Here is a 55707-nt window from a genome sequence, read left to right on the forward strand (position 1 = left end):
ATCGGTCGAGCGGCGAAGTGCCGCCCACAAGCTTGGTGCCTAGAAAAGCCTCCGCCAAGCTCAACTGGCCCGTCTGCTTCACTGCCATCGCGATTCCCTCAGAGCGTCCACCTCAGAGAATCACAATCAGCGAATTACGCAACAGGCCCACAAGGGGAGAAGGAAAGAGGTGTCGCTACAGCAGCCCCGCCTGCTCGGCCTCGCGGCGCAGATTCTGGCGTGGCCTTGGGCCGATCTGCTGGATGACCAGCCCGGCGGCCAGCGAGCCGAGATCACCGCACTGCTTCAGGCCGCGGCCTTGCGTGTAGCCGTAGAGGAAGCCGGCGGCGTAGAGGTCGCCGGCGCCTGTCGTGTCGACCAGCTCGCGGATCCTGGTCGCCTCGATGGTGACGGTCTCGTCGCGGCGCACGATGACCGAGCCCTTTTCCGAACGGGTGACAATGGCGATCTTGCAGTCCCTGCGGATCTGCGCCAGCGCCTCGTCGAAGGACGCGGTCTGGTAGAGCGACTTGATCTCGTGGCTGTTGGCAAAGACGATATCGACGGTGCCGGAGCGCATCAGGTCGAGGAATTCGTCGCGGTAGCGGTCGACGCAGAACGAGTCCGACAATGTCATCGACACTTCGCGCCCGGCGGCATGGGCGAACTTCGCCGTCTGCCGGAACGCTTCCTTGGCGCGCGGCGGGTCCCACAGATAGCCCTCGAAATAGGTGACGGCGGCGCCCGACGCCTTGTCGGCCTCAACATCCTCCGGGCCGAGCTCGACGCAGGCGCCGAGATAGGTGTTCATCGAGCGCTCGCCGTCCGGCGTGACGAAGATCATCGAGCGCGCCGTCGGCGGTTCGCCATCGAGCGGTTTTGTGTCGAAGGCGACGCCCTGGGCATGCATGTCATGCGCGTAGATTTTGCCGAGCGCGTCGTTGGAGACCTTGCCGAAGAAAGCGGCGCGACCGCCGAAGGAGGCGACGCCCGCCGCCGTGTTGCCGGCGCTGCCGCCCGAGGCTTCAATGGCCGGGCCCATGCGGGTGTAGAGCAGTTCGGCGCGCCTCGTGTCGATCAAATTCATCGCGCCCTTGATGATGCCGTTGGTCTCCAGGAACGCCTCATCGCACTGGGCGATGATGTCGACGATGGCATTTCCGATACAAAGCACGTCATAGTCCGGCATCAATTCATGTCTCCGCCAAAAACCCACCGGCTTTCTGCCATGCCGGGCGCGGGCGGGTCTAGCGGTTTGATGCGGCTTTGCCTAGTCGACAATGCGACGATCCGACGAATGTCAGCATAGCCACCATCGTTGGATGGCGGCCGAAGCATTTCTCGCGTGCCTGGCTTACAAGCATGGCTGAGATGAGCGATGCCCAGAGGTCCCCGCCGGCCATGTCTATGAAAACCGACACGAGGATCGAGCTGGTGCTGCTCGTCGTGTTGGCAGTGCTCTGGGGTGCATCCTACAGCTTCATCAAGATCGGCGTTGCGACGATCCCGCCGGTGACGCTGATCGCCGCGCGAACCCTGATCGCGGGTGGCATCCTGCTTGCCCTGATCCGCTGGCGCGGGCTGACCTTGCCGGGTGATGCCACAAGCTGGCGCCGGTTGCATTCCAGGCATGCCTCAACAGCGTCGTGCCGTTCACGCTGATCGCTTGGGCCGAGCGCTCGCTGGATGCCGGGCTGGCCACGATCCTGAATGCGACCTCGCCGATCTTTACCTTCTTGCTGACCGCCCTCATCACCCGCCACGAACCGTCGACCATGCGCAAGCTGTTTGGCGTCGCGGCGGGAATAGCCGGAATATGCCTCGTTGTCGGCGCCCCGGCGCTTGGCGGCCTCGGACAGCAATTGTTACCGCAACTTGCCGTGATCGCGGCGACGATCTGCTATGCCGGCGCGGCCGTTTTCGGCCGCGGCTTCAGGGGGCTCGACCCGATGGTGCCGGCCGCCGGTTCGATGCTCTGCGGCGCCGCGATGCTGATCCCCTTGAGCCTTGCGTTCGACCAGCCATGGACCTTGGCGCCGTCGACAGCTTCGATCCTTGCGCTGCTCGGGCTTTCGGTGTTTTCAACCGCGCTGGCCTTTTGCATCTATTTCCGTCTCCTCCACACGCTGGGCTCCGTCGGCACCACCTCGCAAGCCTATCTGCGGGTGCCGATCGGCGTTGCTATCGGAGCCGTGTTCCTTGGCGAAAGCCTTGGTCCGAGCGCGTGGTGGGGAATGGCCCTGGTCGTCGTCGGCGTGGCGGCGATGACCATTCCCCAGGCGAAGGTCGCGCGCTAGGGCGCTTGCAGCCTACGCTGTCTCCGCCTATTCGGAGATATCAGCCACGGGCATGTTTGACATGGAATTGGAAACGCCGTGATCCTCGACGCCGCCCGCGCCGCCTTGAGCCGGCTGTTCTCGCCCGAATTCCGTTCCGTGTTCGTGAAGACGCTGGGGCTGACCTTGCTGACGCTGGCGGCACTTTGGTTCGGGATCAAGGGCCTGTTCGACTGGCTGGCCTGGCCATGGATCGATGCATGGCTGCCCAGCCTGCCCTCCTGGGCCGGATGGCTGGGCGCCGTCGTCGCCGGCATCGGCCTTGCGCTGGGCTTGGCGCTGCTCATCGCGCCGGTGACGGCGATCATCGCTGGCCTGTTCCTCGACGACGTCGCCGAAGTCGTCGAGCGCACCGACTATCCCAACGATCCGCCCGGCCGCGCAGTGCCGGCGCTGCGCTCGCTGGTGCTGGCGATCAGGTTCTTCGGCGTCGTCATCCTCGGCAACATCGTCGCCCTGCTGCTTCTGCTGGTGCCAGGCATCAATATCGCCGCCTTCTTCGTCGTCAACGGTTATCTGCTCGGGCGCGAGTTCTTCGAGTTCGCCGCCATGCGTTTTCGCCCGGAGGCCGAGGCCAAGGCGCTGCGCAGGAAGCACGCGGTCACCGTGTTCCTGGCCGGGCTGGTTGTCGCCGCCTTCCTCGCCGTGCCGCTGCTCAACCTTCTGACGCCGCTGTTCGCCGCCGCCATGATGGTGCACCTGCACAAGGCGATCTCGGCGCGGGATGATGCTTAGCGCAGCAGAAAGCCGCGCCCCAGTTCGTCGTCGTCCTCGACAATGAATTCGGCCCGCCCTGAGTAGTAAGCGCGGCCGCCGACGCGGGCGATGATGGCGTCATGCGGCCCGGCTTTGGCCGTGCGCACGACCGCGCCGGAAAAGCGCGAGCCGGCGATGCTCTCGAACAGCCGTGTCCGGCCAATCTCGATCTGGCCCTTGGCGTGCATGGCCGCCAGCCGCGCGGTGACGCCCGAGCCGGTCGGCGAACGGTCGACCTCGGCTTCGGCGAAAACGCAGATGTTTTTGGTCGGCGTATCGGAGATCGCATCCTGTCCGTCGGTCAGGATGGTGCCGTAGAGAAAGGCGAGATCGGCATGGTCGGGATGCGACAGCGGCAATTCGGCCTTGAGCTTATTGGTCAGCGCCGTCGCTGCATCGACGAAATCGCGCACCCGGTTCCTGCCGAATTCCAGCCCGAACTGGCGGCAGTCGGCCAGCGCATAGAAGGCGCCGCCATAGGCGATGTCGAAGCCGACTGCGCCGTAGCCCGGCAGCTCGATCCGCTGGTCGCGGGCAAACAGAAACGCCGGCACGCTTTCGAATGACACCGCACCGGCCTTGCCATCCCTTACCTCGACCGCAGCCGAAATCAGCCCGCATGGCGCCTCGATATTGACCGTCGTCATCGGCTCGCGTGGCGCCACCAGCCGCTCGTCGACGGCATAGCGGCCGAGCGCGACGATGGCGTGGCCGCACATCGTCGAATAGCCTTCATTGTGCATGAACAGCACCGCGAGGTCGGCGCCCGGCAGGTCAGGCTCCACCAGCAGCGCGCCATACATGTCGTAATGGCCGCGCGGCTCGAACATCAGGATCTTTCTGAGATGATCGAGATGGTCGCGCACATAGGCACGCCTTTCGAGAATCGTGCCCTTGGGAATGTCGGGGTAGCCGCCGGTGACGATCCGCAGTGGCTCGCCGCCGGTGTGCATGTCGACGACGGTGAGCGTCATTCGCCGGGGCCTACCTAGGCTGAAGATTTGGCAAACAGCGCCTGCAGCTTGCCGAATGGCATGGCGGCGCGGGTGAAGCCGAACGTGCCGTCCTGCTGGATCTCGCGCGCCGCGGTCTCCAGCATGCCGAAGGCGAAATTGGTGAGCCATGGGCCGAGCGAGACGCGCTTTACCCCCGCCATGGCCAGGTCGGCGATGGTGAAGCCAGGCCGGGCCATGACGTTGACCGGCCTGGTCAGCGCCGAGCAGACGGTCCGCACCGTCTCGATGTCGCTCAGCCCTGGTGCATAGAGCACGTCGGCGCCGGCTTTCTCGAACGCCTGCAGCCTCTTGATCGTATCGTCGAGGTCGGGCTTGCCCCACAGGAAATTCTCGGCCCGCGCGGTGAAGACGAAATCGCGTTTCAGCGCCCGTGCCGCTTCCGCCGCCGCCGCGACGCGCTCGACCGCATGCGAAAAATCATAGATCGGCTTGTCGGGCTCGCCGGTATGGTCCTCGATCGAGCAGCCGGCGAGGCCAGCCGCCTCGGCGGCGAAGATCGTCTCGCCGGCACTTGTCGCGCTGTCGCCCTTGCCCTTTTCGAGATCCGCCGAAACCGGCAGCCCGGTCGCCGCCGACACTTCACGGCAATGGTGGATCATCGCCTCGAACGTCACCGCGCCATCGGGCAGGCCGCGCGAAAAGGCAAAACCGGCGCTGGTCGTCGCCAGCGCCTTGAAGCCGAACGAGGCCAAAAGCTTGGTCGTGCCGACGTCCCAGGAATTGGCCATCACGAAGATCGAGGCATGCAGGTCGCGAAAAATCTTGCCCTTATCCATGGATGCTCCCCTCCAGTGCAGAATGTGAGGCAAATTCTAGCCCGGCGGAACGCGCCGGGCAAACAAATGCGGTTGGCTCAGAAGCGTTTGGCGTTCTCTTCTGCCAATCGGTCCAGCGCGTCGGAATCCTTGACGTAGTGCGAAGCGTTTTTGTCCCAATGATAGGTGACGGAAATGTTGCGCGAAGACGCCGCTGGCGGCTGCTGGCCGTCGCAGCTTTCTTCGCCCGGTACCGTCGCGTCGGTCACCGTAACCTTGATGGCTGCATAGGGCTGGCCGTCGGCAATCGCCTGGAACGCCGCATTCTGGGTCCTTCGGTTGGTGCAGAGGTTTTCGTCGAACGTATAGATCATGTCGATCAGCTCGAACCTGTCGCTGCGGACCATGATCAGCGGCGTGATCCCATAGCCCTGACTCGAATTGAAATGCATGCTCATGCTGATGATGGCGTCGTCACCAGGCCCGATCGGCAGCTTGCCCGGATCGCGAAGATAGGTGATGCGGTCGACAGCGACATTGACCGCGTCGAGCAGGGCCGGCTTGCCGGTGATGTCGTAGAGTGCCAGCACGGCATAGCCCTCGGCACTGTCAGGCGAGTCGCCGAGGTCGAACAGCATGGTCAGCCGCTCCTTGCCGCCGGCCTTGATGCCGAGCACGCCGGCGTTGGAAAGACCCGACGTCGCCGGCGGCGAGCCGTCGTAGTCCGGACCAGCGATGTGGCGCATCTCGATCGGCATCGAACCCCGGAAAAAGCCGTCCTTGTCCGCGGCCAGATCGGGAATGACCATCCTGGCGAGATCGAGATAGGTGACATCGCCGTGGCCAGGGACGGCGCTGCCGAGCTCCGGCAAGCTGACGGCCTCCGCTCTGCCCGTCCAAAGACAAGGCAGCAGCAGGCAGGCAAAGATGAAACGAAGCAGGGAGAAGGTCATGCGCGCGCTCGTTATGTCGGGCGCGCGCAAGCTAGAGCATTTTGCGGCCAAGGGGAAACACCTGGCGTTGCCTCACTATGTTGGCTTGGCTTCGGTCGCCAGGGTCTGCTGGAAAACCGGCACCAGGTGATCCATGGCGGCTGCGAGCCACGCGCCGAGTTCGTCGGGCAGAGTGTCGTGGATCCAGACCAGGCGGCTCCGGCCCTCGCCCTCGGCAAAGACCTGCATGGAAGTGTTATCGTGGGTGACCTCGTCGCCGAGCCATCCCCACACGATCCGCCGGCTCTGCTCGTCGCGAGCGATGAGCCGCTCTCGCACAATCTTGCCGTCGGCGAACATAAGGGCCCGCACCTCGCCCTCCTCCACCCGGCAGTCGACGAAAACGCCTGGGGCTATCCGTTGGGCGCCGCCGGCGAAGTCGCCGACTGTCGCCCATACGCTTTCCGGTGGAGCATCTACGATGATTTCCCTGACTATCGAAGCCATGTTTCGCCTTCCTTCGTTAACAGGTAGACCTGTCTGTCTACATGTGTAGATATACAGACCTGTCTGCTATACAGTCAAGGCATGTCCACAGCCCGAATCAACGATCGCCCCGAAAGCCTTGCGCGCCGCCGCATCCTCGATACGGCGACCGCGCTGTTTTGTCTGGAGGGGGTCCGTGCAGTCGGCATCGACCGCATTATCGCCGAAGCCGGCGTTGCCAAGGCGACGTTCTATCATCACTTCGCGGCCAAGGACGACCTCGTCCGCGCCTACATCGAGGAGGTCAGCAAGGGAGGACGGGCGGCCATCGCGAGACTTGGCCGGCGGCCACCTCGCCAGATGATCCTTGCCATATTCGATCTCATCGCCGATGCGGCGGATCAGCCGGGCTACCGCGGCTGCCCGTTCCAGAATGCCGCTGCCGAATACCCCGATCCCAGCAGCCCGGTTCGCCAGGCGATCGATAAGCATCGTCACTGGAAGTGGGGCATCCTAAGGGATCTGCTGATCGCGGACGCAAATTCCCATCCGGACCGCACCGCGGACGCGCTAACGGTGGCGGCGGACGGACTCCTTGTCGTCAGTCATCTCGACAGGCCGGCCAATCTGCGCAGTCTTATACGCGACACGGTCGACCGAGTACTTGGAGCGTCACGCCCGGTCTGAGATCGAGCGCGTACAGCCTGCGCAAAGGCGATTAGTGGATCGGCACCAGCCCGGCCAGTTCACGCATGTCGTCGAACAGGATGCCGCCGGCTTCGCTCAGTCCGTCGCGGTCGGAAAGCGGGTCGCCGTGGTAGGAATAGACGCGCATGCCGGCGGCGATGCCGGCTGCCGTCCCGGCGACGCTGTCCTCGATGACGATGCAATCGGCGGGCGCGAAGCCCATCGTCGCTGCCGCATGCAGGAAGAGGTCGGGGAACGGCTTGCCACGCGAGACCATGGTCGAGCTGAACAGCGCATGCTCGAACAGCGGCAGCAGCCCGGTCAGACCGAGTGTGATGTGCATTTTCGATACCCGTGCCGACGAGGCGACGCAGGTGGCGATGCCGGCGGCGTGCACGGTTTCGATGAACTCGCGAACGTAGGGGATGGCCTCGACGCCATGCGCGAACAGGTCCGGCAGGCCGGCGTTCCAGCGCTCGACAAAATCGGCGCCGAGGCTGACGCCGGTCGCCTCGACTTCCTTCTGCACCGAGACCATGCTGCGGCCGGAGAAATTCTTGCGGCAATATTCGAAGCTGGCCGGAAAGCCTGCCGCGCTCAACCATTCGGCGAGGCGCCGGTTGGCCAGGTTCTCGGTGTCGACCAGAACCCCGTCGCAATCGAAGATGACGAGCTTGGGGATCTTCATTTCGCCGCGCTCATCAGGCCGTGCCGGTCGATCCGAAGCCACCGGAGCCGCGCGTTGTGCCGCCGGCCAATGTGCGCTCCTCGACGGTCGCCTGCGTCACCGGGGCGAAGACGATCTGGGCAATCCGCATGCCGCGCGTTACCGCGAAATCCTCGTCGCCGAGATTGATCAGCAGCACCTTGACCTCGCCGCGATAGTCGCTGTCGATGGTGCCGGGCGTGTTGAGGCAGGTGAGCCCGTGCTTGAAGGCGAGGCCCGAACGCGGCCGGACCTGGCCTTCGACGCCCTCGGGAATTTCCAGGACCAGGCCGGTCGGCACCAGTGCGCGCTTTCCCGGCAGGATCAAGAGCGGCCTGTCGTCCGGGACGGCGGCGCGCAGGTCCATGCCGGCGGCGCCCGAGCTCTCATAGGCGGGAAGCGGCAATCCCTCGCCATGCGGCAGCCTGACGAAGCCGACAGCCGGACCGATGACGGAGGTGGGATAAAGTGCTGCGCGCATAAGGCTGATCCTATCGTCGCGAACGCCGGTCCAGTCAACTCGGCGACAATGCTATCAACGGCTTTCTTTCAGCGCAGTTCCGCCTCAGCGCAGTTCCATCGGAACGATCGTGGTCTCCTTGATCTCTTCCATGACGAACGAGGCCGAAACGTCCGACAACGCCACCTTGGCGATCAACCGCTGATAGAGCCGGTCATAGGCTTTGACGTCGGCGACACGGGCGCGCAAGACATAGTCGAGATCGCCGGACATGCGGTAGGCGCCGGTGATCTCGGCAAAGCCGGTCACCGCCGCCCGGAATTTTTGCAGCCAGTCGGGATCGTGATTCGAGGTGCGGATCAGGATGAACACGGAAAGGCCGAGCCCGAGCTTGTCGGCGTCGACCAGCGCCACGCGGCCGGTGATGACGCCGTCTTCCTCCAGCCGCTTGACCCGGCGCCAGCAGGCATTGCGCGACAGCGATATTCTTGCCGAGAGCTGGTCGACGGACAGCGTGCCGTCGCGCTGCAGCTCGGCCAGCAATCTCCGGTCTATTTCGTCGATTTCCGGCGTCATGTGGGATGTTTGTCCCAAAATTCAGCCTTTCACAAGGACAATTTGGGACCGATGAACCGAACACCCATGCCAGGATATTCATCGTCGGCTCTTCATGCTGGCAGGAGGGACCGACATGACCGCACGGCTCGCAAGACTTTTCACCTCTCACCCGGCTGCGGTCGGCGAGAGTTATTTCGGCCATATGGCTTTCGCCGCATGGTTCTCGTCGCGATTGTTCATGGCGGCTTTTGCCGCGCTCATTCATGCTTTCTTGCCGTTTCTGTTCGAGACCACGGCAAGCGGCATCATCCGTGAGCTCTACGAGCGGACGCATAACAGGGGACGTTAGGCGCTATGTGCCGGTGGGCCGCCTATCTCGGCGAAGCCGTCTTTCTCGAAGACATCGTCACGGCGCCCTGCCACTCGCTGATCGCCCAGAGCCACTGCGCCCAGGAAGCCAAATCGCCGACCAATGGCGATGGTTTTGGCTTGGCCTGGTATGGCGACCGACCGGAGCCCGGCCTCTATCGCGACATCCTGCCGGCCTGGTCGGACCCCAATCTGAAAAGCCTGTGCCGGCAGATCAAGTCAGGCCTGTTCCTCGCCCATGTCCGTGCTTCGACCGGTGGCGCCACCAGCCGCATGAACTGTCATCCGTTCATTTCGGGCCGCTGGTCGTTCATGCACAATGGCCAGATCGGCGGCTTCGAAAAGATCCGTCGCGCGCTGGAGAATTCGCTCTCCGACGCCGCCTTCGACCAGCGTGAGGGCGCCACGGATTCGGAACTGTTCTTTCTGATGATGACCGAAGAGGACCTGGCAGGTGATCCGCAGGGCGCCGTATCGCGCGCCATCAGCCGCGTCATCGACGCCTCGCGCCGCGGCGGCTTCGAGCCGGCGCTGAAATTGACGGCGGCTTTTTCCGACGGACAATCGCTTTACGCGGTGCGCTATACGAGCGACGGCCACGCGCCGACGCTCTACACGTCCGCCTTCCCCAATGGCGGAGGCCGTTGCGTCGTGTCGGAACCCTTCGACCGCGACGGCAGCGACTGGCAGGCGATTCCGCCCTCGAGCTTCGTCACCATCGGCAGAGACGGCATGAGCATTCGTCCGTTTGTGCCCGCCGCGGCAAAGCTGGCGCTGGCCGTGTAGATTCCTCGCTACGCGTCGCAGGACAGCGTCGATTGCAACAGGCAGCGCAATTCCGATCAAGCACCGCCTGTCCTCGAATGCTGAACTCGGCTTGAAGACGCGCCGTTGCCCGCCATTTGGTGAGGCTGGCGCCGCTGGCAAGCCGGAGTATTGGTCATGGACCTCGCCTTTTCCTCCGCCACAGAATTGGTTGCCGCCATTCGTGACCGCAAGATTTCCGCTATGGAAGCGCTGGACGCGCATCTGGCGCAGATCGACAGGCACAATGAGGCGGTCAATGCCGTCGTAACCCTCGATCGGGAAGGTGCGCGGCAGCGCGCCGGCAAGGCCGACGAAGCGCAGGCGCGCGGCGAAGCCCTTGGGCCGCTGCACGGCGTGCCGTTCACACTGAAGGACACGCACGAAACCGCGGGCATGAGAACCACTGTCGGCTTCCCGGCCTTCGCCGACCATCTCGTGACGGCAGACAGTCCAGTCGTTGCACGGCTGAAGGCGGCAGGCGGCATATTGGTGGGCAAGACGAACGTGGCGACAATGCTTAGTGACTGGCAGTCGAGCAATCCGCTGTTCGGCCGTACCGGCAATCCTTGGGACCTCCAGCGCACCGCCGGCGGCTCCAGTGGCGGTGCGGCGGCGGCGCTCAGCGCTGGAATGACGCCGTTCGAGGTCGGCACCGACATGCAGGATTCGATCCGGCTGCCCGCTGCCTTTTGCGGCGTCTACGGCCTCAAGCCGACCGAGCACCGCGTCTCGCTCGCCGGCGCCTTCCCCAATCCAGGCGGGGCGCCGCGCAGCGTGAGGCTGATCTCCTGCCTCGGACCGATGGCGCGCAGCGTCGAAGACCTGGTGCTGATCTACCGCCTTATTGCCGGGCCGGATGGAAGCGACACCGACCTCGCGCCGATACCGGTCGAAGATATGCCGGAGCTGGATCTGACGACGCTGCGCATTGCCTTCGCGCCGTTCTTCCCAAGTTTTCCGGTGGCGGGCGAGATCAGTGCGGCGGTCGAAAGCCTGGCAAAGGAGCTTCAGGCGGCAGGCGCGATTGTCGCGCCAGCAAGTTTGCCGAAGCTCGACCTGCATGACGACCTGGAGCAAGGCGGTGCGCTGATCGGCATGATGCTGGAGGCGGCGCAGCCCGAACCACCGGAGAAGCCGACGCCGGTCTCGCGCTGGTTCGAGGCGCTCGCCCGCCGCGACCGCTCCATCCTGGCGTGGGATCGGTTCTTCGACGGTTGCGACGCCTTGCTGTGCCCGGTCGCAATGGTCACCGCCTTCCCGCATTGCGAGCCGGGAACGCCGATCGAGGTCGACGATAGCGAGCAAAGCTACTGGATGCTGCCGGCCTATGGCGCGGTGTTCAACTACAGCGGCCATCCCGCACTGTCGCTGCCCCGCGGACAGGACAGCAATGGCCTGCCCATCGGACTACAGCTTGTTGGCAAACGCTGGTCGGAGTCGCGCCTGCTCGGGATCGCCAGGGCAATCGAGCCGCTGGCCGGCGGCTTTCGCCGCCCGCCCGGTTATTGAGTAAACCGCGCCAGCCCGTAGGGATCAAGCAGCGGATCGCGATCGCCGTCGAGGATCTCGCGGGCGGCGAACAGGCCGACGGCCGGTGCCAGCGTGATGCCGGAATGCATGACGGCGACGTAGACGCCGCCCCCGCCTTCGGCGCGGCCGATGATCGGAAAGCCGTCGACCGGCGTCGGCCGGTAGCCAATGGTGTGGAAATCGAGTTCCAGCCCATCTGCGCCGCGCAGCATGGCCTTCATCGCCGCAAACAGGTCGCGGGCGGTCGCCGCGGCATCCATGCCGGGATCGGCGCCGCCGAAATCCGAGCCGGCGATGATGCGGCCTTCCGCGGTCTGGCGCATATGCAGTCGGTGGCCGATCACCAGGCCGTTGAGCAGCTTTTGGTAGGGGCGCGAATGCACGATCAGGCCGGGCGGTGTCCCGATCGGCAGTTCTATCCCGGCTGTTGCCGCTAGTGCCGGAGAGCCGGCTCCGGCCGCGATCACCACCTCGTCGGCAACAATCCGCCCGGCGGATGTGTCGACACCGGAGACCTGGCCGTTGGCCCGCACAAGCGCGGTCGCGGTAACTCCTGTCAGCAGCCGCGCGCCGCGCCGTTCGACGTCGGCCAGCAGTGCTTGCGTGGCGGCGACCGGCTCGGCGACACCTTCCTCGGCGACATAAAGGGCGAAATCGGGAAGTTCGGTCAGATTGGGCTCGATGCGCGCAGCTCCGGCACGGTCGACACGCTCGATGCCGTAGCCCCAGGCGGAGTGCTCGGCCGCATAGGCCTCAAGTTCGGGACGTGGCAGGTCCCAGCACAGGCCGCCGCACCATTGCAACGGGATGCCGGGCACCTCGTTCGCCAGTCGCGTCCATTCGGCCATCGACCGAATGCGCAGCCGGAAATAGGGCTCCGGATTGCCCCAGCTGGCATTGATCCAGGCAAAGGAATTCGGCGTCGCGACGCCGCCGGCGCCGCTGCCGGCAATGACCGTCACCTTTGCTCCGGCCTTGGTCAGGTGCCAAGCGATGGAGGCGCCCATGATGCCGGCGCCGGTGACAATCACTTCTTTCGCCTCTGTCATGCTTCACTCCTCGTTCCAACGCCACCACCGCGATGCCATTGCCCGTGGGTTCTGCCAAGAGCGCGCGGTATCAAATATGCTTCTTGACTTTAATACGTACGTACGTATTGTATCGATATGGCCAGACATTCACTTCGCGAAAAACTTCTCGACGCCGGTTTCAAAACCATCTGGAATTCCGGCTATTCGTCCGCCGGCGTACGCGACATCGTCGCCGCGGCCGATGCCCGCCCGGGGTCCTTCACCAATCATTTTGCCTCCAAGGAGGCGTTCACCGGCGAGGTGCTGGACCGCTATTTCGCCTATGTGAGCGGCTTGGTGGAGCAGGCCCTCGCCCGAGACGGCACGCCCCCGGTCGGGCGCTTGCGCCGCTATCTCGAAATCATCACGTCGAAGCTGGAGGCGCATGATTGGGCACGGGGCTGCATGATCGGCAATCTCAGCCTCGAGACGGCGGCTCACAGTGAGGCGCTGAGGCTGCAACTCGTCGCCATTTTCGAACGCTGGTGTAAGCCCTTTGCCGAATGCATCGCCGAAGGCCAGGCGGCCGGCGATATCACCGACGCGTTCGATGCCGAGGATCTCGCCGATTTCCTTTTGAGTTCCTGGCAAGGCGCGATGCTGCGCATGAAGGTGGAGCGCAGTCCCGAGCCGCTCGAGCGTTTCAAGAATATCGTCTTCAAAACAGTCTTCGCAAAAAGGAGCTGATCCGATGAACCCGAAACTCGAAAAGCAGCAATCCCGCACAATGTTGCCGCGCTCGCAAGTCGCGGTACTCGATTCCACCATCTCCTATGTCGAGGCAGGCACGGCTGGCCCGACGGTAATCTTCCTGCATGGCAACCCGACGTCATCCTACGTCTGGCGCGACATCATCCCGCATGTGGCGCCGTTCGGCCGCTGCATCGCACCCGACCTGATCGGCTATGGCCAGTCCGGCAAGCCGGACATCGACTATCGCTTCTTCGACCACGTCCGGTATCTCGATGCTTTCATCGAGGCGCTTGGCGTCGCCGACATGGTGGTCGTCGCGCAGGACTGGGGCACCGCACTCGCCTTCCATCTCGCGACCCGGCGGCCGCAGCGGATCCTCGGACTCGCCTTCATGGAATTCATCCGCCCCTTCGAGAGCTGGGACGATTTCCACCAGCGTCCGCAGGCGCGCGAATTGTTCAAGGCAATGCGCACGTCTGGCGTCGGTGAGAAACTTGTCTTGGAAGACAACGTCTTCGTCGAAAGGGTGCTGCCGGCCGCTGTGCTGCGCACGATGAGCGATGAGGAAATGGCCGCCTACCGGGCGCCGTTCCCGACACCGCAATCGCGCAAGCCGATTCTGCGGCTGCCGCGCGAACTGCCGATCGAAGGCCAGCCGCCGATGTCGCCGCCATCAGCGAGCACGACCATCGGGCGCTCCGGGCTTCCTCCTACCCAAAGCTGCTTTTCTCAGGCGATCCCGGCGCCCTCGTCTCGCCGCAGGCGGCCCGGGAATTCGCGGCTGGGCTGAAGAATTGCCGCCTGATCGATCTCGGACCCGGCGCGCATTATCTGCAGGAGGACCATGCCGACAAGATCGGCACCGCAATTGCCGAGTGGATTCCCGAGATAGCCACTGAGAGCCGTGCGACCGAACCGGCCTGACGCCGGAGCATGGCCACTGCCAGCGGAGAGGTCGACAGCTCTGCACTCCGCTGCTAGAAGCCCGGCCTCACACGGAAATCCTGAAAAATGTCCGAAATGATTACAGAAGCGGTATCGCGCCGCCGCACTTTCGCGATCATCGCGCACCCCGACGCCGGCAAGACCACGCTCACCGAAAAGTTGCTTTTGTTCGGCGGCGCGATCCAGCTTGCCGGCGAGGTCAAGGCCAAGAAGGACCGTATCCAGACCCGCTCCGACTGGATGAAGATCGAGCGCGAGCGCGGCATTTCGGTGGTCACCTCGGTGATGACGTTCGAATATGAGGACACTGTCTTCAACCTGCTCGACACGCCAGGCCACGAGGATTTCGCCGACGACACCTATCGCACGCTGTCGGCGGTCGACAGTGCGGTCATGGTCATCGACGCCGCCAAGGGCATCGAGCCGCGCACGCTGAAACTGTTCGAGGTCTGTCGGCTGCGCGACATCCCGATCATCACCTTCGTCAACAAGATGGACCGCGAAAGCCGCGACCCGTTCGATATCCTCGACGAGATCGAGCAGAAGTTGGCGCTGGACACAGCACCGATCACCTGGCCGATCGGCCGCGGCAAGACCTTTTCCGGCACCTACCATCTGGCGCTGAACGCGGTGCGCAAGGGCGACGCCGAAAAGGAGCGCACGCCGGTCCACGGCCCCGATTCCAACCGCGTTGCCGGCCTGCTGCCGGAGAACGAGCGCGAGGCTTTCATCGAAGAGCTGGAGCTGGCGCGCGAAGCCTGCCGCCCGCTCGACCTCGATGCCTTCCGCGAGGGCCATCTGACGCCGGTCTATTTCGGCTCGGCGCTGCGCAATTACGGCGTGCGCGACCTGATCGAGGCGCTCGGCGCCTATGGGCCGCCGCCGCGTGCGCAGGAGGCCGACAGCCGCAAGGTCGAGGCGACCGAGGACAAGATGACGTCCTTCGTCTTCAAGATCCAGGCCAATATGGACCCCAACCACCGCGACCGCATCGCCTTCGTCCGGGTCTGCTCCGGCAAGCTCGAGCGCGGCATGAAGGCCAAGCTGGTGCGCACGGGCAAGCCGATGAGCCTGTCGGCGCCGCAATTCTTCTTCGCCCGCACCCGCGTCACCGCCGACGAGGCGTTTGCCGGCGATGTCGTCGGCATCCCCAACCACGGCACGCTGCGCATCGGCGACACGCTGACCGAGGGCGAGGAGATCCTGTTTCGCGGCGTGCCGAATTTCGCGCCTGAAATCCTGCGCCGCGTTCGCCTCGGCGACGCGATGAAAGCCAAGAAACTCAAGGAGGCGCTGCATCAGATGGCCGAGGAAGGCGTCGTGCAATTGTTCTCGCCGGAGGACGGCTCGCCGGCCATCGTCGGTGTCGTCGGCGCCCTGCAGCTCGACGTGCTAAAGGAGCGGCTGAACTTCGAATACACGCTGCCGGTCGATTTCGAGATGTCGCGCTTTTCCGTCTGCCGCTGGATATCGGCCGACGACAGGGCCGAACTCCAGCGCTTCATCGAAGCGCATCGCGGCGACATCGCCCGCGACCTCGACAATGATCCAGTGTTCCTCGCCCAGCACGCCTTCTCGCTAAACTACGAAGCCGAACGCTGGAAGGCGATCCGCTTCGCGGCGGTGAAGGATTACCAGGTCCGCGACAGAGCGGCTTGATGCGGCGCTTTCCTTCTCCCCTTGCGGGAGAAGGTGTCGCCGAAGGCGACGGATGAGGGGTGTTCCAGGAAACACCAACGTCTCATTCCGTCCAACACCCCTCAACCGTCTCGGCGCCTTGCGCCGATCCACCTTCTCCCCTTACAGGGCAGGGGAATCGCATATGGCGATTTTGGGGTTGAGTTTAGGCTGAGAAAGGATTCTTTGGAGAGGCAGTTGAGCGAAGGAGCGACTGCCATTTCCTGCCTCGAGAGCTACTTTGGCGCGGTGCCTGATCCACGCGCGCCCAACGCCACGCACCGGCTTGGCGACCTGATCGTGATGATGATCGCAGCAAGCCTGTGCGGCGCCAGCAATGCGACGGAATTTGCCCTGCTCGCGCAGGAGCGCAAGCAGGCGCTGTCGCGGCTGATCGACTATGACGCAGCCCCCAGCCACGACACCTTCTCGCGGCTGCTGCGCCTGCTCGACCCGGAGGCCTTCGGTCGCGCCTTTGCTGCCTTTGCCGCAGCTTTCGCCCGAACCAGCCGAGAGACGCCCGAGGTGGTGTCGCTTGACGGCAAGGCTTTGCGGCGGGCCTACGAGAAGGGCTTGGCAGCCAGTCCGCCGTTGACGGTGTCGGCCTTCGCCGCCGAGACCCGGCTGTGCCTGGCGGCAGTCTCGCCGAGCGATGGTGAGAACGAAGTCGAGGCCGCGCTCAAGGTCGTCGAACTCATTGATCTTACGGGCCGATTGGTCACCGCCGATGCGCTCCACTGCCACACCCGCATGGCTGCGGCCATTACCCAAAGAGGTGGCGATTACCTGCTTGCGCTGAAGGGCAACCGTCGTCATTGGCTGCGCCGCGCCAACCTGCAACTGGCCGACGCCACCCCTTCCATTGCCGAGCGCACCGAGACCAGCCACGGCCGCAACGAGTGGCGGCAGGCCGAGATCGTGGCGGCGGCCGAGCCGCTGATGCCTCGCCACCAGGCCTTCATCCGCATCACCAGCCGGCGCGATCAGGCCAGACCTTTGATGCGCCTGTTCATGGCCTCCACGCTCATGTCGCCGCAGCGGGCGCTCGACCTCACCAGAGCTCATTGGCAGATCGAGAACGGCCTGCATTGGATGCTCGATGTCCATCTCGATGAGGATCTCAGCCGTGCCCGCAAGGGCAATGCTCCCGCCAACACAGCCCTTCTCAATCGCCTCGCCAGAAACATCCTTCAGGCCGCCGATGCTGCCAAAGTTCCCATCAGCCATCGCATCAAGAAATGCGCCTGGAACGACGACTATCTCATCAATGCCATCACTCATATGCGATAGCCCTGCCTTACAGGGGGAGAAGGGAAGATCGCGTTCGTTCACGCCTTGGCCGCCTCTTCGATCTTGGCGACGTCGATCTTGGTCATCTGCATCATCGCCTGCATCACGCGGCCGGCCTTTTCCCTGTCGGGGTCCAACAGCAGTTTGGGCAGCTGCTCGGGAACGACCTGCCAGGAGAGGCCGAATTTGTCCTTCAGCCAGCTGCACTGGCTGGGCTCGCCACCGCCCGCGATGAGCCTGTCCCAGAAATAGTCGACCTCTTCCTGCGTCTTGCAGTCGATGGAGAGCGAGACCGCCTCGGTGAACTTGAATTGCGGGCCGCCGTTGAGGGCCTGGAACGGAACGCCGTCGAGCTCGAATGAGACCATCAGCACCTTGCCCTCACGATCGCCGCTGCCCTTGGGCCAGCGCATCACGCTCAGCACCTTCGAATTCTTGAAGATGGAAACGTAGTGGTTCATGGCCTCCTCGGCCTGGTCGTCGAACCACAGGCAGGTGGTGATCTTTTGCATTCTCTTGCTCCTCGGGCTGGTTTGTTTGCTTTCGAAACGGCCGGCTGGTGATTGATGCCCCGCTCCTGCCGTCTGCCCAAGGACGCTCGAGTAAAACACGATCCGACAGCACCTCTGACTTTTTTGCGGTCTGGACCGGCTGCGTCTTTGGCTGGCCGTTCGTTCCGCTACCTGGCGCAGCGCAAAATTGTGGCCAGACCAGAGCGTGGCGTCTATAAGGCCTGCGGCTCAATTCCGGTTTTCCGCACCTTTGGGTGCGACGCAGACAGCAAGGACAGTTCAATGCCCGCCTACCGTTCCCGCACCACCACCCATGGCCGCAACATGGCCGGCGCCCGCGGCCTGTGGCGCGCCACCGGGATGAAGGATTCGGATTTCGGCAAGCCGATCATCGCCGTGGTCAATTCCTTCACCCAGTTCGTGCCGGGCCACGTCCATCTCAAGGACCTCGGCCAGCTGGTTGCCCGCGAGATCGAGAAGGCCGGCGGCGTCGCCAAAGAATTCAACACCATCGCCGTCGACGACGGCATCGCCATGGGCCATGACGGCATGCTGTATTCGCTGCCGTCGCGCGAATTGATCGCCGATTCCGTCGAATACATGGTCAACGCGCATTGCGCAGACGCCATGGTCTGCATCTCGAATTGCGACAAGATCACGCCGGGCATGCTGATGGCGTCGCTGCGCCTCAACATCCCGACTGTCTTCGTCTCCGGCGGACCGATGGAGGCCGGCAAGGTGGTGCTCGCCGGCAAGAGCCAGGCGCTCGACCTAGTCGACGCCATGGTCGCCGCCGCCGACGACAAGATCTCCGACGAGGACGTCAAGATCATCGAGCGCTCGGCCTGCCCGACCTGCGGCTCGTGCTCGGGCATGTTCACCGCCAATTCGATGAACTGCCTGACCGAGGCGCTCGGCCTCTCGCTACCCGGCAACGGCTCGACGTTGGCGACGCACGCCGACCGCAAGCGCCTGTTCGTCGAGGCCGGCCATCTGATCGTGGATCTCGCCCAGCGCTATTACGAGCAGGACGACGACACCGCGCTGCCGCGCAGCATCGCCTCGAAGGGCGCCTTCGAGAACGCCATGACGCTCGACATCGCCATGGGCGGTTCGACCAACACCGTGCTGCACATCCTTGCCGCAGCACATGAGGGCGAGGTCGACTTCACCATGGAGGACATCGACCGGCTGTCGCGGCGGGTACCGGTGCTTTGCAAGGTGGCTCCGGCCAAGGCCGACGTCCACATGGAGGATGTCCACCGCGCCGGCGGCATCATGGCGATCCTCGGCCAGCTGGATAGCGCCGGGCTGATCAACCGCGACCTGCCGACGGTGCACACCGCGAGCCTCGGCGAAGCGCTCGACCACTGGGATATCTCGCGCACCACCAGCCAGAATGTCCGCGATTTCTTCCTGGCGGCACCCGGCGGCGTGCCGACGCAAGTCGCGTTCAGCCAGGACCGCCGCTGGGATGATCTCGATCTCGACCGCGAGAAAGGTGTCATCCGCTCGGCCGAACATCCTTTCTCAAGGGATGGTGGCCTCGCCGTGCTGAAAGGCAATCTCGCATTCGACGGCTGCATCGTGAAGACTGCCGGCGTCGATGAATCGATCCTGAAATTCACCGGTCCGGCAAGAGTGTTCGAAAGCCAGGACGCCAGCGTCAAGGCGATCCTGTCGAACGAGGTCAAGGCCGGCGATGTCGTCGTCATCCGCTATGAAGGGCCGCGCGGCGGCCCCGGCATGCAGGAAATGCTCTATCCGACCAGCTATCTTAAATCGAAGGGTCTCGGCAAAGCCTGCGCACTGATCACCGACGGGCGCTTTTCCGGCGGCACCTCCGGCCTGTCGATCGGCCACGTCTCGCCGGAAGCGGCGGAAGGCGGGCTGATCGGGCTGGTCAGGGAAGGCGACACGATCGAGATCGACATCCCCAACCGCACCATCCGGCTGGCTGTCGACGACGCGGAACTCATCGCCCGTCGCGCGGCGATGGAGGCGAAGGGAACGGCTGCCTGGAAGCCCGAGGAAAAGCGCAAGCGCAAGGTGACGATGGCCTTGCGCGCCTATGCGGCGATGGCAACCAGTGCTGCCAAGGGTGCGGTGCGGTACGTGCCGGAATAGGCATCATTCTTCAACGAGGTGGCGATAAATGGATTTCGACCTTGTGGTGCGCGGCGGGACGCTGCCCGACGGCAGGATCGCCGATATCGGCATCGTCGGCGAGACGATCGCGGCGATCGAGCCTGAGCTCAACATCAGCGCCGGCACGGCGATCGATGCCCATGGCAATCTGGTCTCGCCGCCTTTCGTCGATCCGCATTTCCATATGGACGCCACGCTTTCGCTCGGCATTCCCCGCATCAATGTCTCGGGCACGTTGCTCGAAGGCATTTCTCTGTGGGGCGAGCTGAAGCCGCTTCTGACCCACGAGGCGGTGCGCGACCGTGCGCTTGCCTATTGCGACTGGGCGGTGTCGATGGGCCTGCTCGCCATCCGCACCCATGTCGATGTCTGCGACGATCGCCTGCTGGCGGTGGAAGCGCTGCTCGACGTGAAGAAGACGGTTGCGCCGTATATCGACCTGCAATTGGTCGCCTTCCCGCAGGACGGGTTTTACCGCTCGCCGACGGCGCGCGACAACACCACCCGCGCGCTCGACATGGGCGTCGATGTCGTCGGCGGCATCCCGCATTTCGAGCGCACCATGGCCGACGGTACGCGCTCCGTCACCGAGCTCTGCGAGATCGCGGCCGAGCGCGGCCTGATGGTCGACCTGCATTGCGACGAGACCGACGATCCGCTGTCGCGCCACGTCGAGCAGCTTGCCTATGAGACGCAGCGGCTTGGATTGCAGGGCAGAGTGGCCGGCTCGCACCTCACCTCGATGCATTCGATGGATAATTACTACGTCTCGAAGCTGTTGCCGCTGATCGCCGAGGCCGGCGTTTCGGCGATCCCCAATCCGCTGATCAACATCATGCTGCAGGGCCGCCACGACACCTTTCCCAAGCGCCGCGGCTTGACGCGGGTCAAGGAAATGCTGGCGCACGGGATCCGCGTCGGCTGGGGCCAGGATTGCGTGCTCGACCCCTGGTATTCGCTGGGCACCGCAGACATGCTCGACGTCGCCTTCATGGGCCTGCATGTCGCGCAGATGTCGAGCCCAGCCGAGATGGCGCGCTGTTTCGACATGGTCACCAACGTCAATGCCGCCATCATGGGTCTCGACCACCTTGGCCTGGCCGTCGGCAAGCGCGCCAGCCTGGTCGTTCTCGATGCCGGCAACCCGCTCGAGGCGCTGCGCCTGCGCCCCGAGCGGCTCTGCGTCATTGCCAAAGGCAAGGTGGTGGCCGAGCGGAGCCGGCAGGACACGCGGCTTTCGATCGCCGGAAGGCCGGGCACCGTGAATCGGCGCCACGCTTAGACCAGCCGATTTCCGGCGCTGGTCTTACCGAATTCTCGATTTTCGCCTCGTCACGGCCGCTGCTAGCGACTACGACGCGGGTCACCGTAGCCACGGCGAGGAACCGGTAACGGAATGGCGCAGCCCGCAGCCCAGAACTCGACGATCAGGAACGTGCTGCTGGCCGGCATCCTGCTGATGCTCGCCGGCGATTTCCTGTTTGCCTTGAACGACGCGATGGGCAAGTGGCTGGTCGCCAGTTTTTCCGTCGGCCAGGTCGTGCTGATCCGCTCGATCGGCGCCTTTTTCATACTCGGGCCGATGATTGCACATCAGGGTGCGGCCAAGCTGTTTCGCATGGAGCGGCCGGAGCTGCAGCTGCTGCGCGTGGTGATGACGACGCTCGACACGGCGCTGTTCTACGCGGCGGTCGTCTATCTGCCGCTCGCCGACGTGATGAGCTTCTACATGGCCGGGCCGATCTATGTCGCGGCGCTGTCGCACTTCTTGCTTGGCGAAAGGGTCGGCTGGCGCCGCTGGGCGGCTATCCTGGTCGGTTTCTGCGGCGTGCTGATCATGCTGAAGCCGTCTTCGGCCGCGTTCTCGCTGTCGTCGATGTTCGCGCTCGCCGGCAGCATTTCCTTTGCCTTCGCCATCATCCTCAACCGGCGACTGCGCGGCACCAGCGACACCTCGCTGGTCACCTGGCAAACCATCGGCACGCTGCTGGTCGGCGCTGCGTTGACCATCGGCAGTTGGAAGACGCCGTCCTCGCTCGATTTCGGCGCCATGCTGCTTCTCGGCATTGTCTCCTGCGGCGCGCATCTGATGATCACTAGGGCATTGAAGCTTGCGCCTGCCTCGACCTTGGCGCCGCTGCATTACAGCCTGCTGTTGTGGGCAGTGGTCTTCGGCTCGGCCTTCTTCGGCGATGTGCCTGGGCCACGCATCCTGGTCGGCTCGGCCATTGTCGTGCTGGCCGGCCTGTTCATCTTCCACCGCCAGAAGGTGGTCGACACGGTGCCGCCCGAAAACGTGCCGAAGGGTGTGAACTAACCCTGGCGCACCGCCGCGAGATGCCGTGAAAATTCCGGCGTCTCCATCAGTGCCTTGCAGCGCGCGAAGCGGCCGTCGGCGTAGGCGCGGAAATCGTCGACCGGATTGCCGTTGGCAAGCTGGATCAAGCCCCACAGCGTCCACAACAGGTCGCACATCGCCTTGTAGATGACGATGCGGGCGCGCTCCGCCGGTCTCGGCTCGCCGCCGAAATAGGCCAGCATCATCTCCTCGTCCTGCGCGGCGTCGAATTGCCCTTCGACGCTGAGGTCGCCGAGATCCCAGAGCGGATCGTTCATCCCGGAATATTCCCAGTCGACGATCCACATCCTGTCGCCCGTATCGAGAAAGTTTTCGCAGAGCGGATCGCAGTGGCAGGCGACGATTGGCAGAGGATGAGCCGCAAGTGCCGAGCGCACGGTTTCCGCTTCGCGGACCCCATCGTGGTAGCCGGCAGGCAGGGCGACGTCCTTGGTCGACAGCACTTTCAGATAATCATCGATCATCGCAAACAGTTCAAAGCGGAAGGGGAACACCGCGCCGGATGTGTGCAGTTTGCGAAAGGCCTTGCCGGCGCGTGCCGGGCTGCCCGGTCGGGTCTTGAATTTTTCCGGCGACATCGTCTCGGCGCTGGCGATGAAGCGGGTCACCAGCACGCCGGTCTCGGCATCGACATGCAGCACTTCCGGGCTGACGCCGGCCTTCGCCGCTTCCCGCGCCGCCACTGCCTCGTTGGCGCGGTTGATGTATTCCTCGGTACCCTTGCCGGGGATACGCAGGCAGAAATCCTTACCCCTGAAGACGAGGTTGGTCAGGCCGCCGAGCCGTTCCAGCGGGCCGTCATAACCGGCCAGCATCGGAATGGCCGCAAGTGCGGCGCGTGCCTGGTCGTCCGCCATGGCTTTCGCTCCTTTTCCAGTCTTTATTGTCGCGACGACGGTTCCACAGTTTTCGCCGTTTGGCTATGATCGCGTCGCAGATCGATACCAGGCGACGGAAAGCGATGACGGACAGCAAACAGCAGAGCGCGCTCGCCGCAGCCTATGCGGCGAAGCGACCGGAAGACGTCGCGGCGCTCTACGACAGCTGGGCCGGCACCTATGACGCCGACATGTCGGCGGCCGGCTATCGCCATCCGACCATCTGCCTTGCCTTGCTGGCCCGCCATCTGCCGCGCGGCGCCGCTCCTCTCCTCGATGCTGGCGCAGGCACCGGGCTCATCGGCGAATGGCTTGCCATCACCGGTTATCCGCAGGTCGAGGCGCTCGACATTTCGGAAGGCATGCTGGCGCAAGCCGCGCGCAAAGGCGTCTATTCGGCCCTTCATTGCCTGGCGCTTGGCGCGCCGCTGCCTTTCGTGGACGATGCCTATGCCGGGATCATCTCAGCCGGCGTCTTCACGTCCGGCCATGTCGGGGCCGAGGGTCTGGACGAGCTGATCCGCATCTGCCGGCCGGGCGGGGTGATCGTGCTGACGGTGAAGAACACGCTGTGGGATGCGGGTTTTGCCGCGCGGATCGCCGAGCTCGAGGCGCAAGGCACCGTCACCCGCGCCGAGGAGACGCCGCCCTATGTCTCGATGCCAGGCGAGGCCGATACGGTGCCCAGCCGGGGGCTGGTGCTCATCGTGAACTGAGGCTGAAACCGGAAGGCTCTAGGCCTTCACCTTTGCTCCCGCCGGATCGTAAAGCGGCTCGAGGTGGATTTTAGCCGGCGTCCGTTCCATCGCCACCACCAGCTCGTAATCGCCGGAGGTGAGGAAATCATCGCCGACGCCATCGGCATTGCGCACATAGCCGTAGCCGATGTTCTTGCCGACGGTGTAGCCATAGCCGCCGCTGGTGAGATAACCGACGGCCTCGCCATTGCGCAGGATGGTCTCACGCCCGAGCAGCACGATATCCGGATCATCGACTGTGAAGCCGGCAAAACGTTTCCTGAGCGCCGCGCCGTCGAGCTTTTCAAGCGCCCGCCGGCCGAGGAAATCGGTGTTCTTCCTGAGCTTCACCGCCCAGCCGAGGCCGGCCTCCTGCGGCGTGTCGTTGGGCGTGATATCGGCGCCCCAGGCGCGGTAACCTTTTTCCAGCCGCAGCGATTCTAGCGCCCGATAGCCGACCGGGCGAATGTTGTGGACAGCGCCCGCCGTCATCAGCGCGTCGAAAACCTCGCCCGTCGCCGCGATCGGCGCATGCAGCTCCCAGCCGAGCTCGCCGACATAGGTGACGCGCAGTGCCCGAATGACGTGGCCGGCAATGGCGATCTCGCGAACATGGCCGAACGGAAAGGCGGCGTTCGAGACGTCGGCATCGGTCACCGCTGACAGCACGTCGCGGGCGCGCGGCCCCATCAGCGACAATGTGCCGAACTCCTCGGTGACGTCGGTCAGCGTCACGTCGAACTCGCTGCCGATATGATCGGCAATCCAGGAGAAATCATGCGTGCGGAAACCGGTGCCGGTGACGATGTAGAATTTCTCCTCATCGAGCCTCGCCACGGTCAAATCGGCCTCGATACCGCCGCGCGTGTTGAGGAGCTGCGTGTAGGTCAGCCGGCCGACCGGCTTGGCAACGTCGTTGGCGCAGATCCAGTCCAGCGCCTTCAGCGCGTCGGCACCGGTCATTTCGTATTTGGCGAAAGACGACTGGTCGAAAATGCCGATCTTTTCGCGCACGTGGCGGTGCTCGTCGCCGACGGGTGAAAACCAGTTCTGCCGGCCCATCGAATAGAGGTCCTTCGGCTCGATGCCTTCCGGCGCGAACCAGTTCGGCCGCTCCCAGCCAAGTTTCGAGCCGAACACGGCGCGATGTTTTTGCAGCCGTTCGTATAAAGGCGAAACGATGCGTGGCCGGCCGCTGACATATTCCTCGTGCGGGAAGCCGATCGTGTAGTGCTTGCCGTAGGCTTCCAGCGTGCGGTCTCGGACCCATTGCCGGTCGCGGTGCAGATCGGAAAAGCGGCGGATGTCGACCACCCACAGATCGAGCGGCGCCTCGCCGTCGACCACCCATTGCGCCAGCACCCAGCCGGCGCCGCCGCCGGATGCAATGCCGAAGGCGTTGAAGCCGGCGCCGACGAACATATTGGGGCATTCCGGCGCCACACCGAGGATGAAATTGCCGTCCGGCGTAAAGCTCTCCGGACCGTTGATCATCTGCTTGACGCCGACATTGGTGAGCGCCGGGACACGCTCGATCGCCTGGCTCATATGCTGCTCGAAATGATCGTAATCATCGTCGAACAGCCGGAACTCCCAATCGTCCGGCACATCGCCGCCGGGCAGACCGGTCGTCCAGGCCTGCGGGTTCGGCTCGTAGCCGCCCATCACCAACCCGCCGACCTCCTCCTTGAAATAGGTGCGGCGATCGGGGTCGCGAATCGTCGGCGCATCGGTCGCCAAGCCGTCGATCCTCCCGGTGATGATGTACTGGTGCTTCACCGGCTGCAGCGGCACGTTTATGCCGGCGAGCGCACCCACCTGCCGCGCCCATTGCCCGGCGCAGTTCACCACCTTGTCGCAGGCGATATCGCCCTTGCTGGTCTTCACCGCGGTGATGCGGCCGTCTCTCATTTCGAAGCCGGTGACCCGCACCTCCTCGAACAATTTTGCGCCGTGCATGCGCGCGCCTTTGGCCAGCGACTGGGTGATGTCGGAAGGGCTTGCCTGACCGTCGCTCGGCAGCCAGGAAGCGCCGACGAGGTCGCCGGTTTCCAGCAGCGGCCACATTTCCTTGACCTCGGTCGGCGACAGCAGATGCATGTCCATGCCGAAGCTCTTTGCCGTCGTTGCCAGCCGCTTATACTCAGTCCAGCGGTCGGCATTGGTGGCAAGCCGCAGGCAGCCGGTCATCTTCCAGCCGGTGGCAAGGCCGGTTTCGGCTTGCAGCCCTTTGTATAGATCGACCGAATATTTGAGCACCCGCGTGATCGACGCCGACGAGCGCAGCTGGCCGACCAGCCCGGCAGCATGCCAGGTCGAGCCCGAGGTCAGCTTGCCCTGTTCGAGCAGCACGATTTCGGCCTTGTGGTCGCGCGCCAGATGATAGGCCGTCGAACAGCCGATGATGCCACCGCCGATGACGACGATGCCGGCCTGGGCGGGCAAGGTCATGGCCGCATCCCGTATTTTGTCCTGTAGTTTTCCAGGGCGGCTTCGAGCCGCGCCAGGTTTTCGTCGGCGTAGGCGGCGTAGTCGACGCCGGGCGCATCGAGGTAGAGCTCGGAAACCATGCCCCACATCGCCTCGCGCAGCAGCGACGCGCATTGCATGGCGGCGTGCGAGCGCCGTATCGCTTCGTCCGGCTCCTTCATGAAGTAGGCGGTCAGGAAGGCGAAGGATTCCTCGTCGCTCATGCCGGCATTGGAAGCCGCGCCGGCAAGGTCGAACATCGCGGTGTTGAAGCCGGCATATTCGAAATCGATGAGCCATAGCCTGTGACCGTCATCGATTATGTTAGCCGGCAGAAGATCGTTGTGGCCGAAGACGATCGGCAGCAGTTTTTGCGCGCGCTCGAGCTCGTCCGCCAGCGTCAGCAGGCGTGGCAATTCGCCCAGCTTGCGGCTGCCGCCTTCCTCCAGCGTGCGCGCATAGTCGCGAATGACGTGGAATACCCAGAACATGAAGCCGGCGCCGGAGACATGACCGGGCATCTCCCGGTGGAAACCGCGCAGCAACGCGGCGACGCGGCCGAGATCGGCGCGCACGTCTTGCGCGACATAGGCCTTGGCGCCGAGATACTCCGTCACCATGACGCCGGGTCCGGTGTAGCGGACGGCCGGAGCGAAGCCTGCCGCGTGTGCTGCCCGCGCGGTCATCATCTCGCGCTCGCGAAAGACATGGTGGAACGGATAGTCCTGCCCGATGCGCACGACGTGCCGCCCGGCCGCGTCCTTGACCAGGTAATTGGCATTGCTCAACCCGCCCGGCAGCGGCGCAATGTCGATGCTGCCGGTCCAGCAAGGCAGCGCGCGGATGCGGTCTTCGACAGTCACGATCTCGTCCAACATTGGGTCAATTTTCCACGCATGTCATGGCTGGCCAGCGATGACAATCGGACGGAGGAATGGAGGCAACGCGAAGATCTCGTCGGTGCAGATCTCGGGATCGGTATCCCGCACCGCACCGACGAGCCCCTTTGTGCCGGGTTCTTCGACGCCGGCATCCGCCCCCGCGGATCCTAATTTTCGGTTCCCTCGCACCCGAGGATTTCCCAGGCGTTCAGGCAGGCGATTTTTCGTGCGGCTCAGCCGTCGGCCTCCGTTCCGGGCCTGTCACAGCGATAATGTCGCGCCAGGCTGGAGACGTTGTCAACGCGAAATTGTGGTGTTTTCTGCTTTTTTGCCCGAATGTTGCGAAATATGTTGGAGTAAGTGGCATTTATGCCGTAGAAACGGTCAATGGTGCAACAATTCGACCGGTTGGAACCGATGGGCCACTCGAAGCGGCATGGCGAAATCCTGCGCCTCCTCAAGGAGGAAGGCACCGTCACCATTGCCAGCCTGGCTGACCGGCTGGGCGTCTCGCTGGAGACGGTACGCCGCGATGTCAAGCCACTGACCAGCGATGGTTCCATCCTCAAGATGCATGGCGCCGTCGGCCTGCCGTCGATTGCCGGCGAAGCGCCGTTCGAGCGGCGCATGCGTGAGAACGCCGATGCCAAGCGGGCAATTGCCCGCATGGTCGCTGCCACCATCCGCGACGGCGAGTCGATCATGCTCGACACCGGCACGACCACGAGCTTCCTGGCCCGCGAGCTGCTCGGCCACCGGCGGCTGACGGTCGTCACCAATTCCTCCGACATCGCCCGCACGCTGGCCACCGTCAACGGCAACAAGGTCTATATGGCCGGCGGCGAGCTGCGCAGCGATTCCGGTGCTGCTTTCGGCGTCTCAGCCATCGAATTCGTCAGCCGCTTCTCCGTCAGCCACGCGGTGATTTCGACCGGCGCGGTCGATGCCATCACGGGTGTCATGGACTATGACCTCGAAGAGGCTGAGTTCGCCCGCATGGTGCTGTCGCGCGGCCAGCGTTCGCTTGTCGTCACCGACCACAGCAAATTCGGCCGGCAGGGTCTGGTTCAGGTCTGCGGCTTCGACGGCTTTTCCGAACTCGCGACCGACCGGCCGCCGCCGCATGACATCGCCGCCGCCCTTGCCCAGGCCGGCGCGCGGCTCAGCATTGAGGATGGCGGAAGCGAGGACTGAGCTCTATCGGGAGAACGGCACCAGCACCCACTTCCCAGCGCCGCCTCTGCCGTGTTTAGTCCGGCCATGGCTTTCACCATCCGCCAATTGCAGTTCTTCATCGCCGTCGCCGAGCAAGGCACGGTGTCGGGCGCCGCCCAGAATCTGTCGATCTCGCAATCCTCGGTCACCGAGGCGATCAAGGAGCTGGAGCACGATCTCGGCGTCGAGCTGTTCGAGCGCCACCCGCGCGGGCTGAACATCACCCACAAGGGCCACCAGTTCCTGCGCCATGCGAGGAAGATCCTTGCCGACGTTTCCGATGCGCGCCACGCCTTCTTCGGCGAACAGATCGCGGCAAGCGGGCGGCTGCAACTTGGCGTCACCTCGCTGGTCGCCGGCTATGTGCTGTCCGATCTTCTTGCCCGCTATCGCCGCGCCTATCCAGGTGTCGAGGTCTCGGCGATCGAAGACAATGGCGACTATCTCGAGCACCTGTTGATCGGCGGCAAGCTCGACATTGCGGTCATGGTCACCTCGAACCTGCGCGACCGCACGGCGCTGCAGTCCGAAATCCTCGAAGTCTCGGCCTACCGGCTGTGGCTGCCGCTCGGCCATCCATTGGCCGGTGCCGACATCATCGGCATCGGCGATATCGCCCCGGAACCGCTGATCATGCTGACCGTCGACGAGATCGAGGAGAATACCGGAAAGCTGCTGACGGCGATCGGCGCCAAACCGCACGTCGCATTCCGCACCCGCTCGGTCGAAGCGGTGCGCAGTCTCGTCGCCACCGGCGCCGGCGTGGCGCTGCTGCCGGACCTCGTCTACCGGCCATGGTCGCTGGAAGGCGACCGCATCGAATCGCGCGATATTTCGGGATCGTTGCCGGTCGTCCAGGTCGGCATGGTCTGGCGGCGCGGCTCCGGCCTGCCGCAGGCGGCGCGCGACTTCATCGGACTTGCCCAGTCGCAGCGCATGGTGCGCCAACGGCCCGAGAAGATCGGCCGGTGATGTATCGGAAAAACCGATATCGGCTTTCTGATAAATGAATTTGCGAAACCGGAAATTTCGCAGCACTTTTGAGCCAGGGAACAAAGCTGCCGCAGGAGCACGGCCCCTTAGAGCCGCGCATCCAACGTTTGAACGGGCGCATGACCTTTTCCGAAAACCGAAACCGGTTTCGAGGTCATGCAAAATGGGAGATCGACGATGAATTCATTGCTGAAATCATGCACTGCCTTGACGGTCGCGCTGACCTTCTCCGGCCAGGCCATCGCCCAGGTCAAGGAGCTGGGCAAGGGTGAAGGCGAGGTCAATATCGTCGCCTGGCCGGGCTATATCGAGCGCGGCGAAACCGACAAGGGCTATGATTGGGTCACCTCGTTCGAGAAGGAAACCGGCTGCAAGGTCAACGTCAAGACCGCCAACACCTCCGACGAGATGGTTTCGTTGATGAACGAAGGCGGTTTCGACCTTGTCACTGCCTCGGGCGACGCCTCGCTGCGCCTGGTTGCGGGCAAGCGCGTCCAGCCGATCAACACCGACCTCATCCCGAGCTGGAAGACGGTCGACGACCGGCTGAAGGATGCGCCCTGGTTCACCGTCGGCGGTGTCCATTACGGCGTGCCGTACCAATGGGGGCCGAATGTGCTGATGTACAACACCGAAGTGTTCAAGGAGGCGCCGAAGAGCTGGAACATCGTGTTCGAGGAAATGAAGCTACCCGACGGCAAGTCGAACAAGGGCCGCGTCCAGGCCTATGACGGGCCGATCCACATTGCTGATGCCGCCAACTACCTGATGGCCCACAAGCCGGAGCTCGGCATCAAGGATCCGTACGAACTGACTGAGGACCAATACAAGGCTGCGCTCGACCTGCTGCGCGTCCAGCGTACGCTGGTCGGACGCTACTGGCATGACGCTGCCATCCAGGTCGACGATTTCCAGAACGAAGGCGTCGTCGCCTCCGGTTCATGGCCCTATCAGGTCAACACGCTGATCGCGGCCAAGAAGCCGGTCGCCTCGACCATTCCCGAGGAGGGCGTCACCGGCTGGGCCGACACCACCATGATGGAGGCCGATGCGGCCCACCCGAACTGCGCCTACATGTGGATTGAGCATTCGCTGTCGCCGAAAGTGCAGGGCGACGTCTCCGCCTGGTTCGGCTCGCTGCCGGTGGTGCCCGCCGCCTGCAAGGGCAACGAACTGCTCGGCGAAGAGGGCTGCAAGACCAACGGCTACGACAATTTCGACAAGATCAAGTTCTGGAAGACGCCGGTCTCGAAATGCGCCACCCAGAACGACCAGTGCGTGCCCTATTACCGCTGGGTGTCGGACTATATCGGCGTCATCGGCGGACGGTGAGTTCGTCTCACCTACGAAGCTCGGCGCTGCCCCTCACCCTTACCCTCTCCCCGTGAAGAACGGGGGGTCGCCAGCGTTGGAGCGCCTCCCTTCTCCCCGTCCACTACGGGAGAAGGTACCGGCAGGCGGATGAGGGGCAGCGCTACCCTGAATTTGATGAGCCTGACAGATCAGGACAACCCATGACCCCCGCCGTTTCTTTCCAAAAAGTCTCCCGCCATTTCGGCAGCGTGCGTGCCGTCGACGCGGTCGATCTCGACATCGTGCCGGGCGAGTTCTTCGCCATGCTCGGGCCATCCGGCTCGGGCAAGACGACGTGCCTGCGCCTCATCGCCGGGTTCGAGCAGCCGACGGCGGGCTCGATCTCGATCTTCGGCGAACGCGCCGAGGGCGTGCCGCCCTATCGCCGCAACGTCAACACCGTGTTCCAGGATTATGCGCTGTTCCCGCATCTCAACGTGCTCGACAACGTCGCCTATGGGCTGATGGTCAAGGGCGTCGGCAGACCGGAGCGGCAAAAGGCGGCGGAAGAAGCGCTGGCGCTGGTGCGGCTTCCCGGCTACGGCGCGCGTCGCCCTGGCCAGCTTTCCGGCGGCCAGCGCCAGCGCGTCGCGCTCGCCCGTGCGCTGGTCAACCAGCCCAAGGTGCTGTTGCTCGACGAGCCGCTCGGCGCGCTCGACCTCAAGCTTCGCGAGAACATGCAGGAGGAGTTGAAATCGCTGCAGAAGGCGCTCGGCATCACCTTCGTGTTCGTCACCCATGACCAGGGCGAGGCGCTGTCGATGGCCGATCGCGTCGCCGTCTTCAACGACGGCAAGATCATGCAGATCGGCACGCCGGAAGACATCTACCAGCGCCCCAAGACCCGCTTCGTCGCCGATTTCGTCGGCTCGTCCAACGTACTGCCGCCGGATTTCGTCCAGCGCTATGCCGGCCAGCATCGCTGGGGCAGCCTGCGCCCTGAATCCATTCGCATCGGCCGGGCGGCCAAGGGCGACGGCGTTGCGGCTCGCCTGGTGTCGACCAACTATCTCGGCGCGACGATAAGACTGGCGCTCGATGCCGAAGGCTTGCGGCTGCATGCCATCGTGCCGGCGGGTGCTGCCTTGCCCCGGGAAGGCGAGGCGGTGGTGCTCACCTTCAACCGCGAGCATTTGCATCTGATGGACGAGCTGGGATGAGCCTGGACGCCGCCATGCCGCGGGCCACGACCCCCGCCATCCTGCCGGGAAGCGGCGGCCTGCGCGGCGCGCTCTCCGACCTCTTCTGGCGCCGGCCCCAACTCCTGCTTCTGCTCATGCTGCTGCCGCCGGTTCTTTGGCTCGGCATCGTCTATATCGGCTCGCTGTTCGCGCTGCTTTTGCAGAGCTTCTTCTCGATCGACGAGTTCTCCGGCCTCATCAACCGCGAGTTCACGCTGAAGACTTATGGCGACCTGCTGCAGGCCGCCAATCTCGACATCATCCTGCGCACGGTAACGATGGCGGCGCTGGTGACGTTTGCGTCGGCGGTCATTGCCTTTCCCATCGCCTATTACGCGGCGCGCTATGCGCGCGGCCGTTGGAAGGCGTTGTTTTATCTCGGCGTCATGCTGCCGCTGTGGTCGAGCTACCTGGTCAAGATCTATGCCTGGAAGCTGATCCTCGCCAAGGAAGGCATCCTGACGTGGCTGCTGACCAAATTGCATCTTCTTTGGCTGCTTGATGCCTGGCTGTCGCTGCCGATCGTCGGCGGCAACTCGCTGTCGGTATCGTCCACCGGCACCTTCATCGTCTTTGTCTATGTCTGGCTGCCGTTCATGATCCTGCCGGTGCAGGCGGCCCTCGAGCGCGTGCCGGGCAATCTGGTCGAGGCTTCTTCCGATCTCGGCGCGTCACCCGGCCAGACCTTCCGCAACGTGCTGTTCCCGCTGGCATTGCCGGGTATCGTCGCCGGTTCGATCTTCACCTTCTCGCTGACGCTCGGCGACTACATCATTCCGCAGATCATCGGCACCTCGCGGCTGTTCATCGGCCAGGCCGTCTATTCGCAGCAGGGCACCGCCGGCAACATCCCGCTCGCCGCCGCCTTCACTGTGGTGCCGATCGTCATCATGGGCTTCTATCTCTGGGGCGCCAAGCGCATGGGGGCCTTCGATGCGCTCTGACCGCGGCCAATCCGCGCCGATCGGCCTGAAGCTCGCTGCCACCGGGGGCCTGCTTTTCCTGCACCTGCCGATTCTGCTGATCTTCGTCTATGCCTTCACCACCGAGGAGAAGAGCTTCGTCTGGCCGCCGCCGGGCCTGACCACGCAATGGTTCGCCGTCACCTGGAACCGCCCCGACGTCTGGCAGGCGCTGTCGCTGTCTGTACGGGTCGCGGCGATCTCGACCGCCATCGCGCTGGTCCTCGGCACGCTCTGCGCCGCCGCCGTGTCCCGCACAAAATTCTTTGGCCGCGAAACCATATCGCTGCTGGTCATCCTGCCGATCGCGTTGCCCGGCATCATCACCGGCATTGCGCTGCGCTCGGCCTTCGCGCTGGCCGAAATCCCGTTCTCGTTCTGGACGATCGTCCTCGGCCACGCCACCTTCTGCGTGGTCGTCGTCTACAACAATGCGGTCGCCCGTTTCCGCCGCACGTCCGGCTCGATGATCGAGGCGTCGATGGATCTCGGCGCCGACGGTTTCCAGACCTTTCGGCATGTCGTGCTGCCCAACATCGCAACCGCGCTGCTGGCCGGCGGCATGCTTGCCTTTGCGCTGTCCTTCGACGAGGTCATCGTCACCACCTTCACCGCCGGCCAGCAGCAGACGGTGCCGATCTGGATGCTCGAAGAGTTGATCCGTCCGCGCCAGCGTCCGGTCACCAATGTCGTGGCCATGGTGGTGGTGCTGGTGACGCTGCTTCCCATCCTCGCTGCCTATTACCTGACCCGCGACGGCGACCAGATCGCCGGTTCGGGCAAATGATCTCGTTCATAAGGGAGAGACTTCCATGGACACGCAGATGCTGATCGGCTCGAAATTCGAAAAAGGCACCGAGACCGAGGAACCGATCCTCAACCCGAAGACCGGGGCGAGCATCCTCAATCTGCCCGAGGCCAGCCCGGCGCAGATCGAGGCGGCGGTGCTTGCCGCCGAAAAAGCCTTCGTCACCTGGTCCCGCACAACGCCGGCGCAGCGCGCCGGCTATCTCCTGAAGATCGCCGATCGCATCGAGGCCGCGGCACAGGATTTCGCGGCGCTCGAGGCGCTGAACTGCGGCAAGCCGATCAATGCCGTGCTTAATGACGAGATCCCGGCGATCGTCGACTGCTATCGCTTCTTTGCCGGTGCGGTCCGCTCGATGCCCGGCCAGGTCGCCGGCGAATACATTCCCGGCCACACCTCGATGGTCCGCCGCGACGCCATCGGCGTTGTCGCGTCGATTGCGCCGTGGAACTATCCGCTGATGATGATGGCCTGGAAGCTGGCGCCGGCGATTGCCGGCGGCAACACCGTCGTCTTCAAGCCGTCGGAACAGACGCCGCTGACCGCGCTGAAGCTTGCGAAAATCCTTGCCGAGATCCTGCCGGAAGGCGTCGTCAACGTCGTGCTCGGCCGCGGCGACAGTGTCGGCAACACGCTGATCAACCACCCGAAGGTCAACATGATCTCGATCACCGGCGACGTCGCCACTGGCAAGAAGGTGCTGCAGGCCGCCGCCAAATCGGTCAAGCGCACACATCTCGAGCTCGGTGGCAAGGCGCCCGTCATCGTCTTCGACGACGCCGATCTCGGTGCAGTGGTCAACGGTCTGCGCGCCTTCGGCTATTACAATGCCGGCCAGGACTGCACCGCCGCCTGCCGCATCTATGCCGGCAAGAAGATCTACGACAAGCTTGTCGCCGACCTCTCCGCTGCGGTCTCGACCATCAAGTATGATCGCCCCGACGATACCGAGAACGAGATCGGCCCGCTGATTTCGCGTCGCCAGCGTGATCGCGTCTCGAGCTTCGTCGAGCGCGCGTCTGAGCTCAAGCACATCGAGATCACCACGGGCGGCAAGCCGGGCGAGGGCTCCGGCTTCTTCTACCAGCCGACCGTCGTCGCCGGCGCGCTGCAGGAAGACGAGATCGTGCGCCGCGAAGTGTTCGGCCCGGTGGTTTCGGTCACCCGTTTTTCCGAAGTCGACGAGGCGGTGAACTGGGCCAATGACTCTGACTATGGCCTGGCGTCATCGGTGTGGACCAAGGACGTTTCGCGCGCCATGGCGACGGCCGCCCGCCTGCAATATGGCTGCACCTGGATCAACACCCACTTCATGCTGACAAACGAGATGCCGCATGGCGGGTTGAAACAATCCGGCTACGGCAAGGACATGTCGCTCTATGCGCTGGAGGATTATACAGCCGTCCGCCACGTCATGATTGCGCACGGGTAGGGTCCAGATGCGGGAGAAGGTGGCCTGAAGGCCGGAAGTGGCGGCGCGACTATTCTTCCGCCTCGTCCGTCCCGTCCGCCGCCGGCGCCACCAGCAGCACGGTGGCGCCGAGGAGCGCGGCGATGAAGGAGCCGGCGAGGATGCCGACCTTGACCGCGTCCTGCAGAGCGACGTCGCTGGCGAAGGCGAGCAGGCCGATGAACAGGCTCATGGTGAAGCCGATGCCGCAGAGCAGCGAAATGCCGATCATGTGCAGCCAGCCGGCATTGACCGGCAGATCGGCGAAGCCGAGCCGGATGGCAAGCGCAGAAGACCCGAACACGCCGACCAGCTTGCCGGCGACGAGGCCGGCGGCGACGCCGAGCGTCAGCGGCTCGGCCAGGGCGGCAGCGCTGAGACCGCCGAGCGAGACGCCGGCGTTGGCAAAGCCGAAAATCGGAATGACGAAAAAGGCGACGACTTTGTGCAGGCCGTGTTCGAGCCGGTGCAGCGGCGAATGGTCGAGATCGTGGCCGCTGCCCAGCGATATCTTCAATGGAATGGTGAGGGCCAGCGCGACGCCGGCAAGCGTCGCATGGACGCCCGATTTGAGCACCAAAACCCACAGAACGATGCCGAGCAAGACGTACGGCAGCAACGTCAGCACCCGCATGCGGTTGAGCACCACCAGCAGCGCGATGACCGAGAAGGCGGCGCCGAGATAGGCGAGCGACAGGCCGCTGGTATAGAACACCGCAATGATGAGCACGGCGCCGAGATCGTCGATGATGGCGAGCGCGGTGAGGAATATCTTCAGCGAGCCCGGCACGCGGCTGCCGAGCAGCGACAGCACTCCGAGCGCAAAGGCGATATCGGTGGCGGTCGGGATCGCCCAGCCGGACAGAGCGGCCGGATCGTTGCGGTTGATGGCGACGTAGACCAGTGCCGGCACCGCCATGCCGCCGGCGGCGGCGATGCCGGGCAGCACGCGGCGCGGCCAAGTCGAGAGCTGGCCGTCGAGCATCTCGCGCTTGATCTCGAGGCCGACCAGCAGGAAGAACACCGCCATCAGGCCGTCATTGATCCAGTGCGAGACGCTGAGCGGTCCGAGATAGGCGTGGAGGGCGGAGAAATAAGCCTCGCCCAGCGGCGAATTGGCGACGATCAGGGCCAGCGCCGCCGCAGCCATCAGGATGAGGCCGCCGGCCGCCTCGCTGTCGAGGAATTCGCGCAGCATGGAGACCAGCCGCTTTTCGTCCTGCATGTCGCCTCCGTCGTATCAGCGGCAAGGTCCGACACCGCCAAGCGATGATGCGCAAACAGCGCTGGCCGGGCAAGCCTGCAGTCAGAGCCTTTTAGCGCGGCGCGCGCTTGGCGAGGATACGCTGCAGCGTGCGGCGATGCATGTTCAGCCGGCGCGCGGTTTCCGAGACGTTGCGGTCGCACATTTCATAGACGCGCTGGATGTGCTCCCAGCGTACCCGGTCGGCCGACATCGGATTTTCGGGCGGTGCTGCGCGTTCGCCCGCCGTGCGGGTCAGGGCTGCAAAGATGTCGTCGGCGTCGGCCGGCTTCGACAGATAGTCGATAGCGCCGAGCTTCACCGCCGTCACCGCGGTGGCGATGTTGCCGTAGCCAGTGAGGATGATGGCGCGGGCATCGTCGCGCTTCTCGCGGATCGCGGCGACGACGTCGAGGCCGTTGCCGTCGGCCAGCCGCATGTCGACCACCGCATAGGCCGGCGGATTGGCGCGCGCCTTGGCAACCGCTTCCTCGACGCTCTCTGCCGTCTCGACGACAAAACCCCTGGTTTCCATGGCGCGGGCAAGCCGCGTCAGGAACGGCTTGTCGTCGTCGACGATCAGCAGCGAGGTGTCCTCGCCTTCGACCATTGCGCCAATCGTTTCGTCAGTACTCATCGTGCTGAAAATCCTGCTGCCTGATTTTTACGCAAATATAGTTTCGCAACGCTATTGTCCAATTTAGGCCGTGTCGAACATGGTGGCCGAAGCCTGCTCGGGATTGAGGAAGACGCTGCGCGGCCACGATATCTGCACGATAGCGCCCTCGCCGGGCTCGCTCGAATTGCGGAAATCGAGCGTCGCGCCGGAGCGTTCGAGCAAGGTCTTGGCGATGAATAGGCCGAGGCCGAGGCCGCCGCCGGCTTCGGTGCCTTGTCGCGTTGACATATAGGGTTCGCCGATGCGGTCGATGATCTCGGGCGGAAAGCCCGGCCCGTCGTCGATGATCGTGAAGCTGACAACGGCCTCGGTCCAGCTCCAGCGCACGGTGACATTCTTGCGGGCGAAGTCGACGGCGTTCTCGACCAGATTGCCGAGGCCGTAGATGACGCCGGGATTGCGCCGGCCCACCGGTTCCGGGCCGATGCGCTCGCCCGGCCGAAGCTTGATCGAAATGCCGAAATCGCGGTGCGGCGCCGTCACCTCCTCGACCAGCGAGGTCAGCGGCAGGCGCGAGAGGTGCACCTCGCTCTCGGAGGAAAGGCTGGTCAGGCGCTTCAGGATTTCGCGGCAGCGCTCGCTCTGCGAACGCAGCAGCTTCACGTCCTCGCCATATTTCGGATCTTGGCCAAGCGCCTTCTCCATCTCCTTGGCGACAAGCGCGATCGTGGCGAGCGGCGTGCCGAGCTCGTGCGCGGCGGCGGCGGCGAGGCCGTCGAGGGCCGAGAGATGCTGCTCTCGCTGCAGCACCAGTTCGGTGGCGGCAAGCGCGTTGGCAAGCAGCCGCGCCTCCTCGGCCACCCGGAAGGCATAGATCGCGGTAAAGGCGATGGAGCAGAACACCGCCATCCACATGCCGGCGACATAGATGAACGGCATCGCCAATGGCGCGCCCTCATGCCAGGGCAGCGGCAGGTGGTAAAAGACCAGCAGCGTCGCCGCCACGATCACCAGCGCGCCGAGCATGGCGGTCAGCCGCAGCGGCAGCGACGTCGCCGAGACGACGACGGGCACGGTCATCAGCAGCGAAAACGGATTGGTGAGACCGCCGGTCATGTAGAGCAGGCCGGCAAGCTGCAGGCTGTCGAAGGTCAGGATGGCAAAGGCCGAGAGCGGGGTAAGCCGATGCGCCGCCGGATAGCGGAAGGTCAGCAAAAGGTTCATCCAGGCCGAACAAGCGATCAGCGCAAAACACATGCTGACCGGCAGCGGAAATTTCAGCCCGTAAGCGACGACAAGCACGGTCAGGCTCTGGCCGACGATGGCAAGCCAGCGCAACCTGATCAGCGTGTTGAGGCGCAGCCGCTGGCTTTGCTGGAAGTCGGGTGCGTGCAGGATGTTTATCATGGCCAATGATTATAGAGGGGAAACAGCCGGAGGTCTTTTCCGAAAAAGCGCCGAAGCTGGCCTTCCGTTCGGGATAACAGTCCGGGAATCATTAGGTACCGCGCGGTTTGGCGCGGCTCGTGGCGGCGGCGAGAAGCGGGTTCTCCGGCCAGACATGCCTGGGATAGCGGCCGCGCATGTCTGTCCGCACATCGGCCCAGGAGCCGCGCCAGAACCCGGGCAGGTCGCGCGTCGTCTGGATCGGCCGGTGCGCCGGTGACAGCAATTCGAGCGTCAGCGGCACAGTGCCGTTGGCGATCGCGGGATGCCGGTCGAGGCCGAACAGCTCCTGCACGCGGATTGCCAGTACCGGCCATTCGCCTTCATAGCGGATCGGCAGCCGACTGCCCGACGGCGCGTCGAAATGGGTCGGCGCCAATGTGTCGATCTTGCGCTGCAATTCGTGCGGTACCAGCGTCATCAGGCCTTGCGAAAGCACGCTGGGATCGATCGCGGCAAAGGATGCGGCACCGGAAAGGAACGGCAGCAGCCAGTCGTCGAGGCGCTCGACGAGCGCCGCATCGGAGACATCGGGCCATGGCGCACCGAGGCCGCGATGCAGCCAGCCGAGCCGCTGCCGCAACGTCTCCGCTTCCCTGCTCCACGGCAGCAGCGACAGGCCGTGTTCGCGCAAGGCGTCGAGAATGGCGCTGTCTGCGTCGGCACCGGTCGGCGCCGGCAGCATGCGTTCGGACAACGTGATGGCGCCGAGCCGAACCGTTTCGCGCACCCGCACCGCGCGCCTATCGCGGTCGAAGCTCACCTCGCGGCGAGTCTCGATCTTTTCCGCCAGCGCGGTGCGGATGTCGGCCTCGTCGAGCGCCGCCGCCGCGGTGATGCGGGCGTTCTGCGCCTTACCCTGCAGATCGGCGACGACGAGCCAGGTCTCGCCGGCCAGCGGGTCGGAGGCGTCGAGCATGGCGCCGGAGCCGTTGGCAAGCACGAAGCGGCCACGCTCGCCGCGCGCTTTAGCGACCCGGTCCGGCCAGGCATGGATGAGGAGAGCGCCGGCGGTGCTGCCCTCTCCCTTGAGGGGAGGGTCGATCCGCGTAGCGGACCGGGGTGGGGTCGGTTCGGGCACGCCATCGGCGACCCCGCCGCGTCTCCCTCGTCTCGCTGCGCTCGGCTCGCTCGCCGACCCTCCCGTCGAGGGGGAGGGTGAAGCCTGCTTTGCCAACCTCTCGGCCAGCTGCCGGGCAGCGGTGGCACGCGGCGATCTTTCGGCATGAAAGCGCATCAGCCGCCGTTCGAGATCGGCACCATCGCCGCCAAGGCCGCGCTCGGTGAGCAGCATGGCCAGCATCGCCGCCTCGAGCGCCTGGCCGGTCCTTGCCGCCTCGGCGACCATGTGGGCGAGCCGGACCGGCAGAGCCAGCTTGCGCACCGCGGCACCGGCCTCCGTCAAGCGCCCTGCCGCATCGACGGCATCGAGCGCGCGCAGCAGCGCCCTTGCCTCGTTGAGCGCCGGAGCCGGCGGGGGGTCGAGGAAGGACAGGCTCGTCGGATCGGCAACGCCGAACGCCGCGCAATCGAGCAACAGGCCGGAGAGATCGGCTTCGAGGATTTCCGGCGGCGTGAAGGCCGGCAGTGCCGCGGTCTGCTCGGCCCGCCACAGCCGGATGGCGACGCCCGGCTGTGTGCGCCCGGCACGGCCGGCGCGCTGGTCGGCGGAAGCGCGGGAAGCACGCACCGTCTCCAGTCGCGTCAGGCCGCTGGCCGGCTCATAGCGCGGCAGCCGCGACAGGCCGGAATCGATGACGACGCGCACGCCGTCGATAGTGATCGAGGTTTCGGCGATCGACGTCGCCAGCACCACCTTGCGGCGGCCGGGCGGCGCCGGCTTGATCGCCGCGTCCTGCGCCTTGTTGTCGAGCATGCCATAGAGCGGCACGATGTCGGTGTCGGCGCCGACCTTGCCCGCCAGCCGCTCGGCGGTGCGCTCGATCTCGCGCTGGCCAGGCAGGAAGGCAAGCACGCTGCCCTCCTCCCCGGCAAGCGCCGAGCGGATCGCCCTTGCCATGGCATCCTCGATGGTGACGCCGGCCGGCCGCTCGTCATAGCGGATGTCGACCGGAAAGGCGCGGCCTGCGCTCTCGATCACCGGCGCGCCGGACAGCAATTTTGCGACACGCGCACCGTCGAGCGTCGCCGACATCACCAGCAATCTGAGGTCGGGCCTCAGCGCACTTTGCACGTCGAGCGCCAGCGCCAGCCCGAAATCGCCGTCGAGCGAGCGTTCGTGGAACTCGTCGAACAACACCGCCGCGACACCGGGCAGCTCGGGATCGTCGAGGATCATGCGGGACAGCACGCCTTCGGTGACGACGAGAATCCTGGTCTTTGCGGAAGTGCGGTTTTCCATGCGCATGGCATAGCCGACGGTTTCACCGGGCTCTTGGCCGAGCAATTCGGCCATGCGGCGGGCGGCAGCGCGGGCGGCGAGGCGGCGCGGCTCGAGCAGAATGATTTTTCCGGCGCCGAGCCATTCAGCGTCGAGCAGCGCCAGTGGAACCAGCGTCGTCTTGCCGGCACCGGGCGGCGCCACCAGCACGGCGCTATTGCCATGGCCGAGCGCTTCATTGAGCGCCGGCAAGGCAGCGGAGACCGGCAGGTCCGGCAAAGGTTTTGTGGTCATTGTCCCAAGGATGTGCAGCCAGTTGGCAGTGACCGCATATCAGCGGTGGCGGTCGCGGCGCAACCTCGGCGCCGACTCAAAGCCTGGTCCGCGAAAACGGGTTCCAGCGCACGGTGCCGAGCCGCACCTCCTCGCGCACCATCGTCAGCAGACCGGAACCGCCGACCACGGCCAAGCCGACCAGCGACAGAAAATCCGGATATTCCCTGAAGAACAGCGCACCTAGAACCACCGCCCAGACGATTTGCGAATAATGCGTTGGCGCGATGCGGTTGGCCGGCGCGTATTTGACCGCCAGCAGATGCAGCAACTGACCGCCGGCGGTAAAGGCGCCGGCCAGCACCAGCCACGCCCATTGCCTGCCATCCGGCAGCGAGAACGAGGTAGCCGCCGCACCGACGCCGTTGAAGAGCAGGCCGTAGCCGATCAGCACGCCGAGCATCGTCGTGCGCTTTTCCTGCGCGGCGAGCGAACGCATCAGGATGACATTGGTGGCGGCCAGGAAGGCGATGATGAACGCCGCCAGATGACCAAGATGCAACTCGCGAAACCCAGGCCTGACGACCAGCATCACCCCGGCAAAGCCAGCGACGACCGCCAGCCACCGCCATGGGCCGACCTTCTCTTTGAGGACGAGCGTGGCCAGGATGGTGACGAACAGCGGCGCCAGGAAGATCAGCGCATAGACTTCCGCCAGCGGGATGGTGGTGAAGGCGTAGACGCTGAGCACGCCGGAGGCGATGCCGGCCCAGGCGCGGGCCTGTACCGCCCAAGGCCGTGTCGTGCGCCAGAAATCGCGCCAACGCTCGCCTGGCGGCCTGGCAAAGAGCAGAAAGCAGCCGGCAAACAATGTCGAGAAGAAGCCGATCTCGAAGACGTTGAACTGCCCGCCCAGGCTTTTGACAACCGCGTCGCTGCACGAATAGCTTGCATAGGCGATGAGAGCGAGCAGAATTCCGTTGGGCACGTTTTCCATTTCCGGGAGGGATGAGAGTGAAGATATTGGCGCTTGGCGCGCATCCGGACGACATCGAGATCTTCATGTTCGGTACGATGGCCGCCTATGCCGCGCAAGGCGCAGAACTCTTTTTTGCCGTAGCCACGGATGGCGCCAGGGGCGGCTACGGCGATCCGGCCGCGCTTGCCCGCACGCGCCGCAAAGAGGCGACGGCGGCGGCCGGTCTGCTTGGCGTGACGCCGCGCTTCATCCATTTTCCCGATGGCGCGCTGGTGGCGGACGCCGCCCTGATCGGGGCGCTGAGAGCACTGATCGGCGAGATAGGGCCGGATCTGGCGATTACCCATGCGCCGAACGACTATCATGGCGACCACCGCGCGCTGTCGGACGGCGTGCGCATCGCCGCGTCATTCTCGGTGCCGGTACTGCATGCCGACACGCTCGGCGGCACCGGGTTTTCGCCGACGCATTACGTCGATACCTCCAGGCATTTCGATCTCAAGGCGGAGGCGATCCGGGCGCATCAGTCGCAGGATCCCGAGCGTTTCGTCAATGCGGCGCGCACGCTGAACGCCTTTCGCGCCGGCCAGTGCAACGGCCCAGCCGGAGCGTTCGCGGAGGCCTTCCGCTTCGAGCCGGTCTTCCCCTTCGCCGACATCCGCGCCCTGCTGCCGCCGCCCCCAGCGATCCGTCCGGTGACGGTCAGCAACAAGACGGTGACCTAGGCGGGCGCCGCAACTCCGACATTGCTCCCCGATTCGACATGCTGCGGTGCAGCAACGAATTCGCTTGCCTTGTTTAGTAAAAATTGCATCACTAAACAAATTACTAAACATCCGACGTGTTGCCGCGCCGTTGTGTTTAGGCCCCGGAGGAGGGGTTTAGCGGGCTCTTGAAACCGTCATCCGGACGCGTTTCGCAAATGGGAGGAAGGCATGAAATCGACCTTGAAACTGGCGTTGGGACTGGCATCGACACTCCTCGCGTCGACAGCCGTTTCGAACGTCGCGCAGGCAGAAGATCTGACGCTTTGCTGGGCAGCCTGGGACCCGGCTAACGCGCTCGTGGAATTGTCCAAGGACTTCACCAAGGAAACCGGCATCGGCATGAAATTCGAATTCGTGCCGTGGACCAACTATGCCGACCGCTTTCTCAACGAGCTGAATTCGCACGGCAAGCTGTGCGACATGATCATCGGCGACAGCCAGTGGATCGGCGGCGCCGCCGAGAACGGCCATTACGTCAAGCTGAACGACTTCTTCGACAAGGAGAAGATCAGCATGGACGATTTCGTGCCGGCGACTGTCGTCGGCTACTCGGAATGGCCGAAGAACTCGCCGAATTACTGGGCGCTGCCGGCTATGGGCGACGTCGTCGGCTGGACCTATCGCAAGGACTGGTTCTCCAAGCCGGAACTGCAGAAGGAATTCAAGGAGAAATACGGTTGGGATCTCGGCCCGCCGACAACCTTCGACCAGCTGAGGCAGATCGCCGAATTCTTCCAGAAGCGCGAGATCGACGGCAAGACCGTCTATGGCGCGTCGATCTACACCGAGCGCGGCTCGGAAGGTATCACCATGGGTGCCATGGACGTACTCTACAGCTTCGGCTTCCAGTATGAAAATCCGAAAAAGCCCTACGAGATGGAAGGTTTCGTCAACTCCGATAAATCGGTGAAGGGCTTGGAGTTCTACAAGGCGCTCTATGATTGCTGCACCCCTCCCGGCGCCTCGAACAGCTACATGGGCGAAGGCGTCGACGCCTTCAAATCCGGCCAGGTGGCGATGCACATGAACTTCGCCTTCACCTGGCCAGGCCTGCAGAAGGACGAAAATGTCGGCGGCGACAAGATCGGCTATTTCGTCAATCCCAAGGGTCCCGACGGCGACCAGTTCGCCCAGCTCGGCGGCCAGGGCATCTCGGTGGTCTCCTATTCCGACAAGCAGGAAGCCGCGCTCAAATACATCAAATGGTTCGCCAACAAGGACGTGCAGTCCAAATGGTGGTCGCTCGGCGGCTATTCCTGCCTCAACGCGGTCGTCAAGGACCCGGGCTTCCCGGCCAGCCAGCCTTATGCGCAGACCTTCCTCGACTCTATGGCCATCGTGAAGGATTTCTGGGCCGAGCCGAGCTACGCACCGCTGCTGCAGGCATCGCAGAAGCGCTTCCACGACTATGTCGTTGCCGGGCAAGGCTCGGCCAAGGACGCGCTCGACGGCCTCGTCAAGGACTGGACCGAGGTCTTCCAGGACGATGGCAAGATGTAATCGGATGTAACCGGCTCCTCCCGAGCCCATGACCGAACCGTCCCGTGCCGCCCTTGGCACGGGACACAGTTCAGATAAATTCCATTCTCGAGACGATCCAAGTGACCGAAGCAGGACTGACTATGCTCAATCGGACGGCGGACAGCGTTGCCCGGGCTACGCCTGAGCCGTTGGCCCGCAAGGTCCGGGGCATCAGCGACAAGGGCCTCGCCTGGCTGTTCATCTCGCCGACGATCCTGTTGCTTCTCGCCATCAATATCTTCCCGCTGTTCTGGGCGATCTATCTGTCCTTCACCAACTTTCGCGCCAATCGCCCCAACGAGGTGGTGAAGAACCTTGGGCTGGCCAACTACAAGCGCATCCTCGCTGACCAGGACATCTGGATCGCCATGCAGACGACGGCGCATTTCGTGTTCTGGACCATCCTGCTGCAGACGCTGATCGGCTTCACGCTGGCCTGGCTGATCGACCGTAAGTTTCGTGGCCACGCCTTCTGGACGACCATCATCCTGGTGCCGATGATGCTGTCGCCGGCGGTGGTCGGTAATTTCTGGCGCTTCCTCTACGAGCCACAGATCGGGCTGTTCGCCTACGCCGTTTCGTTCGTCACCGGCATTCCGGCAACCGAGATCAGCATGCTGTCCAACGTCTCGCTGGCGCCATGGTCGATCATCATCGTCGATACCTGGATGTGGACTCCCTACGTGATGCTGATCTGCCTCGCCGGCCTGCGCTCGATCCCCGAATACATCTACGAAGCGGCCGAGGTCGACCGCGCCTCCAACTGGCGGCAGTTCTGGTCGATCACGCTGCCGATGGCGCTGCCCTTCATCATGCTGGCGGTGTTGTTTCGCGGAATCGAGAACTTCAAGATGTTCGACATGGTCAATTTGCTCACCGGCGGCGGGCCGGGATCGACCACCGAAGTGGCCTCGATCACGCTGAAGCGGCAGGCCTTCGAAAGCTGGCGGACGGGCTATTCCTCGGCCTTCGCCATCATCCTGTTCGTCGCGGTGTTCGGCCTGGCGAACATCTACGTCAAGGCGCTCAACAAGGTGAAGCAGAGATGAGCCTGACGTCAGCCCATTCGGTCGTCGCACCCTCGGCCACGTCGAAGCGCGTCGCCGGCACGATTATCGTGGCCTACGCGCTGATCTCGATCGTACCGCTGCTGTGGATCTTCGCGACAAGCTTCAAGACGCCGCCGGATTCGATTGCCTATCCGCCGAAGATCCTGTTCCAGCCCAGCGTTGAGGGCTACTGTAACCTGTTCACGACGCGGACAAGGCAGACGCCGGAATACATCAACTCGCTGGGGCCGGCGACGGGCCTTTGCGACGAGACGGTGCGCAAGCGCAACATGGTGATCGCCGGCCCCTCGAACTTCATGCCGCGCTTCGTCAATTCGCTGATCATCGCCTTCGGCTCAACCTTTTGCGCAGTGTTCCTCGGCACGCTGTCGGCCTACGGTTTTTCGCGCTTCAAAGTGCCGCTCGCCGACGACCTTTTGTTCTTCATCCTGTCGACGCGGATGATGCCGCCGATCGCGGTCGCGATTCCCATCTACCTGATGTATCGCGAGCTTGGCCTGTCGGACACGGCTCTCGGCATGATCCTGCTCTATACGGCGGTTAACGTGTCGTTGGCAGTGTGGCTGCTGAAAGGCTTCATCGACGAGATCCCGCGCGAATATGAAGAAGCGGCGATGATCGACGGCTACACCAGGCTGCAGGCGTTCTGGCGCACGGTACTGCCGCAGGCGACCACCGGTATTGCCGCAACCGCCATTTTCTGTCTGATCTTTGCCTGGAACGAATATGCCTTCGCTGCGCTACTGACCTCGGGCACGGCGCAGACCGCGCCGCCCTTCATCCCGACCATCATCGGCGAAGGCGGCCAGGACTGGCCGGCGGTCGCGGCCGGCACAACGATCTTCCTGGTGCCGATCCTGGTCTTCACCATCCTGCTTCGCAAGCAATTGCTGCGCGGCATCACCTTCGGCGCGGTGCGCAAATGAGCATGACCGCAAAACGCAAATCGCGCTGGCCCGTTTGGGCCAGGCGCGGGCTGATGGAAAACGTCGCCACGGCGATCATCGCCATCGGCTTCCTGATGCTGTTCCAGCCCTTCGCGCTGGCGCTCTACACCTATTCCTTCATCACCATGCTGGCCGGCACGGCGATGTTCATCATCGTCTCGAAATTTCCGGAGTAGACGATGGCCGAGATCAGGGTCGAACATCTGAGAAAGGCATTCGGCGATTTCGTCGCCGTGCAGGATTCCAACTTCGTCGTCGAGGACGGCGAATTCTTCGTCATGCTAGGGCCGTCGGGCTGCGGCAAGACGACGACGCTTCGTATGATCGCCGGGCTCGAACTGCCGACCGGCGGCAAGATCCTGCTTGGCGGCGAGGACGTCACCATGCGGCGTGCCCGCGAGCGCGACATCGCCTTCGTATTCCAGCTGTTCGCGCTCTATCCGCACATGAATGTGAGGAAGAACATCGGCTTTCCGTTGCTGGCGCAAGGCATGCCAGGCGCTGAAATCCGGGTCAGGGTGGAAGAGACGGCGAAGCTTTTGCGGATCGACCATCTGCTCAACAAATCCGTCTCCGGGCTTGCCGGCGGCGACCGCCAGCGCGTAGCGCTCGGCCGCGCCATCGTGCGGCGGCCAAAGTGTTTCCTGATGGACGAGCCGCTCGGCACGCTCGACACCGAATTCCGCGACCTGATGGTCCATGAGCTGCGCGACCTGCACAACCGCATCCACGCCACCACCGTCTATGTCACGCATGACCAGATGGAAGCGATGTCGATGGCCGACAAGATCGCGGTGATGAACCATGGCGTCATCGAGCAGTTCGGCACGCCGCGCGAAATCTACGACCGGCCGGCAACGATGTTCGTCGCCGACTTCATCGGCTCGCCGCCGATGAATTTCCTCGGCTTCGGCGGCGGCCTTTCAAAGGGCGCCAGGGAAATTGTTGTGCAAGGCGCGAAGGTGACCGTGCCGGAGGTGCGGGAGGATATTGCGCCGGCCGAGATGGCGCTTGGCATCCGGCCGGAGCACATCCGTTTCGATGACGCTTCGAAGCTGCGCGGCGCCATTTATGGCACCGAATATCTCGGCACCACGCAGATTGTGGCGGTGGAGACGGCAGACGGCATCATCAAGGCCAGGGTACCGGCCGAAATCCGGCTCAATCCGGGCGATCATGTCGGCCTGGCGCTGAGCAGCGCGCGGCTGTCGCTGTTCGCAAAAGGATCCGGCCGTGCGGTGCGCACCGAAATCCATGAGTCGGCCTCCCAGGGGAGAGCGCATCATGGCTGACGTTCACATCAAAGGCGTGACCAAGGTTTTTGGCGAGCATGTCGCCGTCGACAATCTCGACCTGCATATCGCCGACGGGGAATTCGTCGTGCTGCTCGGGCCGACTGGCGCCGGCAAGACGACGACGCTCAGGCTGATCGCTGGGCTGGAGCGGCCCGAAGCGGGCTCGATCCATATTGCCGGCCACGACACGACGACGCTGTCGCCGGCCGAGCGCGACACCGCTTTCGTGTTCCAGCAATATTCGCTCTATCCGCATCTGTCGGTCTACGACAACCTCGCCTTTCCGCTACGCTCGCCGGCGCGCAAAATGCCGGAGGATCAGATCCGCCGCCGCGTCGAGGACGTGGCCAAGATGGTGCGCATCCACCACAAGCTGAATAATCGCTCGACCAAACTGTCGGGCGGCGAGATGCAGCGCGTCGCCATCGGCCGCGCTCTGGTGCGCAAACCGTCGATCTACCTGATGGACGAGCCGCTGTCGTCGCTCGACGCCAAGCTGCGCGCCGATCTCAGGCTCGAGCTGAAGCGCATCCAGGCCGAACTCGGCGCTACAATGCTCTACGTCACACACGACCAGATCGAAGCGATGACCATGGCCGACCGCATCGGCATCCTCGCCGACGGCGTGCTGGTGCAGATCGGTTCGCCGCGCACGATCTATTCTGAGCCGGCAAACCTTCACGTCGCGGCAAGGCTAGGCCAACCGGCCATCAATTTGTTGCCGGTCGGACTGCTGCCGGATGGCGGCGCGCCGGCGGGAACCAAGACGATCGGAGCGCGCACCGAACATCTTTCGATCGAGAAGGCGGCGAACGGCCATGCCGACGGCGTCGTCGATTGGGTCGAGCATCTCGGCGACCAGAACCATCTGCACGTGACGGTGGGGACCAGGAAGCTGGTGACGCTGACCGACCCCGACACCGACCTGGCGCAGGGCGACAAGATCATGATCCGCTATCGCTCGCCGCTGTATTTCGGCGCCGATGGGCGACGGCTGATGTGAGCGCTGCGCGAGTGTTTTCCTGGCACCTTTCAACCGGCAATTTCGGGCACCGGACTGGACCAATTCGATGAAGCATTTTTTCAATCGCAGGGATACGATCGTAACTGAGGCACTGGACGGCTTTCTCGGCACGACCGGCGCCGGCGATCTCGCTCGCCTCGACGGCTATCCCGAAATCAAGGTCGTCCTCCGTGCGGACTGGGATAAGAGCAAGGTCAGCATCATCTCCGGCGGCGGGGCCGGGCACGAACCCGCGCATGCCGGCTTCGTCGGCGTGGGCATGCTGACGGCGGCAGTATCAGGCGAGATCTTTGCTTCGCCGAGCGTGGAAGCAGTATTGGCCGCCATCCGCGCGGTAACCGGTCCCGCCGGGTGCCTGCTGATCGTCAAGAACTACACCGGTGATCGCCTCAACTTCGGCTTGGCAGCCGAGAAGGCGCGCGCCGAAGGCTTCCGCGTCGAGATGGTGATCGTCGCCGACGACATTGCCCTGCCGGATATTGCCCAGCCGCGTGGCGTTGCCGGCACCTTGTTCGTGCACAAGATCGCCGGCCACCTGTCGGAAGCCGGCAACGATCTGGCGACGGTTGCCGCTACGGCGCGGGCCGCGGCGGTGGACATCGTTTCACTCGGCATATCGCTGTCGTCCTGCTCGATCCCCGGCCAGAGCCATGACGAAAGATTTGGCGCCGACGACGCCGAACTCGGCCTCGGCATCCATGGCGAACCGGGCGTTGAGCGGATTGCGGTGCAAAGTGCCGAAAGGCTGGTTGCGATCATGTCGGAGCGCCTTGCCGCGCGGCTCGATCCCGCCAGTGACTACGCCTTGCTGATCAACAATCTCGGTTCGGTGCCGCCGCTGGAAATGTTGCTTGTCACCAATGCGGTGTTGGCTTCACCGCTGGCACGAAAGGTGACGCTGACGATCGGGCCCGGGCAGCTTATGACGGCGCTCAACATGAACGGCTTTTCCCTGTCGCTGATCCGGCTCGATGCGCCTCGCGAAGTAGCCTTGCGGGCGCCGGTCGGCCCTCACGCCTGGCTGCCGGCAAGAGCCGTTCGCCCAGTGAGCGTCGTGCCGGTAGCCAAAGCCACCGGCCCGAACAACGCGTCAAAAGCCAGCCAGGATGCACGCACCGAGCAGTTGGTTGTCGCGGTCTGCGAACGGCTGATCTCGCTTGAAGGCGCGTTGAACGGACTGGATGCCAAGGCGGGAGACGGCGACACCGGATCGACTGTGGCGGCCGGTGCGCGGAGCGTGCTTAGCCGCCTTGAGACACTGCCGCTCGCCGACCCTGCCGCAACGCTCGCCACCGTCGGCGACATCCTGAGTACCAGCATGGGCGGCTCCAGTGGCGTGCTGCTGTCGATCTTCTTAACCGCCGCCGCGCAGGCGTCGAAATCTGGCGAAACGCTTCCCAAGGCGCTTCTCGTCGGCCTGGATCGGATGTCCTTCCATGGCGGAGCGAGGGTCGGCGATCGCACGATGATCGATGCCCTGGAACCCGCCTTGAGGGCGTTGGATAGCGGCAGTCTGGAGGACGCGGCGGTCGCGGCGCGACGCGGCGCCGAGGCCACCGCGGCCATGCGCAAGGCCAAGGCCGGGCGGTCCGCCTATATTGGCAGCCAGCTCGACGGCGTGGTCGACCCCGGCGCCTTTGCCATCGCCGAGGTCTTCACTGCCCTCGCTGCGTTGCTCGAACCCGCTTGACTGGGGAAAAGAATGCTTCAATTGCCGGATATGCAATTTTCTCGTACTGCCGGCAGCGCGGAGGCCAGGAGCATGGGTGATATGGCGGTAGCGGATCTTTCCAGGCTAATCGAGGCGGCGGCAAACACCATCGCCGCCCATGCCGAAGAGCTGACCGGGCTCGACCAGGCGATCGGCGACGGCGACCATGGGCTCAACATGAAACGCGGCTTCGAGGCCGTGCGGGCCGAGGCCGGCGCGTTCGCGGCAAAGCCGTTGCCCGAGGCGCTGAAGGCGGTCGGCACCAAGCTGGTGATGACCGTCGGCGGAGCCTCCGGACCCCTGTTCGGCACGCTGTTCATGGCGCTCGGCAAGGAGATTTCCGCCGCGCCGGATCGCGCCAATCTGGCTGCGGCCTTCGGCAAGGCGATCGAAGCGGTGGCCGCCAGAGGCAAGTCGCAGGCCGGGCAAAAAACCATGCTCGATGTGCTGCAGCCGGTGCATGAGGCCCTGCTGCAGGGAAGGGCGGCAGCGGACATCGCCGAGGTCGCTGACAACGCAGCCGAGGCGACCGTGCCGATGAAGGCGTTGCGTGGGCGCGCCTCCTTCCTTGGCGACCGTTCGATCGGTCATATGGATGCCGGCGCACGCTCGACCGCGCTTCTGGTGCGGGCCGTAGCCGAGATAATCGAGAGGCGCGCATGAGCAATGTCGGCATCGTCATCGTATCGCATTCGCCGCTGGTCGCCGAAGGCACCGCCGATATGGTGCGGCAGATGGTCGGCGACGAAGTGCCGCTTGCATGGTGCGGCGGAAACGGCCATGGCGGGCTGGGAACCAATGTCGAGGCGATCATGGGCGCCATCGACAAGGCCTGGTCGGAGGCGGGTGTCGCCATCCTCGTCGATCTCGGCGGCGCCGAGACCAATAGCGAGATGGCGGTCGAGATGATCGGCGAACCACGCGCCCAGAAGATCATCGTCTGCAATGCGCCGATCGTCGAAGGCGCGGTGATGGCGGCGACCGAGGCTTCCGGCGGCGCCTCGCTCAGGGAAGTGGTAGCGACGGCGCACGAATTGTCGCCGTCGTGAAACGAACGGGAATTTTGACAAGCATGTCCGCAGCAGCCGAAGCCAGCGTCCTGATCACCCATGAGGTAGGCCTGCATGCGCGTCCTTCGGTGAAGTTCACCAAGCTTGCCAAGACGTTTTCGGCCGAGGTCGAAGTGGCGGTCGCCGCCAACGGGCCGTGGTACGACGCCAAGAGCATCGTCAAGGTGATGGCGGCCAAGGCGCCGAAAGGCACTGTGCTGCATATCCGAGCCAGAGGCGACGGCGCCGGCGAGGCGGTCGACGCGCTGGTCGAGCTGGTGCGGCGCGATTTCGACGAGGGCAAGGACCATGCCCGAACCGCTTAGGCTGCAGGGCATTTCGGCATCGGCCGGCTATGCCGAGGGGCCGCTGTTCGACCTCGACCAGGCTGCTGTGCGTTATGTCCGCAAGGCGACGGCCGCGGACGAGAAAGCGGCGCTTGAGGTCGCCATCTCCATTGCCGCAGGCCGGCTCGCGACATTGATCGAAACCAGCGACAGCGAGGCGGCCGGGATCCTCGAATTCCAGCTCGCCATGCTGGAGGACGACGCGCTGACCGGCCCGGCTTTTTCGCACATCGCCGAGGGCATGGCTGCTGATGTGGCTTGGCGAACAGCGCTCGACGCCGAGATCGCCGGCTACGAAACATCCGAGCAGGACTATTTCCGGGCGCGCGCGGCCGATATGCGCGATATACGCGACCAGGTGCTACGCGCGCTGACCGGGGGCGGCGACATTGCCGCGCCGGCGGGTGCGATCTTGTATGGCGAGGATATCGCACCGACGCGCTTCCTCGAGACCGACTGGAGTGCCGGCGGCGGCATCGCGCTTAAGGCCGGAAGCGCCGCAAGTCATGTCGCAATGCTGGCACGCTCGCGCGGCGTGCCCATGGTGGTGGGGCTTGGGCTCGTGGGGCGTGGGGTAGCCGGGCCTGGTGCTTCGCCGGCTCACCTTGCCGGAATCGCACTGCTCGATGCCGAACATGGCGGCATCGTGTTGGGGCCTTCGAAAGCGGAGATCGACGCGTTCCGGCGATCGTCGTCGTCTTTCGCGGCGCATCGCGGCAAAGCGGCAGCCTATCTGACAAGGCCGGCGGCAACGAAGACCGGCATAGCGATCGGGGTGCAGGTGAATATCGCCGATCCGTCCGATGTAGACAGCATCGATGTCGCGACGTGCGACGGTGTCGGGCTGATGCGGACCGAATTCCTGTTCGGCAAGACGCTGCCGCACGAGGAGACGCAATATCACGCCTACCGCAAAGTGCTGGAATGGGCCAGCGACAGGCCGGTAACAATCCGTACCGTCGATGCCGGCGGCGATAAGCCTGTGCCGGGCCTGACCGTCGAGGAAGGTAATCCATTCCTTGGCCTGCGCGGGATCAGGCTGTCGCTGGCGCGCCCAGAGGTCTTTCGCGTGCAGATCCGCGCCTTGCTCCGCGCCGCCATGCACGGCAATCTGAAGGTGATGTTCCCGATGATCGCCGTTCCGGAAGAGTATGAACGCGCCACCGCGCTGTTCGCTGAGGAGCAGGCTGACCTTTTGGCGCGCGGCATCGCGCAAAAAATGCCGCCACTTGGCATCATGGTCGAGGTGCCTTCGGTGGCGATTGCGCCGGAGGCATTCGCCAGGGCCGCCTTCTTCTCGATCGGTTCGAACGATTTGACCCAATACGTGATGGCCGCCGCTCGCGATAACATTTCGGTCGCACATCTGAATTCCGTCAGGCACCCGGCCGTACTCCGGCTGATCGCGTCGGTTGCCGCCTTCGGGCGCGAGCATAATATCCCGGTCAGCCTGTGTGGCGATGCCGGCGGCGACCCCGCCTCGATCCCGGCGCTGCTCGAAGCCGGCCTGCGTGACCTCTCCGTCGCTCCCGCCCAACTCGCGATGGCCAAGGCGGCCATCGCGGACGTTTCGATCTAGGGCCCCGGCATGGCAGACAAGGCGTCGCAATCCGGCCCCGAAGAGACTATCCGCGCCTACAAGACGATCCTGTCGCAGGTGATCGACCAGCGCCCATCCGGCATGCGCCAGCGCCTCGCCGACGCGCTCGGCAAGCACCGCAGCTTCGTCACGCAGATTTCCAGCCCGGCCTATTCGACGCCGATACCATCGAAGCATTTGCCGGCTATCTTCTCCGTCTGCCATTTCAGCCCGGCCGAACGTGATCATTTCCTTGAAGCATATCATCGGGCGCATCCGGGAAAGATGTCGCTGGCCGCAGGCATGCGGAAGACACGCCATGTCTCGCTGATCGTTCCCGATTTCGGCGACGATAAGCAGAATGCGGCGCTCGACCGGGCGGTCAATGATTTCATCCAGAAGATCACCAGCATCGCCGGCAAGGGCAGCTGACGCTGGGCTATTTCGGGAGGACAGCCATGAAGAAATTTCTGAATTCGGTCGACACGGTGCTGACCGAGAGCCTCGACGGCTTCGTTGCCGCGCATGCCGACATTCTGGCGCTTGGCGAGGAACACAAATTTGTCCGCCGCAAGCTGCTCAAATCGGGCAAGGTGGCGCTGATCTCCGGTGGCGGCTCGGGTCACGAGCCGCTGCATGGCGGGTTCGTCGGGCACGGCATGCTGGATGCCGCCTGCCCCGGGCAGGTGTTCACCTCGCCGACGCCGGACCAGATGATGGCGGCCGTGGAAGCCGTCAATACGGGCGCCGGCTGCCTGTTCATCGTCAAGAACTACGAGGGCGACGTGATGAATTTCGACATGGCCGCTGAAATGTCGGAAGGCGTGATGCAAATCGTGACCAATGACGACGTCGCGGTCGAAAACTCGTCCTACACCACCGGCCGGCGCGGCGTCGCCGGTACGCTGGTGGTCGAGAAGATCGTCGGCGCGGCGGCCGAACAAGGCATGCCACTGGAGTCTTTGAAGGCGCTGGGCGAGCGCGTCAACGGCGCAACGCGCTCGATGGGCGTGGCGCTGACCAGTTGCACCGTGCCGGCGGCGGGCAAGCCGACCTTCGACATCGGCGACGGCGAGATGGAGTTCGGGGTCGGCATCCATGGCGAGCCCGGAAGGCGGCGCGACACGTTGAAGAGCGCCGACGCTATCGTCGAGGAGATCTGTACCGCGATCCTCGGCGATCTGGGCGACGGCGCCAAAGGCCGGGCGCTGCTCTTCGTCAACGGCTTTGGCGGCACGCCGCTGATGGAGCTTTATCTGATGTACAACAGCGCCCGCAAAACCTTCGAGAAGCACGGCGTGACGGTGACCCGGTCGCTGGTTGGCTCCTATGTGACTTCGCTCGACATGGCCGGCTGCTCGATCACGCTGAGCATGTTCGACGCCGAGACGGCAGTGTTTTGGGATGCGCCTGTGCACACCGCCGCGCTGCGCTGGGGCATGTAGCGGCGGAGAATGCCTCAGAGATAGTCGGTGATAAGACCGACAGCAGCAGCGTGGTGCATCGCCAGACTGTTGTCCTCCTCACCCTAGGTAAGATAAGGGACTCAGCGGGCTTGCGGAGTTGGGGCATGCGTTACAATTGGGATCGGGCGCCGACAGGTTTCGAGCGTCATGGGAAAATGCTGGCAGCCGCCTTGCTGATCGCCGGCGGGGTTTGCCTCATGCTCGCTGCGCTGCCGCTTTAGGAATCAACTCGAGTAGCAGATTATTTCTCAGCGGGTTGTCTCAACGCGCCTGCCCTGTCACGGCTATGAAACGGCGGTCACGCCCTTCAAATCCCTGGCTGAAACGCTGCACGAGTACGACAAGCACGCCTGCTTTGCGGTCGGGGGTGAATGCGTAAGATTCCGACAGGCTGTAGGAAGTCGGGCAATTCCTCGAACCCGGCACCGCCCTGTCCTCATGCAGCAGCTTGATCGGCTTGCCGTCCTGACCCTGCAGCGTCAGGCGAAAGCCGAGCGCCTTGCCGGTCGTTTCGCCTTGCTGCGTCCTGTCGAAACTCGATGAACAATCCGCCGTGCTGTCGGCAAGGATCTGGTCGAGCTGGATGGTCGAGATGCCAAGCTCGTCATAAGTCGGCCAAAGCCATTTCTGCGAGACTTGCTCGAGGCGCGCAATGTCGTTGTAGGCGACCATGTCGTCGGGAAAGGTGAATTTGTCGAAGCCCGTCCGCTCGCCGCGCAGTGCGATGGCATATTTGGCCAGCAACGGCGCTGCCAGCTCGGCGGCCTGTGCCCTCGCCTGCGCAAGTGTCAGCGTCGAATCCTCCGTCTCGTCAACGATGAGGATCGGCTTGCCGCCGACGAACTCATCGGTGCGGGTGTCGATGATTTCGATCTCCGACCAGCCCGAATCCGAAGCACCGGCATCGAGCGTGCCGTACTGCTCGAAGGCGAAATAGTTGCCGTCGGGCGAAAAGCCGATGATGCGCCGTGCCGCCGCATCGCCGGCCTGAGCAGCTGAAGCGAGTGCGAACGCCAGCGTCGCAACGACGGC

At 64.2% G+C, this 55707-nt stretch carries 52 protein-coding genes and 2 pseudogenes (1 of these 54 only partly in view); 35 read left to right on the forward strand and 19 right to left on the reverse strand.

Going from position 1 to position 55707, the window contains the following annotated elements; all coding sequences use genetic code 11:
* Positions 1-175 precede the first annotated feature (175 nt).
* Positions 176-1168, reverse strand: a complete 993-nt coding sequence (locus NKH05_RS25120) for an adenosine kinase (protein ID WP_353026299.1) — start codon at positions 1166-1168, stop codon at positions 176-178.
* A 218-nt stretch (positions 1169-1386) separates the two neighbouring features.
* On the opposite strand from NKH05_RS25120, the pseudogene NKH05_RS25125 reads away from it, so the two are divergent.
* Both NKH05_RS25125 and NKH05_RS25130 read left to right on the forward strand, forming a co-directional pair.
* Positions 1387-2276, forward strand: a pseudogene (locus NKH05_RS25125) (DMT family transporter).
* Between the two features lie 78 nt (positions 2277-2354).
* Positions 2355-3050: a sulfate transporter family protein gene (locus NKH05_RS25130; RefSeq protein WP_352484924.1), complete on the forward strand. Its 696-nt coding sequence runs from the start codon at positions 2355-2357 to the stop codon at positions 3048-3050.
* On the opposite strand, the gene NKH05_RS25135 is transcribed toward NKH05_RS25130, so the two are convergent.
* From NKH05_RS25135 to NKH05_RS25150, 4 genes are all read right to left on the reverse strand, one after another.
* The gene (locus NKH05_RS25135) at positions 3047-4045 is read right to left on the reverse strand and encodes a proline racemase family protein (RefSeq protein ID WP_352484926.1); all 999 of its coding nucleotides are present in this window, start codon (positions 4043-4045) and stop codon (positions 3047-3049) included. The two genes, NKH05_RS25130 and NKH05_RS25135, sit on opposite strands and share 4 nt — an antisense overlap.
* 14 nt (positions 4046-4059) lie before the next feature.
* Positions 4060-4863 carry an isocitrate lyase/PEP mutase family protein gene (locus NKH05_RS25140; RefSeq protein ID WP_352484928.1) on the reverse strand — a complete coding sequence of 268 codons (804 nt, stop codon included), beginning with the start codon at positions 4861-4863 and terminating at the stop codon, positions 4060-4062.
* Positions 4864-4940: 77 nt separating this feature from the next.
* A complete protein-coding gene (locus NKH05_RS25145) occupies positions 4941-5795 on the reverse strand; it encodes a hypothetical protein (RefSeq protein WP_353026302.1) in 855 nt (284 codons plus the stop codon).
* 75 nt (positions 5796-5870) lie between these two features.
* Positions 5871-6281 (reverse strand): SRPBCC family protein, encoded by a 411-nt coding sequence (locus tag NKH05_RS25150; protein WP_353026303.1) that lies wholly within the window; start codon positions 6279-6281, stop codon positions 5871-5873.
* A gap of 81 nt (positions 6282-6362) precedes the next feature.
* On the opposite strand from NKH05_RS25150, the gene NKH05_RS25155 reads away from it, so the two are divergent.
* A complete protein-coding gene (locus NKH05_RS25155) occupies positions 6363-6947 on the forward strand; it encodes a TetR/AcrR family transcriptional regulator (RefSeq protein WP_352716824.1) in 585 nt (194 codons plus the stop codon).
* A gap of 31 nt (positions 6948-6978) precedes the next feature.
* Here the strand turns inward: NKH05_RS25155 and NKH05_RS25160 are convergent, their stop codons facing one another.
* The 3 genes from NKH05_RS25160 to NKH05_RS25170 form a co-directional block, all read right to left on the reverse strand.
* Positions 6979-7635 (reverse strand): HAD family hydrolase, encoded by a 657-nt coding sequence (locus tag NKH05_RS25160; RefSeq protein ID WP_023717929.1) that lies wholly within the window; start codon positions 7633-7635, stop codon positions 6979-6981.
* A gap of 13 nt (positions 7636-7648) precedes the next feature.
* Complete coding sequence (gene dut / locus NKH05_RS25165) at positions 7649-8134, reverse strand: dUTP diphosphatase (RefSeq protein WP_023717930.1); 486 nt, start codon at positions 8132-8134, stop codon at positions 7649-7651.
* Positions 8135-8218: 84 nt separating this feature from the next.
* Positions 8219-8689 (reverse strand): Lrp/AsnC family transcriptional regulator, encoded by a 471-nt coding sequence (locus NKH05_RS25170; RefSeq protein WP_023717931.1) that lies wholly within the window; start codon positions 8687-8689, stop codon positions 8219-8221.
* A gap of 115 nt (positions 8690-8804) precedes the next feature.
* Between NKH05_RS25170 and NKH05_RS25175 the strand changes: the two genes are divergently transcribed.
* The 3 genes from NKH05_RS25175 to NKH05_RS25185 all read left to right on the forward strand — a co-directional run bounded on the left by NKH05_RS25175 (position 8805) and on the right by NKH05_RS25185 (position 11356).
* Positions 8805-9020: a DUF6356 family protein gene (locus tag NKH05_RS25175; RefSeq protein WP_023717932.1), complete on the forward strand. Its 216-nt coding sequence runs from the start codon at positions 8805-8807 to the stop codon at positions 9018-9020.
* Positions 9021-9025: 5 nt separating this feature from the next.
* Complete coding sequence (locus NKH05_RS25180) at positions 9026-9826, forward strand: class II glutamine amidotransferase (protein ID WP_353026305.1); 801 nt, start codon at positions 9026-9028, stop codon at positions 9824-9826.
* Positions 9827-9982: 156 nt separating this feature from the next.
* Positions 9983-11356, forward strand: coding sequence for an amidase (locus tag NKH05_RS25185; RefSeq protein ID WP_353026307.1), 1374 nt, complete (start codon positions 9983-9985; stop codon positions 11354-11356).
* On the opposite strand, the gene NKH05_RS25190 is transcribed toward NKH05_RS25185, so the two are convergent.
* Positions 11350-12426: an NAD(P)/FAD-dependent oxidoreductase gene (locus tag NKH05_RS25190; RefSeq protein WP_353026309.1), complete on the reverse strand. Its 1077-nt coding sequence runs from the start codon at positions 12424-12426 to the stop codon at positions 11350-11352. The two genes, NKH05_RS25185 and NKH05_RS25190, sit on opposite strands and share 7 nt — an antisense overlap.
* 117 nt (positions 12427-12543) lie before the next feature.
* On the opposite strand from NKH05_RS25190, the gene NKH05_RS25195 reads away from it, so the two are divergent.
* The 4 genes and pseudogenes from NKH05_RS25195 (at position 12544) to NKH05_RS25210 (ending at position 17052) form a co-directional block, all read left to right on the forward strand.
* The gene (locus NKH05_RS25195; RefSeq protein ID WP_353026311.1) at positions 12544-13134 is read left to right on the forward strand and encodes a TetR/AcrR family transcriptional regulator; all 591 of its coding nucleotides are present in this window, start codon (positions 12544-12546) and stop codon (positions 13132-13134) included.
* Positions 13135-13174: 40 nt separating this feature from the next.
* Positions 13175-14064, forward strand: a pseudogene (locus tag NKH05_RS25200) (haloalkane dehalogenase).
* Between the two features lie 87 nt (positions 14065-14151).
* Complete coding sequence (locus NKH05_RS25205) at positions 14152-15744, forward strand: peptide chain release factor 3 (protein ID WP_352484942.1); 1593 nt, start codon at positions 14152-14154, stop codon at positions 15742-15744.
* Positions 15745-15960: 216 nt separating this feature from the next.
* Positions 15961-17052: an ISAs1 family transposase gene (locus NKH05_RS25210; protein WP_353026313.1), complete on the forward strand. Its 1092-nt coding sequence runs from the start codon at positions 15961-15963 to the stop codon at positions 17050-17052.
* 38 nt (positions 17053-17090) lie between these two features.
* Here the strand turns inward: NKH05_RS25210 and NKH05_RS25215 are convergent, their stop codons facing one another.
* Positions 17091-17564: a VOC family protein gene (locus tag NKH05_RS25215; protein WP_023717939.1), complete on the reverse strand. Its 474-nt coding sequence runs from the start codon at positions 17562-17564 to the stop codon at positions 17091-17093.
* Between the two features lie 282 nt (positions 17565-17846).
* Between NKH05_RS25215 and ilvD the strand changes: the two genes are divergently transcribed.
* The 3 genes from ilvD (at position 17847) to NKH05_RS25230 (ending at position 22029) form a co-directional block, all read left to right on the forward strand.
* Positions 17847-19691 (forward strand): dihydroxy-acid dehydratase, encoded by a 1845-nt coding sequence (ilvD, locus tag NKH05_RS25220; RefSeq protein ID WP_352548904.1) that lies wholly within the window; start codon positions 17847-17849, stop codon positions 19689-19691.
* A 28-nt stretch (positions 19692-19719) separates the two neighbouring features.
* Positions 19720-20994, forward strand: a complete 1275-nt coding sequence (locus tag NKH05_RS25225; RefSeq protein WP_352495764.1) for an amidohydrolase family protein — start codon at positions 19720-19722, stop codon at positions 20992-20994.
* Between the two features lie 114 nt (positions 20995-21108).
* On the forward strand, positions 21109-22029 hold the full coding sequence (locus tag NKH05_RS25230) for a DMT family transporter (RefSeq protein ID WP_352483994.1): 921 nt from the start codon (positions 21109-21111) through the stop codon (positions 22027-22029).
* Here the strand turns inward: NKH05_RS25230 and NKH05_RS25235 are convergent.
* Positions 22026-22928 (reverse strand): phosphotransferase, encoded by a 903-nt coding sequence (locus NKH05_RS25235; RefSeq protein WP_352483993.1) that lies wholly within the window; start codon positions 22926-22928, stop codon positions 22026-22028. The genes NKH05_RS25230 and NKH05_RS25235 overlap by 4 nt on opposite strands.
* A 104-nt stretch (positions 22929-23032) precedes the next feature.
* On the opposite strand from NKH05_RS25235, the gene NKH05_RS25240 reads away from it, so the two are divergent.
* Entirely contained in the window at positions 23033-23665 is a 633-nt protein-coding gene (locus NKH05_RS25240; protein WP_023717942.1) for a class I SAM-dependent DNA methyltransferase, read from the forward strand.
* Positions 23666-23683: 18 nt separating this feature from the next.
* Here NKH05_RS25240 and NKH05_RS25245 read toward each other — a convergent pair whose 3' ends face one another.
* Both NKH05_RS25245 and NKH05_RS25250 read right to left on the reverse strand, forming a co-directional pair.
* Positions 23684-26137 carry a GcvT family protein gene (locus NKH05_RS25245; protein ID WP_352483992.1) on the reverse strand — a complete coding sequence of 818 codons (2454 nt, stop codon included), beginning with the start codon at positions 26135-26137 and terminating at the stop codon, positions 23684-23686.
* The gene (locus NKH05_RS25250) at positions 26134-27018 is read right to left on the reverse strand and encodes a phosphotransferase family protein (RefSeq protein ID WP_023717944.1); all 885 of its coding nucleotides are present in this window, start codon (positions 27016-27018) and stop codon (positions 26134-26136) included. Before NKH05_RS25250 ends, NKH05_RS25245 begins: the two co-directional genes overlap by 4 nt.
* Positions 27019-27453: 435 nt before the next feature.
* Here NKH05_RS25250 and NKH05_RS25255 point away from each other — a divergent pair, with 435 nt between their 5' ends.
* From NKH05_RS25255 to NKH05_RS25285, 7 genes are all read left to right on the forward strand, one after another.
* Positions 27454-28230 carry a DeoR/GlpR family DNA-binding transcription regulator gene (locus NKH05_RS25255; RefSeq protein WP_352495767.1) on the forward strand — a complete coding sequence of 259 codons (777 nt, stop codon included), beginning with the start codon at positions 27454-27456 and terminating at the stop codon, positions 28228-28230.
* 66 nt (positions 28231-28296) lie between these two features.
* Positions 28297-29223, forward strand: coding sequence for a LysR family transcriptional regulator (locus NKH05_RS25260; RefSeq protein WP_353026316.1), 927 nt, complete (start codon positions 28297-28299; stop codon positions 29221-29223).
* A 198-nt stretch (positions 29224-29421) separates the two neighbouring features.
* The gene (locus tag NKH05_RS25265) at positions 29422-30576 is read left to right on the forward strand and encodes an ABC transporter substrate-binding protein (RefSeq protein ID WP_023717948.1); all 1155 of its coding nucleotides are present in this window, start codon (positions 29422-29424) and stop codon (positions 30574-30576) included.
* Positions 30577-30758: 182 nt separating this feature from the next.
* Positions 30759-31757: an ABC transporter ATP-binding protein gene (locus NKH05_RS25270; protein ID WP_352483990.1), complete on the forward strand. Its 999-nt coding sequence runs from the start codon at positions 30759-30761 to the stop codon at positions 31755-31757.
* A 14-nt stretch (positions 31758-31771) separates the two neighbouring features.
* Positions 31772-32722, forward strand: coding sequence for an ABC transporter permease (locus tag NKH05_RS25275; protein ID WP_352484000.1), 951 nt, complete (start codon positions 31772-31774; stop codon positions 32720-32722).
* Positions 32712-33527 (forward strand): ABC transporter permease, encoded by an 816-nt coding sequence (locus tag NKH05_RS25280; RefSeq protein WP_352483989.1) that lies wholly within the window; start codon positions 32712-32714, stop codon positions 33525-33527. Before NKH05_RS25275 ends, NKH05_RS25280 begins: the two co-directional genes overlap by 11 nt.
* 25 nt (positions 33528-33552) lie before the next feature.
* Entirely contained in the window at positions 33553-34980 is a 1428-nt protein-coding gene (locus tag NKH05_RS25285) for a gamma-aminobutyraldehyde dehydrogenase (RefSeq protein ID WP_352483988.1), read from the forward strand.
* Positions 34981-35029: 49 nt separating this feature from the next.
* Here the strand turns inward: NKH05_RS25285 and nhaA are convergent, their stop codons facing one another.
* The 5 genes from nhaA to NKH05_RS25310 form a co-directional block, all read right to left on the reverse strand.
* On the reverse strand, positions 35030-36223 hold the full coding sequence (gene nhaA, locus NKH05_RS25290) for a Na+/H+ antiporter NhaA (RefSeq protein WP_352640675.1): 1194 nt from the start codon (positions 36221-36223) through the stop codon (positions 35030-35032).
* 91 nt (positions 36224-36314) lie between these two features.
* Entirely contained in the window at positions 36315-36878 is a 564-nt protein-coding gene (locus tag NKH05_RS25295) for an ActR/PrrA/RegA family redox response regulator transcription factor (protein WP_023676342.1), read from the reverse strand.
* Between the two features lie 63 nt (positions 36879-36941).
* Positions 36942-38267: an ActS/PrrB/RegB family redox-sensitive histidine kinase gene (locus tag NKH05_RS25300; protein ID WP_353026319.1), complete on the reverse strand. Its 1326-nt coding sequence runs from the start codon at positions 38265-38267 to the stop codon at positions 36942-36944.
* 91 nt (positions 38268-38358) lie between these two features.
* Positions 38359-40941: an ATP-dependent helicase HrpB gene (gene hrpB / locus NKH05_RS25305; RefSeq protein ID WP_353026321.1), complete on the reverse strand. Its 2583-nt coding sequence runs from the start codon at positions 40939-40941 to the stop codon at positions 38359-38361.
* Positions 40942-41017: 76 nt separating this feature from the next.
* On the reverse strand, positions 41018-41908 hold the full coding sequence (locus NKH05_RS25310) for a DMT family transporter (RefSeq protein ID WP_352640679.1): 891 nt from the start codon (positions 41906-41908) through the stop codon (positions 41018-41020).
* A 26-nt stretch (positions 41909-41934) separates the two neighbouring features.
* On the opposite strand from NKH05_RS25310, the gene NKH05_RS25315 reads away from it, so the two are divergent.
* The 14 genes from NKH05_RS25315 (at position 41935) to dhaK (ending at position 54654) form a co-directional block, all read left to right on the forward strand.
* Positions 41935-42624: a PIG-L deacetylase family protein gene (locus NKH05_RS25315; RefSeq protein WP_352717818.1), complete on the forward strand. Its 690-nt coding sequence runs from the start codon at positions 41935-41937 to the stop codon at positions 42622-42624.
* 210 nt (positions 42625-42834) lie between these two features.
* Positions 42835-44166 (forward strand): ABC transporter substrate-binding protein, encoded by a 1332-nt coding sequence (locus NKH05_RS25320; RefSeq protein ID WP_023717957.1) that lies wholly within the window; start codon positions 42835-42837, stop codon positions 44164-44166.
* 122 nt (positions 44167-44288) lie between these two features.
* Positions 44289-45236, forward strand: coding sequence for a carbohydrate ABC transporter permease (locus tag NKH05_RS25325; RefSeq protein ID WP_031211681.1), 948 nt, complete (start codon positions 44289-44291; stop codon positions 45234-45236).
* A complete protein-coding gene (locus tag NKH05_RS25330; RefSeq protein ID WP_023717959.1) occupies positions 45233-46183 on the forward strand; it encodes a carbohydrate ABC transporter permease in 951 nt (316 codons plus the stop codon). The genes NKH05_RS25325 and NKH05_RS25330 overlap by 4 nt, the downstream gene beginning before the upstream one ends.
* The gene (locus NKH05_RS25335; protein ID WP_352640685.1) at positions 46180-46380 is read left to right on the forward strand and encodes a hypothetical protein; all 201 of its coding nucleotides are present in this window, start codon (positions 46180-46182) and stop codon (positions 46378-46380) included. The genes NKH05_RS25330 and NKH05_RS25335 overlap by 4 nt, the downstream gene beginning before the upstream one ends.
* 3 nt (positions 46381-46383) lie before the next feature.
* Positions 46384-47496 (forward strand): ABC transporter ATP-binding protein, encoded by a 1113-nt coding sequence (locus NKH05_RS25340; RefSeq protein WP_353026325.1) that lies wholly within the window; start codon positions 46384-46386, stop codon positions 47494-47496.
* Positions 47489-48502 carry an ABC transporter ATP-binding protein gene (locus NKH05_RS25345; protein WP_353026327.1) on the forward strand — a complete coding sequence of 338 codons (1014 nt, stop codon included), beginning with the start codon at positions 47489-47491 and terminating at the stop codon, positions 48500-48502. The genes NKH05_RS25340 and NKH05_RS25345 overlap by 8 nt, the downstream gene beginning before the upstream one ends.
* Before the next feature lie 67 nt (positions 48503-48569).
* Positions 48570-50213 (forward strand): dihydroxyacetone kinase subunit DhaK, encoded by a 1644-nt coding sequence (locus tag NKH05_RS25350; protein WP_353005337.1) that lies wholly within the window; start codon positions 48570-48572, stop codon positions 50211-50213.
* Between the two features lie 81 nt (positions 50214-50294).
* On the forward strand, positions 50295-50897 hold the full coding sequence (gene dhaL, locus NKH05_RS25355) for a dihydroxyacetone kinase subunit DhaL (RefSeq protein ID WP_352717824.1): 603 nt from the start codon (positions 50295-50297) through the stop codon (positions 50895-50897).
* Complete coding sequence (gene dhaM / locus NKH05_RS25360) at positions 50894-51283, forward strand: dihydroxyacetone kinase phosphoryl donor subunit DhaM (RefSeq protein ID WP_006325214.1); 390 nt, start codon at positions 50894-50896, stop codon at positions 51281-51283. The genes dhaL and dhaM overlap by 4 nt, the downstream gene beginning before the upstream one ends.
* A 23-nt stretch (positions 51284-51306) precedes the next feature.
* Complete coding sequence (locus NKH05_RS25365; RefSeq protein ID WP_352717826.1) at positions 51307-51609, forward strand: HPr family phosphocarrier protein; 303 nt, start codon at positions 51307-51309, stop codon at positions 51607-51609.
* Positions 51593-53209 (forward strand): phosphoenolpyruvate--protein phosphotransferase, encoded by a 1617-nt coding sequence (gene ptsP / locus NKH05_RS25370; RefSeq protein WP_353026329.1) that lies wholly within the window; start codon positions 51593-51595, stop codon positions 53207-53209. Before NKH05_RS25365 ends, ptsP begins: the two co-directional genes overlap by 17 nt.
* A gap of 9 nt (positions 53210-53218) precedes the next feature.
* The gene (locus NKH05_RS25375; RefSeq protein ID WP_352790627.1) at positions 53219-53641 is read left to right on the forward strand and encodes a hypothetical protein; all 423 of its coding nucleotides are present in this window, start codon (positions 53219-53221) and stop codon (positions 53639-53641) included.
* Positions 53642-53667: 26 nt separating this feature from the next.
* Positions 53668-54654, forward strand: coding sequence for a dihydroxyacetone kinase subunit DhaK (gene dhaK, locus NKH05_RS25380; protein ID WP_352790629.1), 987 nt, complete (start codon positions 53668-53670; stop codon positions 54652-54654).
* Between the two features lie 282 nt (positions 54655-54936).
* Here the strand turns inward: dhaK and NKH05_RS25385 are convergent, their stop codons facing one another.
* A protein-coding gene (locus NKH05_RS25385; protein ID WP_352790630.1) for a DUF2259 domain-containing protein crosses the window boundary here: on the reverse strand, positions 54937-55707 show its 3' portion. The gene runs 27 nt beyond the window's last position; 771 of the gene's 798 nt are visible here — the last part of the coding sequence; its start codon lies off the right edge, out of view; the stop codon is at positions 54937-54939.

This window comes from Mesorhizobium sp. M1399 (assembly GCF_040317735.1).
Taxonomy (GTDB): domain Bacteria; phylum Pseudomonadota; class Alphaproteobacteria; order Rhizobiales; family Rhizobiaceae; genus Mesorhizobium.

Excerpts from the sequence above, each read along its gene's own strand:
- nhaA (WP_352640675.1), bottom strand. The coding sequence starts at position 36,223 with ATGCAGGACGAAAAGCGGCTGGTCTCCATGCTGCGCGAATTCCTCGAC.
- NKH05_RS25155 (WP_352716824.1), top strand. The coding sequence starts at position 6,363 with ATGTCCACAGCCCGAATCAACGATCGCCCCGAAAGCCTTGCGCGCCGC.
- NKH05_RS25255 (WP_352495767.1), top strand. The coding sequence starts at position 27,454 with ATGGGCCACTCGAAGCGGCATGGCGAAATCCTGCGCCTCCTCAAGGAG.
- NKH05_RS25350 (WP_353005337.1), top strand. The coding sequence starts at position 48,570 with ATGAAGCATTTTTTCAATCGCAGGGATACGATCGTAACTGAGGCACTG.
- dhaL (WP_352717824.1), top strand. The coding sequence starts at position 50,295 with ATGGCGGTAGCGGATCTTTCCAGGCTAATCGAGGCGGCGGCAAACACC.
- NKH05_RS25225 (WP_352495764.1), top strand. The coding sequence starts at position 19,720 with ATGGATTTCGACCTTGTGGTGCGCGGCGGGACGCTGCCCGACGGCAGG.
- NKH05_RS25345 (WP_353026327.1), top strand. The coding sequence starts at position 47,489 with ATGGCTGACGTTCACATCAAAGGCGTGACCAAGGTTTTTGGCGAGCAT.
- NKH05_RS25120 (WP_353026299.1), bottom strand. The coding sequence starts at position 1,168 with ATGCCGGACTATGACGTGCTTTGTATCGGAAATGCCATCGTCGACATC.
- NKH05_RS25340 (WP_353026325.1), top strand. The coding sequence starts at position 46,384 with ATGGCCGAGATCAGGGTCGAACATCTGAGAAAGGCATTCGGCGATTTC.
- ilvD (WP_352548904.1), top strand. The coding sequence starts at position 17,847 with ATGCCCGCCTACCGTTCCCGCACCACCACCCATGGCCGCAACATGGCC.
- NKH05_RS25160 (WP_023717929.1), bottom strand. The coding sequence starts at position 7,635 with ATGAAGATCCCCAAGCTCGTCATCTTCGATTGCGACGGGGTTCTGGTC.
- NKH05_RS25330 (WP_023717959.1), top strand. The coding sequence starts at position 45,233 with ATGAGCCTGACGTCAGCCCATTCGGTCGTCGCACCCTCGGCCACGTCG.
- NKH05_RS25285 (WP_352483988.1), top strand. The coding sequence starts at position 33,553 with ATGGACACGCAGATGCTGATCGGCTCGAAATTCGAAAAAGGCACCGAG.
- NKH05_RS25260 (WP_353026316.1), top strand. The coding sequence starts at position 28,297 with ATGGCTTTCACCATCCGCCAATTGCAGTTCTTCATCGCCGTCGCCGAG.
- dhaK (WP_352790629.1), top strand. The coding sequence starts at position 53,668 with ATGAAGAAATTTCTGAATTCGGTCGACACGGTGCTGACCGAGAGCCTC.
- NKH05_RS25320 (WP_023717957.1), top strand. The coding sequence starts at position 42,835 with ATGAAATCGACCTTGAAACTGGCGTTGGGACTGGCATCGACACTCCTC.
- NKH05_RS25205 (WP_352484942.1), top strand. The coding sequence starts at position 14,152 with ATGTCCGAAATGATTACAGAAGCGGTATCGCGCCGCCGCACTTTCGCG.
- NKH05_RS25375 (WP_352790627.1), top strand. The coding sequence starts at position 53,219 with ATGGCAGACAAGGCGTCGCAATCCGGCCCCGAAGAGACTATCCGCGCC.
- NKH05_RS25145 (WP_353026302.1), bottom strand. The coding sequence starts at position 5,795 with ATGACCTTCTCCCTGCTTCGTTTCATCTTTGCCTGCCTGCTGCTGCCT.
- NKH05_RS25275 (WP_352484000.1), top strand. The coding sequence starts at position 31,772 with ATGCCGCGGGCCACGACCCCCGCCATCCTGCCGGGAAGCGGCGGCCTG.
- NKH05_RS25365 (WP_352717826.1), top strand. The coding sequence starts at position 51,307 with ATGTCCGCAGCAGCCGAAGCCAGCGTCCTGATCACCCATGAGGTAGGC.
- NKH05_RS25195 (WP_353026311.1), top strand. The coding sequence starts at position 12,544 with ATGGCCAGACATTCACTTCGCGAAAAACTTCTCGACGCCGGTTTCAAA.
- hrpB (WP_353026321.1), bottom strand. The coding sequence starts at position 40,941 with ATGACCACAAAACCTTTGCCGGACCTGCCGGTCTCCGCTGCCTTGCCG.
- dut (WP_023717930.1), bottom strand. The coding sequence starts at position 8,134 with ATGCGCGCAGCACTTTATCCCACCTCCGTCATCGGTCCGGCTGTCGGC.
- NKH05_RS25150 (WP_353026303.1), bottom strand. The coding sequence starts at position 6,281 with ATGGCTTCGATAGTCAGGGAAATCATCGTAGATGCTCCACCGGAAAGC.
- NKH05_RS25215 (WP_023717939.1), bottom strand. The coding sequence starts at position 17,564 with ATGCAAAAGATCACCACCTGCCTGTGGTTCGACGACCAGGCCGAGGAG.
- NKH05_RS25265 (WP_023717948.1), top strand. The coding sequence starts at position 29,422 with ATGAATTCATTGCTGAAATCATGCACTGCCTTGACGGTCGCGCTGACC.
- ptsP (WP_353026329.1), top strand. The coding sequence starts at position 51,593 with ATGCCCGAACCGCTTAGGCTGCAGGGCATTTCGGCATCGGCCGGCTAT.
- NKH05_RS25245 (WP_352483992.1), bottom strand. The coding sequence starts at position 26,137 with ATGACCTTGCCCGCCCAGGCCGGCATCGTCGTCATCGGCGGTGGCATC.
- NKH05_RS25140 (WP_352484928.1), bottom strand. The coding sequence starts at position 4,863 with ATGGATAAGGGCAAGATTTTTCGCGACCTGCATGCCTCGATCTTCGTG.
- NKH05_RS25170 (WP_023717931.1), bottom strand. The coding sequence starts at position 8,689 with ATGACGCCGGAAATCGACGAAATAGACCGGAGATTGCTGGCCGAGCTG.
- NKH05_RS25185 (WP_353026307.1), top strand. The coding sequence starts at position 9,983 with ATGGACCTCGCCTTTTCCTCCGCCACAGAATTGGTTGCCGCCATTCGT.
- NKH05_RS25135 (WP_352484926.1), bottom strand. The coding sequence starts at position 4,045 with ATGACGCTCACCGTCGTCGACATGCACACCGGCGGCGAGCCACTGCGG.
- NKH05_RS25280 (WP_352483989.1), top strand. The coding sequence starts at position 32,712 with ATGCGCTCTGACCGCGGCCAATCCGCGCCGATCGGCCTGAAGCTCGCT.
- NKH05_RS25300 (WP_353026319.1), bottom strand. The coding sequence starts at position 38,267 with ATGATAAACATCCTGCACGCACCCGACTTCCAGCAAAGCCAGCGGCTG.
- NKH05_RS25230 (WP_352483994.1), top strand. The coding sequence starts at position 21,109 with ATGGCGCAGCCCGCAGCCCAGAACTCGACGATCAGGAACGTGCTGCTG.
- NKH05_RS25240 (WP_023717942.1), top strand. The coding sequence starts at position 23,033 with ATGACGGACAGCAAACAGCAGAGCGCGCTCGCCGCAGCCTATGCGGCG.
- dhaM (WP_006325214.1), top strand. The coding sequence starts at position 50,894 with ATGAGCAATGTCGGCATCGTCATCGTATCGCATTCGCCGCTGGTCGCC.
- NKH05_RS25335 (WP_352640685.1), top strand. The coding sequence starts at position 46,180 with ATGAGCATGACCGCAAAACGCAAATCGCGCTGGCCCGTTTGGGCCAGG.
- NKH05_RS25180 (WP_353026305.1), top strand. The coding sequence starts at position 9,026 with ATGTGCCGGTGGGCCGCCTATCTCGGCGAAGCCGTCTTTCTCGAAGAC.
- NKH05_RS25295 (WP_023676342.1), bottom strand. The coding sequence starts at position 36,878 with ATGAGTACTGACGAAACGATTGGCGCAATGGTCGAAGGCGAGGACACC.
- NKH05_RS25190 (WP_353026309.1), bottom strand. The coding sequence starts at position 12,426 with ATGACAGAGGCGAAAGAAGTGATTGTCACCGGCGCCGGCATCATGGGC.
- NKH05_RS25325 (WP_031211681.1), top strand. The coding sequence starts at position 44,289 with ATGCTCAATCGGACGGCGGACAGCGTTGCCCGGGCTACGCCTGAGCCG.
- NKH05_RS25175 (WP_023717932.1), top strand. The coding sequence starts at position 8,805 with ATGACCGCACGGCTCGCAAGACTTTTCACCTCTCACCCGGCTGCGGTC.
- NKH05_RS25270 (WP_352483990.1), top strand. The coding sequence starts at position 30,759 with ATGACCCCCGCCGTTTCTTTCCAAAAAGTCTCCCGCCATTTCGGCAGC.
- NKH05_RS25235 (WP_352483993.1), bottom strand. The coding sequence starts at position 22,928 with ATGGCGGACGACCAGGCACGCGCCGCACTTGCGGCCATTCCGATGCTG.